At 66.8% G+C, this 57,671-nt stretch carries 45 protein-coding genes and 2 tRNA genes (2 of these 47 cut by a window edge); 28 read left to right on the top strand and 19 right to left on the bottom strand.

The annotated features are described in order from the left end of the window. The 3 genes from PUN51_RS00470 to PUN51_RS00460 all read right to left on the bottom strand — a co-directional run. A protein-coding gene (locus PUN51_RS00470; RefSeq protein WP_275179552.1) for an amino acid ABC transporter permease crosses the window boundary here: on the bottom strand, nt 1–475 show its 5' portion. It extends 290 nt beyond the left edge of the window; 475 of the gene's 765 nt are visible here — the first part of the coding sequence; it begins with the start codon at nt 473–475; the stop codon falls past the left edge of the window. A 12-nt stretch (nt 476–487) separates the two neighbouring features. Beyond that, complete coding sequence (locus PUN51_RS00465; protein WP_159631520.1) at nt 488–1,441, bottom strand: ABC transporter substrate-binding protein; 954 nt, start codon at nt 1,439–1,441, stop codon at nt 488–490. A gap of 328 nt (nt 1,442–1,769) precedes the next feature. Next, nucleotides 1,770–2,480: a 3'-5' exonuclease gene (locus PUN51_RS00460; RefSeq protein WP_159631521.1), complete on the bottom strand. Its 711-nt coding sequence runs from the start codon at nt 2,478–2,480 to the stop codon at nt 1,770–1,772. A 63-nt stretch (nt 2,481–2,543) separates the two neighbouring features. Between PUN51_RS00460 and PUN51_RS00455 the strand changes: the two genes are divergently transcribed. From PUN51_RS00455 to PUN51_RS00445, 3 genes are all read left to right on the top strand, one after another. Further along, a complete protein-coding gene (locus PUN51_RS00455) occupies nt 2,544–2,960 on the top strand; it encodes an MGMT family protein (RefSeq protein ID WP_275179551.1) in 417 nt (138 codons plus the stop codon). Between the two features lie 77 nt (nt 2,961–3,037). After that, nucleotides 3,038–6,268, top strand: coding sequence for an ATP-dependent helicase (locus PUN51_RS00450; RefSeq protein WP_275179953.1), 3,231 nt, complete (start codon nt 3,038–3,040; stop codon nt 6,266–6,268). Further along, entirely contained in the window at nt 6,265–9,768 is a 3,504-nt protein-coding gene (locus PUN51_RS00445; RefSeq protein WP_275179550.1) for a UvrD-helicase domain-containing protein, read from the top strand. The genes PUN51_RS00450 and PUN51_RS00445 overlap by 4 nt, the downstream gene beginning before the upstream one ends. A 59-nt stretch (nt 9,769–9,827) precedes the next feature. Here the strand turns inward: PUN51_RS00445 and PUN51_RS00440 are convergent, their stop codons facing one another. After that, nucleotides 9,828–11,099 carry a macrolide 2'-phosphotransferase gene (locus PUN51_RS00440; protein ID WP_275179549.1) on the bottom strand — a complete coding sequence of 424 codons (1,272 nt, stop codon included), beginning with the start codon at nt 11,097–11,099 and terminating at the stop codon, nt 9,828–9,830. A 142-nt stretch (nt 11,100–11,241) separates the two neighbouring features. Here PUN51_RS00440 and nudC point away from each other — a divergent pair, with 142 nt between their 5' ends. Genes nudC through PUN51_RS00425 form a run of 3 tightly spaced genes read left to right on the top strand, consistent with a single transcriptional unit; the run spans nt 11,242 to nt 15,111 of the window. Continuing rightward, on the top strand, nt 11,242–12,264 hold the full coding sequence (nudC, locus tag PUN51_RS00435; RefSeq protein WP_275179548.1) for an NAD(+) diphosphatase: 1,023 nt from the start codon (nt 11,242–11,244) through the stop codon (nt 12,262–12,264). A gap of 55 nt (nt 12,265–12,319) precedes the next feature. Continuing rightward, complete coding sequence (locus tag PUN51_RS00430; RefSeq protein ID WP_275179547.1) at nt 12,320–14,455, top strand: ATP-dependent DNA helicase UvrD2; 2,136 nt, start codon at nt 12,320–12,322, stop codon at nt 14,453–14,455. Next, on the top strand, nt 14,452–15,111 hold the full coding sequence (locus tag PUN51_RS00425; protein WP_370871743.1) for a M48 family metallopeptidase: 660 nt from the start codon (nt 14,452–14,454) through the stop codon (nt 15,109–15,111). Before PUN51_RS00430 ends, PUN51_RS00425 begins: the two co-directional genes overlap by 4 nt. A gap of 59 nt (nt 15,112–15,170) precedes the next feature. On the opposite strand, the gene PUN51_RS00420 is transcribed toward PUN51_RS00425, so the two are convergent. Further along, complete coding sequence (locus tag PUN51_RS00420) at nt 15,171–16,604, bottom strand: zinc-dependent metalloprotease (RefSeq protein WP_224026546.1); 1,434 nt, start codon at nt 16,602–16,604, stop codon at nt 15,171–15,173. Nucleotides 16,605–16,740: 136 nt separating this feature from the next. Between PUN51_RS00420 and PUN51_RS00415 the strand changes: the two genes are divergently transcribed. The 5 genes from PUN51_RS00415 to PUN51_RS00395 all read left to right on the top strand — a co-directional run bounded on the left by PUN51_RS00415 (nt 16,741) and on the right by PUN51_RS00395 (nt 22,625). Beyond that, a complete protein-coding gene (locus PUN51_RS00415) occupies nt 16,741–17,952 on the top strand; it encodes a YlbL family protein (protein ID WP_374114901.1) in 1,212 nt (403 codons plus the stop codon). 162 nt (nt 17,953–18,114) lie between these two features. Then, nucleotides 18,115–21,120, top strand: coding sequence for a UPF0182 family membrane protein (locus PUN51_RS00410; protein WP_275179546.1), 3,006 nt, complete (start codon nt 18,115–18,117; stop codon nt 21,118–21,120). A 118-nt stretch (nt 21,121–21,238) separates the two neighbouring features. Beyond that, nucleotides 21,239–21,312 (top strand) — tRNA-Met (locus PUN51_RS00405). Between the two features lie 167 nt (nt 21,313–21,479). Beyond that, a tRNA-Met gene (locus PUN51_RS00400) sits at nt 21,480–21,553 on the top strand. A 139-nt stretch (nt 21,554–21,692) separates the two neighbouring features. Then, nucleotides 21,693–22,625 carry a cytochrome b/b6 domain-containing protein gene (locus PUN51_RS00395; protein WP_275179545.1) on the top strand — a complete coding sequence of 311 codons (933 nt, stop codon included), beginning with the start codon at nt 21,693–21,695 and terminating at the stop codon, nt 22,623–22,625. A 24-nt stretch (nt 22,626–22,649) separates the two neighbouring features. Here PUN51_RS00395 and PUN51_RS00390 read toward each other — a convergent pair whose 3' ends face one another. The 3 genes from PUN51_RS00390 to PUN51_RS00380 form a co-directional block, all read right to left on the bottom strand. Then, nucleotides 22,650–24,077: a cryptochrome/photolyase family protein gene (locus tag PUN51_RS00390; protein ID WP_275179544.1), complete on the bottom strand. Its 1,428-nt coding sequence runs from the start codon at nt 24,075–24,077 to the stop codon at nt 22,650–22,652. An 88-nt stretch (nt 24,078–24,165) separates the two neighbouring features. Then, the gene (locus PUN51_RS00385; protein ID WP_159631531.1) at nt 24,166–24,954 is read right to left on the bottom strand and encodes a PspA/IM30 family protein; all 789 of its coding nucleotides are present in this window, start codon (nt 24,952–24,954) and stop codon (nt 24,166–24,168) included. A gap of 107 nt (nt 24,955–25,061) precedes the next feature. Then, nucleotides 25,062–27,104, bottom strand: coding sequence for a TPM domain-containing protein (locus PUN51_RS00380; protein WP_275179543.1), 2,043 nt, complete (start codon nt 27,102–27,104; stop codon nt 25,062–25,064). Between the two features lie 282 nt (nt 27,105–27,386). Here PUN51_RS00380 and PUN51_RS00375 point away from each other — a divergent pair, with 282 nt between their 5' ends. From PUN51_RS00375 to PUN51_RS00360, 4 genes are all read left to right on the top strand, one after another. After that, a complete protein-coding gene (locus PUN51_RS00375; protein WP_275179542.1) occupies nt 27,387–28,970 on the top strand; it encodes a S1C family serine protease in 1,584 nt (527 codons plus the stop codon). A 235-nt stretch (nt 28,971–29,205) separates the two neighbouring features. Continuing rightward, nucleotides 29,206–29,997 (top strand): electron transfer flavoprotein subunit beta/FixA family protein, encoded by a 792-nt coding sequence (locus PUN51_RS00370; RefSeq protein ID WP_275179541.1) that lies wholly within the window; start codon nt 29,206–29,208, stop codon nt 29,995–29,997. A gap of 13 nt (nt 29,998–30,010) precedes the next feature. Next, a complete protein-coding gene (locus tag PUN51_RS00365; RefSeq protein ID WP_224026541.1) occupies nt 30,011–30,958 on the top strand; it encodes an electron transfer flavoprotein subunit alpha/FixB family protein in 948 nt (315 codons plus the stop codon). 4 nt (nt 30,959–30,962) lie between these two features. After that, on the top strand, nt 30,963–31,742 hold the full coding sequence (locus PUN51_RS00360; RefSeq protein ID WP_159631536.1) for a PIG-L deacetylase family protein: 780 nt from the start codon (nt 30,963–30,965) through the stop codon (nt 31,740–31,742). Nucleotides 31,743–31,820: 78 nt separating this feature from the next. Here PUN51_RS00360 and PUN51_RS00355 read toward each other — a convergent pair whose 3' ends face one another. The 4 genes from PUN51_RS00355 to PUN51_RS00340 all read right to left on the bottom strand — a co-directional run bounded on the left by PUN51_RS00355 (nt 31,821) and on the right by PUN51_RS00340 (nt 34,940). Next, complete coding sequence (locus PUN51_RS00355; RefSeq protein ID WP_224026540.1) at nt 31,821–32,681, bottom strand: anti-sigma factor domain-containing protein; 861 nt, start codon at nt 32,679–32,681, stop codon at nt 31,821–31,823. Between the two features lie 10 nt (nt 32,682–32,691). Next, on the bottom strand, nt 32,692–33,300 hold the full coding sequence (locus PUN51_RS00350) for a sigma-70 family RNA polymerase sigma factor (protein ID WP_224026539.1): 609 nt from the start codon (nt 33,298–33,300) through the stop codon (nt 32,692–32,694). A 207-nt stretch (nt 33,301–33,507) separates the two neighbouring features. Then, nucleotides 33,508–33,975: a tRNA (cytidine(34)-2'-O)-methyltransferase gene (locus PUN51_RS00345; RefSeq protein ID WP_159631539.1), complete on the bottom strand. Its 468-nt coding sequence runs from the start codon at nt 33,973–33,975 to the stop codon at nt 33,508–33,510. Nucleotides 33,976–33,998: 23 nt separating this feature from the next. Beyond that, a complete protein-coding gene (locus tag PUN51_RS00340) occupies nt 33,999–34,940 on the bottom strand; it encodes a J domain-containing protein (RefSeq protein WP_275179540.1) in 942 nt (313 codons plus the stop codon). Between the two features lie 196 nt (nt 34,941–35,136). On the opposite strand from PUN51_RS00340, the gene PUN51_RS00335 reads away from it, so the two are divergent. Further along, nucleotides 35,137–35,832, top strand: a complete 696-nt coding sequence (locus PUN51_RS00335; RefSeq protein WP_275179539.1) for a hypothetical protein — start codon at nt 35,137–35,139, stop codon at nt 35,830–35,832. 102 nt (nt 35,833–35,934) lie between these two features. Here the strand turns inward: PUN51_RS00335 and PUN51_RS00330 are convergent, their stop codons facing one another. Then, nucleotides 35,935–36,357 (bottom strand): hypothetical protein, encoded by a 423-nt coding sequence (locus PUN51_RS00330; protein ID WP_275179538.1) that lies wholly within the window; start codon nt 36,355–36,357, stop codon nt 35,935–35,937. An 88-nt stretch (nt 36,358–36,445) separates the two neighbouring features. Here PUN51_RS00330 and PUN51_RS00325 point away from each other — a divergent pair, with 88 nt between their 5' ends. The 9 genes from PUN51_RS00325 to PUN51_RS00285 all read left to right on the top strand — a co-directional run bounded on the left by PUN51_RS00325 (nt 36,446) and on the right by PUN51_RS00285 (nt 47,189). After that, nucleotides 36,446–37,105: a helix-turn-helix transcriptional regulator gene (locus tag PUN51_RS00325; protein ID WP_275179537.1), complete on the top strand. Its 660-nt coding sequence runs from the start codon at nt 36,446–36,448 to the stop codon at nt 37,103–37,105. 47 nt (nt 37,106–37,152) lie between these two features. Continuing rightward, the gene (locus PUN51_RS00320) at nt 37,153–38,382 is read left to right on the top strand and encodes a cysteine desulfurase family protein (RefSeq protein ID WP_275179536.1); all 1,230 of its coding nucleotides are present in this window, start codon (nt 37,153–37,155) and stop codon (nt 38,380–38,382) included. Nucleotides 38,383–38,533: 151 nt separating this feature from the next. Next, nucleotides 38,534–39,667, top strand: a complete 1,134-nt coding sequence (gene mnmA / locus PUN51_RS00315) for a tRNA 2-thiouridine(34) synthase MnmA (RefSeq protein WP_275179535.1) — start codon at nt 38,534–38,536, stop codon at nt 39,665–39,667. Between the two features lie 251 nt (nt 39,668–39,918). Continuing rightward, on the top strand, nt 39,919–41,556 hold the full coding sequence (locus tag PUN51_RS00310; protein WP_224026534.1) for an ABC transporter substrate-binding protein: 1,638 nt from the start codon (nt 39,919–39,921) through the stop codon (nt 41,554–41,556). A 127-nt stretch (nt 41,557–41,683) separates the two neighbouring features. Further along, nucleotides 41,684–42,775: an ABC transporter permease gene (locus PUN51_RS00305; RefSeq protein ID WP_159631546.1), complete on the top strand. Its 1,092-nt coding sequence runs from the start codon at nt 41,684–41,686 to the stop codon at nt 42,773–42,775. Between the two features lies 1 nt (nt 42,776). Next, a complete protein-coding gene (locus tag PUN51_RS00300; RefSeq protein WP_159631547.1) occupies nt 42,777–43,814 on the top strand; it encodes an ABC transporter permease in 1,038 nt (345 codons plus the stop codon). Nucleotides 43,815–43,846: 32 nt separating this feature from the next. After that, nucleotides 43,847–45,541 (top strand): ABC transporter ATP-binding protein, encoded by a 1,695-nt coding sequence (locus PUN51_RS00295; protein WP_275179952.1) that lies wholly within the window; start codon nt 43,847–43,849, stop codon nt 45,539–45,541. A 113-nt stretch (nt 45,542–45,654) separates the two neighbouring features. Further along, nucleotides 45,655–46,062, top strand: coding sequence for a chorismate mutase (locus tag PUN51_RS00290; RefSeq protein WP_159631548.1), 408 nt, complete (start codon nt 45,655–45,657; stop codon nt 46,060–46,062). Nucleotides 46,063–46,196: 134 nt separating this feature from the next. Next, on the top strand, nt 46,197–47,189 hold the full coding sequence (locus tag PUN51_RS00285) for a hypothetical protein (protein WP_275179951.1): 993 nt from the start codon (nt 46,197–46,199) through the stop codon (nt 47,187–47,189). Here the strand turns inward: PUN51_RS00285 and PUN51_RS00280 are convergent, their stop codons facing one another. Genes PUN51_RS00280 through PUN51_RS00255 form a run of 6 tightly spaced genes read right to left on the bottom strand, consistent with a single transcriptional unit; the run spans nt 47,190 to nt 53,104 of the window. Next, nucleotides 47,190–47,903, bottom strand: a complete 714-nt coding sequence (locus PUN51_RS00280; protein ID WP_275179534.1) for a DUF4166 domain-containing protein — start codon at nt 47,901–47,903, stop codon at nt 47,190–47,192. 46 nt (nt 47,904–47,949) lie between these two features. Then, a complete protein-coding gene (locus tag PUN51_RS00275; RefSeq protein WP_275179533.1) occupies nt 47,950–49,242 on the bottom strand; it encodes a DUF58 domain-containing protein in 1,293 nt (430 codons plus the stop codon). Then, complete coding sequence (locus PUN51_RS00270) at nt 49,242–50,255, bottom strand: AAA family ATPase (RefSeq protein WP_159631551.1); 1,014 nt, start codon at nt 50,253–50,255, stop codon at nt 49,242–49,244. Before PUN51_RS00270 ends, PUN51_RS00275 begins: the two co-directional genes overlap by 1 nt. Continuing rightward, the gene (locus tag PUN51_RS00265; protein WP_275179532.1) at nt 50,252–51,472 is read right to left on the bottom strand and encodes a DUF4350 domain-containing protein; all 1,221 of its coding nucleotides are present in this window, start codon (nt 51,470–51,472) and stop codon (nt 50,252–50,254) included. The genes PUN51_RS00270 and PUN51_RS00265 overlap by 4 nt, the downstream gene beginning before the upstream one ends. Continuing rightward, nucleotides 51,469–52,107 (bottom strand): DUF4129 domain-containing protein, encoded by a 639-nt coding sequence (locus tag PUN51_RS00260; protein WP_275179531.1) that lies wholly within the window; start codon nt 52,105–52,107, stop codon nt 51,469–51,471. Before PUN51_RS00260 ends, PUN51_RS00265 begins: the two co-directional genes overlap by 4 nt. Beyond that, nucleotides 52,097–53,104 carry a DUF7847 domain-containing protein gene (locus PUN51_RS00255; protein ID WP_224026528.1) on the bottom strand — a complete coding sequence of 336 codons (1,008 nt, stop codon included), beginning with the start codon at nt 53,102–53,104 and terminating at the stop codon, nt 52,097–52,099. The genes PUN51_RS00260 and PUN51_RS00255 overlap by 11 nt, the downstream gene beginning before the upstream one ends. A gap of 663 nt (nt 53,105–53,767) precedes the next feature. Here PUN51_RS00255 and mtrA point away from each other — a divergent pair. The 3 genes from mtrA to PUN51_RS00240 all read left to right on the top strand — a co-directional run. Then, nucleotides 53,768–54,442, top strand: a complete 675-nt coding sequence (gene mtrA, locus PUN51_RS00250) for an MtrAB system response regulator MtrA (RefSeq protein WP_159631554.1) — start codon at nt 53,768–53,770, stop codon at nt 54,440–54,442. Between the two features lie 130 nt (nt 54,443–54,572). Next, a complete protein-coding gene (mtrB, locus tag PUN51_RS00245; protein ID WP_275179950.1) occupies nt 54,573–56,366 on the top strand; it encodes an MtrAB system histidine kinase MtrB in 1,794 nt (597 codons plus the stop codon). Beyond that, a protein-coding gene (locus PUN51_RS00240) for an LpqB family beta-propeller domain-containing protein (RefSeq protein ID WP_275179530.1) crosses the window boundary here: on the top strand, nt 56,363–57,671 show its 5' portion. 407 nt of this gene lie beyond the right edge of the window; 1,309 of the gene's 1,716 nt are visible here — the first part of the coding sequence; the start codon lies at nt 56,363–56,365; its stop codon lies beyond the right edge, outside the window. Before mtrB ends, PUN51_RS00240 begins: the two co-directional genes overlap by 4 nt.

Below are 57,671 nucleotides of genomic sequence, written 5' to 3'. Positions count from 1 at the left end.
CCCGGCGGATGCCCTGGGGAACCACTACCAGGCGCATGGATGCACCGTAGCCGAACCCCAGGGCGCGGGATGCCTCCAGCTGCCCTTTGTCAACGCTCTGGATGCCGGAGCGGAAGATCTCCCCGATGTAGGCGCCGGACATCAGGGACAGTGCCGCGACCGCCATCGGATACGGGCTCGTCGAACCCGTAAATTCACGGACGATCGGACCGAATCCGAATCCGATGACCAGGATGGTCAGGACAGGCGGAAGGCCGCGGAGGATGTCGGTGTAGACCCGTGCGACCCAGCGCGCTGCTGCGTTCCGGGAGATCCCCATCAGGGCGAGCAGCATCCCGAGGGCTGTCCCGATGATGCCGGAGATGATGGCGAGCACGAGGGTGTTCGGCAAACCGACGGCGAACATCTTGGGGATGACTTCGCCCATCGCCTTCCAGTCAAGGAAGGTGTCAGCGAGTTGCTTGAGGATATCCATGGAACGCCCTGGTTACTTGGCGGCCGGGATCTGGACGGCCTTGCTGCCCGGCTTCCAGCCCTGCGGGGTCTGCTCAGCAACGGTCGGGCGGTCCTTGTACCATTCGGACGTCAGCTTGGTCCAGGTCCCATCGGCGATGACTGCGTCCAGGCCGGAGTTGAGGGCGTCGATCAGGGGCTGGTTGTCCTTGTTCACTGCGTACGCGGTGAAGTTCTGGGTGTTCACAACCTTTTCGGCGATCTTGGTGTTGTCGCCGTCCTTGACCTGGCCGGTCGCCTGCTGGGACGGTGCCACCCAGGCGTCGATCTGGCCGTTCTTCACGTTGCCGTAAACGGTGTTGTAGTCCGGGAAGCGGACAGGCTCCAGCTTGAGGGTGTTGGTGACGTAGTCATCCTGCACAGTGCCCTGGACGACGCCGATGCGGACGCCTTCCTTGAGGTCGGCAAAGCCGTTGACCTTGGAGCCGTTCTTAGTGACGACAGCCATGTAGCCGAAGTCGTAGCCGTTGGTGAAGCCAACGGTCTTCCGGCGGGCGTCGGTGGTGGAGATCGAGGAGGACCCGACGTCGAACTGCTTGTTGGCCACCTGGGAAAGCAGGGCGGAGAAATCGGTGGAGGCGAATTCAACCTTCAGGCCCAGCTTGTCACCGATGGCGCGCAGCAGTTCGTTGTCGTAGCCGGTGAACTTGCCGGAGGGGTCGATAAAGATGTTGGGCGGGGCGTCCGAGAGGGTTCCAACACGCAGGGTGCCCTCGGTGATGAGGCCGAGCTTGGACTTGTCGATCTTATCGATCGGGGTGACGCTGGCGGTGGTGTACTTGTCCAGCGTCTGCTGGTCGCTGCCGGCGAGGGCATCGGTGGGGGTGCCGCTGGGCTGGGAAGACCCGCCACCGCAGGCTGCAAGGGAAACCGCGAGGGCCACTGCAACAGGAGCGGTAGTGAGCCATTTCATCGCTTTGATTTTCATCAGGTTGTCACTTTCATATGAGGCATAAGTCGACCGGGCCGCAAGGCAGCGCTGTGGCGCCTGGCACCTGCCCGGCGCTGGTCCAGCTGTCCGCGGCAGGGGTGACCGCAAAACTTTATTGTCTCACTTGGGCGAATACCGGAGGTTAGGCGAACAAAGGGAAGTCCATCCGCTGTGAGGCCGAATATCATTCCGCCCCACGGCTGATAGTGCCCGCAGTTGCAGCGCTATTACGCTTTTGGGGCGAACGATGCCCTCGCTTCAAGCCCGCACTTTACTAAGCGGCGTGACTGTGACATGCCTCCCACTGAAGAAGCACGGGCGCAACCTAGAAGCCACCTGCCGTAGCATCCTGCGGCGGCAGCACGGGCCAGTCTCCCTCGATCACGGCGGCCGGTTTCGTCTTCCGGAGGTACTCCTGGAAGTCCGATGCCTGGCTGACCGCCCAGTCCACCTGAAGCTGGTGCAGCTGGCTGGCCGGCATCATCAGCTTGGGGAACTTGCCCGCCATGGCATCAAGCACCCTGAGGGTGGCCAGGGCGTCCGCCGCGGAGGTATGCGCATTGTCCAGGACCACCCCGTACTCCTCACACAGCGCTGTGAGTGTCCGCTTCCCCTTGCGGTAGCGGTCAACCTGCTTGTTCATGATGTAGGGATCCAGGACGGGGAACCGGCTCAGCTGCGGAATCCCGTACCGGGCCGACTCGGCGGCGAGGACCGTGAAATCATAGCTCGCGTTGAAGGCGATCACCGGGGTGCCGGAATCAAACAGTTCCTGCAGGACTGTGGCCACCTCACGCGTGACCTCGTGGGCAGGGCGGCCCTCACGCCTGGCCTGTTCGGTGGTGATGCCGTGGACGTCACTGGCCTCCACGGGGATCTCCACCCCCGGATCGGCCAGCCACTCATGCTCCTTGATGACCTCACCCTGGTGGTCCACTACGGTGATTGATGCCGTGACGATTCTTGCCGCCCGCGAGTTGCGGCCGGTGGTTTCCAGATCGAAGGCTGCGCGGGGGAGGGTGTTCCAGGAACTCATGCTTCAACGCTAAGGGGACCCACCGACAATTCCGGGGAACGCCACTGCGGCTAGATTGGATCAATGCGGAATGAGTACGTCCAGGCGGTCCTGGCCGTCGTGGGCCTGGTACCGCCTGGGGCGGCCGTATCCTATGGGGACGTTGCCGAGCTCCTGGGTGCGGGCGGCCCGCGCCAGGTCGGTTCCGTCATGAGCCATCACGGTGGCGCCGTCCCTTGGTGGCGCGTCCTGAAGGCCAGCGGCCACGCACCCCCGGGGCACGAGGCCGAGGCCCTGCTGCTTTACCTTGAAGAAGGCACTCCGCTGGTTGGCGACTACAGTTCCTACCTCTGCACGGGGGAGGGGCGGTGGCGGGTGGATTTGGGCACGGCACGCTGGGCGCCAACAGACAGTGATTTTGACAGTATCGACGCAGTTGCCGAGGAACTGGAGCGTCGGCTCCACAGGTTGTCGGTGCCTGATGATGGAATGATTTTGTGACCGTAACGATTCCTTTGACCGGACCCTGGGACCCGCACCGGCAGGAGCCGGAAGCAGGCAGGGAGCCGGCTTTCCCCATGCCCGGAAGCCCGGACGGCGGCAGTGCCCTCCGGTTGCTGCCGCCCCGCCGGGTGCACGCCGAGTCACTCCTGCTGACATCCGACCAGCAGGCAGCGGTTGACGTCACCCAAGGCTCCGGACCGTGCCTGGTTCCGGGTGCACCAGGCACGGGAAAGACCACCGTCCTCGTCGAGGCCGCGGTCCAGCGGGTCTTCCGCGACGGCGTGGATCCGGAACGCATGCTGATCCTTGCGCCCACCCGGCTTGCTGCCGACTTCCTGCGGGACCGTTTCACTGCCCGGCTGGACAGGAGCCTCAGCACCACTCCTGCCAGGACATGGGCCTCGTACGCATTCGACCTGATCCGCCGCGCCAAGGCTGAAGGCGTCATATCGTTGTCCAGGCCGCCGCGCCTGTTGTCGGGCCCCGAACAGGACCTCATCATCAAGGAACTCCTTGAGGGCCACAGGCTGCCGGGCCTGGAACTGCCGTGGCCGTCCGATCTTGATGGCGCCCTGGAAACCAGGGGGTTCCGCCAGGAGGTGCGGCAACTCTTTGACCGCATCATTGAATCGGGCCGCACGGCTGAAGACCTTGCGCAACTGGCGGACACCTGCGGCCGCCCGGACTGGAAGGCGGCAGCGCGCCTCTACGCCGAGTACCGGGACGTCCTCGACCTGCGGATGCCCGAAGCCTTTGACCCCGCCGGCATCATCACGGCCGCCCGGCAGATCTTCCAGGACGCGCCGGAATTCCTTGCAGCGGAACGTGCCAGGCTGCAGGTTGTCCTGGTGGACGATATCCAGGAAGCGAACCCGGCCATCTTCGAATTGCTGGCGGATATCGCCGCCGGTAAAGACTGCTACGTGACGTCGTCCCCGGACACTGTGGTCCAGGGGTTCCGGGGCGCCCGGCCGGACTTGGTGGCTGAACTGCCCCGGCTGTTGTCAGCACAATCGGCTGTCCTCGAGCGTCCGCTGTGGCATGCCCACGGCCTGGCGCCTGCAGTGGCAGAGGCGTGGTTGAACGTCGCAGGCCGCATCTCGCAGCGGGCAGGCGGCCAACTGGCCCGCCGCCTCAGCCGGCCCGGAGATGCCGGCGAACCCGGCAGCGTCGAGGCCCACCTTGTCCCTACTCCGGTGCATGAGCTGCGGTACGTTGCCCAGCGGATCTTGGACCAGCACATCAACCACAACCGTGATCTTGCGGACATGGCAGTGATCGTGCGCAACGGCGGCCAGGTCAGCGAGTTGCAGCGCTATTTATCCGGGCAGGGCATTCCCGTACGGGTGCCCGTGGCTGAATCCGCGGTGCGCGATGAGGTAGCCGTACGTCCGCTCCTCGATGCGTTCGCCATTGCGCTGGATCCGGAGCTTTTGACGCCCGAAGCCGCGGTGTCCCTCCTCACCTCCCGCATCGGTGGCGCTACCTCCATTGAGCTGCGCAGGCTCCGGCAATCGTTGCGGCGCGAGGAACTCCTGGGCGGCGGGGGCCGCGCCAGTGATGCGCTGCTGGTCCAGGCCCTGCTTGAGCCGGGGGCGCTGGGCGCATTGGGGATCGAAGGGCGCGCAGCACGGCGCACCGCGCGGATGATCCGTGCGGGGCGGGAAGCAGCCGGACTCCCGGGGGCCAACGCCGAGTCGGTACTGTGGGCGCTCTGGGACTCAACGGGCCTGTCGTCGGCCTGGACAGCGACAGCTTTGTCGGGCGGACCGCATGGGGCGCGGGCTGACCGCGACCTTGATGCGATGATGGCGCTTTTCCACACCGCGGAACGCTACGTGGACCAGATGCCCGGCGCCGGGCCGGAACAGTTCCTGGAGTATCTCCTGAACCAGGAGCTCCCCATGGACACCCTCGCCGCCCGGGCCCAGCTCGATGACGCTGTGGAGTTGATGACGCCGGCCAGCGCGGCAGGGCGGGAGTGGCCCGTGGTGATCATTGCCGGGCTGCAGGAGGGGGTGTGGCCCAATACGAGGCTCCGCGGTGAACTGCTCGGCAGCACCCTGTACGCGGACGCCGTGGAACACGGCCCGCAATATGCCCTGCAGCGCGATCCCCTCAGCCGCCTGCGGGATATCCGCTATGACGAACTCCGCAGCTTCTCCACGGCGGTGTCCAGGGCACGCGAACTGCTGGTCTGCACGGCGGTTTCGTCGGAGGACCACCAACCGTCGTCGTTCCTGGATTTTGTTTCACCCCTGGGGCCGGAAGCCGGGGGCCGGGCTTTCACCCAGGTGGAACGGCCCATGACACTCCGCGCCCTGGTGGCGGAGCTCAGGCAGCATGCCCAGCTCGATGCCGCGGCGCCACAGGCGGCGGAAGCCGCCAGGGTCCTGGCGCAGCTCGCAGCGGCCGAACCAGCTGTGGCAGGAGCCCACCCTGGCAGCTGGTGGGGACTCGCCCCCCTGACCACATCCGAGGCTGTGGTCCCGCCCGGGGGAACTGTGTCCGTGTCCCCGTCGAAGGTGGAGACGGTGCAGAAGTCGCCGCTGGATTGGTTCGTCCAGGCAGCGGGAGGGGAGCCTGCCACGGACTTCGCCCGAAGCCTGGGCACCCTGGTGCATGCCATCGCGCAGGACATGCCGGACGCATCCGGATCCGAGTACGTTGCCGAACTCCTGCGCCGGTGGCCTGCGCTGGGCATGAAGGACAATTGGGAGGGCCGGCTGGACTTCCAGCGTGCCGAGTCCATGGTGCGGAAGCTGGCGCAGTATGTGCTGTCCATGAGGGACGAGGGCCGCAGCCTGCTGGGTGTTGAACAGGACTTCGAAGTGGCCCTGGGAGGGGTGGCGGTGGATGAAGCTCCGCCGCGGGACGCCGTGCTCCGCGGCCAGGTGGACCGGCTGGAGATCGACGGGGAAGGCCGGCTGGTGGTGGTGGACCTCAAGACCGGCAAGAGGCAGCCGGGCAAGGACGAACTGTCCCGCCATCCGCAGCTGGGCGCGTACCAGGCAGCAGTGCTCGCGGGCGGGTTTGACGCTTCCGGCGGCGGCCAGGGCCTGTCCGGCGGGGCCGTGCTGGCGCAGCTCGGGACCGGGGCAAAAAGTCCAGCGATCCAACAGCAGGAACCACTCGACCCACAGGAGAACTGGGCATTGGACATGGTCAAGGAGGCCGCAGCCGTCATGGGTGGAAGCGAATTCATTGCCCGGCACGATCCTGCCAAGGGCAGCCACGGCGGTCATGGTTGCCGTCTTCCCGAGGTGTGCCCGCTGTGCGTGCGTGGACGGCAGGTGACCGAATGAGTGGGGCCTTGCCTGCTGTGGAAGCCACCCCCGCGGTACGTTTCAGCCCCGAAGAACTGTCCTTGCTGCTCGGCGAGAAGAACACTCCCACGCCCGAGCAATCCGCCATCATCTCGTCCCCCTTGGCGCCCCGGCTGGTCATCGCGGGCGCCGGATCGGGCAAGACCGCCACCATGGCGGACCGGGTGGTATGGCTGGTGGCCAACGGAGGGGTCACCCCTGAGGAAGTCCTGGGCGTGACCTTCACCCGCAAAGCTGCGGGTGAACTCGCCAGCCGGATCCGGTCGAAACTCCTTGCGCTGCAGCGTCTTGCCGCGAAGGACGACCACCGGGAGCTTTTCCCGGCCGGGCTGCTCAGCAGTGATGCCCTGGAGCCCAAGGTATCCACCTACCACTCATTCGCCAGCGGCATCGTTTCCGACTACGGCCTGCGGCTCGGGGTGGAGCGGGACGTGGTTCTGCTGGGGGGTGCGCAGGCCTGGCAGCTGGCCAGCGAGGTGGTTGAAGCCTACGACGGCGAATACCAGCACTTCCGTGCCGCCAAGTCCACCCTGGTCAAGGCCGTCATCCAGCTGGCTGGTGAATGCGCCGAACACCTTCAGGAACCCGAAGACGTGGAAGCGTGGCTGATGGCGCGTCTTTCGGAGTTTGAATCCCTGCCATACCTGGCCGACAAGAAGAGGAACACACCAAAGGCGGCGTTGGACCTCGGCGGTATGCTGCGGACCCGGGCAAGCGTCGCCGACATGGTGGGCCGCTACGCCGCCGCCAAACGGGCCCGCGGGGCGCTCGACTTCGGCGACCTTGTGGCCCTCGCTGCCAAGGTGGCGCAGGATGTTCCTTTGGCGGCCCAGATGGAACGCCAAAGATACAAAGTGGTTCTGCTCGACGAATTCCAGGACACGTCGTATGCCCAGCTGGTGCTCTTTTCCCGCCTTTTTGGCGGCGGCCATGCCGTGACGGCGGTCGGCGACCCCAACCAGTCGATCTATGGTTTTCGCGGCGCTTCGGCGGGGCAGCTGTTCCACTTCGTTCGCGAGTTTCCCGTGCGCACCGGGGAAGCGGAGGACGGAACCGGCTGGGCGCCCGCGCCCACCTCCTTCCTGACCACTGCATGGCGGAACGGCCGGTCGATCCTCGCAGCTGCCAACGTCATGTCCCAATCCCTTGGCCGGACAGCTGCACAGCATGGACCTGCCGGAAGCAGGCCGGCCGCTGCTGAAGTACCGCCGCTGCAACCGAGCCCGCACGCCGTGGACGGAACCGTGGTGCTGGGGCGTTTCGCCAGCGACGTGGAAGAAGCTGCTGCCCTGGCTGACGATGTCCTGCGGTACCGGGTGACGGACTTCGAGCTGAAGCCGGACGGTACACCCGAGCCCCCTGCGCTCGCCGTGCTGTGCCGCCGACGCGCGCAGATGGAGCCCGTCCGGCGGCAGTTCGAGGCCCGAGGCATCCCCTATGAAATCGTGGGCCTCGGCGGCCTCCTGGACACCCCGGAAATCGTGGACCTGGTGGCCACCCTGCGCGTCCTTGCAGACCCAGGCCGGTCTGATGCCCTCATGCGGCTTATCGCAGGTGCCCGGTGGCGGATAGGACCTGCCGATCTCATGGCCCTGCGCGACTGGTCCGGCCAGCTGGCACGCAGCCGGGGGAAGGCTGCGCAGGGGTTCGATGACGACGTCCAGGACAACGACGAAGCAGATGCCCCCATCCTCGAGGGTGACCTGACCGACGGAGCCAGCCTGGTGGAGGCCCTGGACTTCCTGCCCCGGGACGAATGGACCTCGTCCAATGGCCGCACCCTCAGCACGGAGGCGCGCAGCAGGCTGGCCAGGTTGTCAGCCGAGCTGCGGCAACTTCGTGGCTACCTCGGGGACGACCTCACCACGCTCCTGGGGGAGGTCGAAAGGGCCATGCTGCTGGACATCGAGGTGGCCGCCCGCCCCGGAATCAGCATCCATCAGGCCCGCCGCAACCTCGACGCCTTCCAGGATGCGGCGGCAGGGTTCCTCCGCACCTCCCAACGGGTGGACATCCTCGCTTTCCTGTCCTGGCTTGAGGCTGCGTCGGCGGAGGAAAACGGATTGGAGGCGCCGGCCAGCGACGTCAACCGGGAAGCCGTGCAGCTGCTGACGGTGCACGCTTCCAAGGGCCTGGAGTGGGATGTCGTGTTTGTCCCGGGGATGAACGCGGGCGCCTTCCCCAGCGACCGGGATTCACGCTGGAGCAGCGGCTCTGCTGCGCTGCCTTGGCCGCTGCGTGGGGACCGGGCAGACCTGCCGCAGTGGGACCTCGACCAGCCGGACCAGAAAGGCTGGCTGGATGCCGAGAAAGAGTACAAAGCCGGCGTGCAGGCCCACGGGGAGTCGGAGGAACGGCGGTTGGCTTACGTCGCCTACACCAGGGCCAAGCATGTCCTGTGGGTGTCCAGTGCCGCTTGGGTGGGATCGCGGGCCGGTCGCGCGGAAATGTCCCCGTTCCTCGCGGAACTGGAAGCCCTCACGCAACCGGCTGATGGCAGATCCCGGGTGCCGGCTGTAGTCCATCCGTTCTCGCTGGAAGAGGCAGCGTTGCCCCAACAGAGCCCGCTGACGCAGGAGACGGAAGAAGCCCGCTGGCCCTACGATCCCCTTGAAGGACCCGTCGACCCACGCACGGGTGAACGCCTGCGCCTGGCCGGCGGGCGCAGGACGGCCATGGAAACGGCGGCGCAGCAGGTGCTCGGACTACTGGCCGCCGGTTCCGCCCGGCCGCCTCGGACTGGGGGGACAGGGCAGGCGGGCAAGCCCGGAGAGGAAGGCCGTCCACTGCCAGGCCTCACGGGGGCCGCTGCAGGCTGGGCACGCGAAGCTGCGTTGCTGCTGGATCGCAGGGCAAGGAGGTCAGGTGGCCAGGACGTGCACCTGCCCACCCATATATCGGCTTCCACCCTTGTTGACCTTGGAGACGACCCCACGGCAGTGCTGGGCCGCCTGCGCCGCCCTGTGCCGCGCGAACCGGGCATGTCGGCGCGGAAGGGTACGGCGTTCCATGCCTGGGTGGAGGAGTATTTCGGAAAGGCCGGCATGCTGGACCTCGGCGAAGCACCGGGTTCGGACGACCACATCGATGCTGCCTACGACCTTGATGAGATGGTGGCCACCTTCAAGGCTTCCCCCTGGGCTGACAGGTCACCGGCCTTCGTCGAGGTTCCCGTGGAAACCAGGGTGGGCGAAGTGGTGGTCCGCGGACGGGTGGACGCAGTATTCCAGGACGCCGACGGCCGCTGGGACCTGGTGGACTGGAAGACCGGCCGGCGGCCCTCCGCACAGCAGCTGAAGACCCGGGCGGTGCAGCTGGCGGTCTACCGGCTGGCATGGGCGCGGCTCAAGGATGTTCCGCTGGAGGAAGTGCGGGCGGCATTCTTCTACGTTGCTGACAACGCGGTAGTGCGGCCGCACGACCTTGGGACGGCAGCCGACCTGGAAGGAATCGTTGCCGCTGCGATTACCCGGCCTTGAGGCCGCGCCCGCACCTGAGGGACGCCACGGTGGTTCCTCAGGGGGCCGGCCTGTCCGGATCAGCTCCGGTTCGCGTTGATGACCGAGATAGCTGCCGTGGACGTGTCGTCCGCCGCCTTGGTGTCACCGGCCCGCACCTCCGCGGCCTCAGCACCCGTGGCGGCAGGCTCCGCCGGGATGGGGGCCACGTGGACGGCGGGCTGTGCTTGAACTGCCGCCGGCGCCCGGACATCCGGCGTGGTGTCTGCTACCGGTTCGGCGGGGACCGGGATGACCGTCACAGCGGGACTGACCGCGGAACTGCCATGCAAGGGGGCCGGGACTGCAGCGGACGTTCCGGCCGCCGCCGGTACGGCTGCTGCCGGTCCGGCGGGAGTGCCTTTGGTCGGCAGCGGCTCCACACTGATCGGCTGGCCGCCGAATTCGGCGATGTCGCTGGCAAGGCTCTCGAGCATTCCCTCGGCCTCGCTGACCATGTCCTGGTCGCCGGCCGCGAGGCCCTTGACCAGGTACTGCGCCAAGGCAAACTCGGCTGACAGGGCGGCCCTGCGCAGCAGGTGCTGGTCCGGCACGTCGCGGCGGCTGGACGTGTACGACTTCAGTACGGCATCAATGAAGTCCTGTTCGTTGGAGGCCACCAGCCAGGCGAAATCGTCTGCGGGGTCGCCGATGCGCAGGTCCGTCCAGCCGGTTACCGCAGTCACCCGGCCTGACTCCACCAGCAGGTTGTCCTCGTGCAGGTCGCCGTGGACAACGCAGGGGTTGAACCGCCAGAGGGATACGTCCTCCATGGCATGTTCCCAGCGGCGCAGCAGTGCGGCGGGGATCTTGCCCGTCGTTGCCGCCTGGTCCAGTTCGTTCAGCCTCCGTTGGCGGAACTCATTGGGCGTGTAGCTGGGAAGGTCGGCATTGCTGACCAGCGACCGGGGGAGGTCATGGACCGCGGCCAGCGCGGAACCGATTTCGCGGGCAAGCCCTGACGGTCCCGAGGTCAGCTCTTCCACGCTGCGCGTGCTCCCGGACAGGTGTGAGTAGACGAAGGTGGTCAAGCTTCCAAGCCGGACACTGCCGGCGACCGTTGGCATCAGGAACGGCAGTTCCGCCCGGACAGCGGGAGCGAAGGCGCGCAGCACCAGGAACTCCGTTTCCAGCCGTGCGCTGGCTTCGGCGTGCCGCGGCGACCGGACCCGCCAACGCTTGCCTTCGGAATCGAGGAGCAGGGCCGAGTCGAAGTCCGCGGGGTCGTCCGGCGCAGAGCTAACAGCTGTCGGAGTCAGTCCGGGGACTGCCGCGGTTGCAATCGCCGCCAGTTCAATCGGTTTTCTTCTCACCGTTCCACGGTAGATTGCGCGCCGTCCCAGACGGCGGTCTGGCCGCGGCGAGTCTCCAGATAGCTGGAATTAGGGGGGACCCCGGGGCCGATGGGGCCCGGCCGAAATGTGAAATGTCTGTAGCAGTCAGTACGGTGGAAGCATGAGCCACACGGAGTCCGCTGTAACCGTCCACCAGGCTGTACCGGCGCCGTTGCCGGCGAACCATCTGGTGGACACCCTGCTGCCGGTCAGGCCGGCACTGGTGGACCGCGGATCAGCCGCCCGCATCAGGGCCGGAATGATTGATGACCTGCTGGCCGGGCCGGACGCGCTGGCCGCAGTACTCTCAGGCCGGCAAGGCCTGGTGCGCGGCAGCAACCTGGTCCTGACCGGGGCCAGGGAACTCCTGGCACACCTCAAAGCGGCGGGATCAGCGCCGGAGCTCGTGGTGTACCTCGGATCCGCCCTGCCTGCTTCGGACGTTCCGGCGGGGACCGAGCTGCTGCTGTTCGTCCTGCCTGCACCTCCGGAACCCGGCACCGCCGGTATTCCCGCGGATGCGTCCTGGGCCGGCTTCCGTGACGTCGCAGCAGGCTTGACCGCCACCTCCACAGCCCTGTTCGTGGAAGCCAGCGCCATCGCCAACTGGCATGCAGCCCACACACACTGCCCCCGCTGCGGCACACCGACGGACGTTGAAGCCGGCGGCTGGGTACGCCGTTGCCCGGCCGACAATTCTGAGCACTATCCACGGACCGATCCCGCCATCATCGTCACGGTCGTCGGCCCGGACGGCCGGCTGCTCCTTGGCGGGGGTGGCCCCGTGGACGCCCGGAATTACTCCACCCTGGCCGGGTTTGTTGAGCCGGGGGAGTCTTTGGAGGATGCTGTGGTCCGGGAGATCCAGGAAGAGGTCGGCGTCCGGGTCACTGCCTGCCAGTATCTCGGCTCGCAGTCATGGCCGTTCCCGGCCTCCCTTATGCTTGGATTTACCGCCGTCACCGAGGACGCCCAGGCAACGCCCGACGGCGTGGAGGTCACCAGGGCCCGCTGGTTCAGCCGCGAGGAACTCCAGGAAGCGGTGCTCAGTGGTGAGATCACCATTTCCAGCAGGCTCTCCATTGCCCGCTCCCTCATTGAGCACTGGTACGGCGGCCGGATCCAGGACCGGACCGGCGACTAAGTTATTCCATCCACCAGACTCCAGCACGCGGTAGTCGAGAAACAAAGCAGCAGAAGTGACTACAGAAAATTTTGACGGAGCAGCCTCCCTCGAGGACCGGATCCTTGGGGGGCTGGACGCAGAACAGCGTGAGGTGGCCAGCACGCTGAACGGCCCGTTGTGCGTGCTGGCCGGCGCGGGGACCGGCAAGACCCGTGCCATCACCCACCGCATTGCCTATGGCGTCCACTCGGGCGTTTACAGCCCTCAGCGACTGCTCGCCGTGACCTTCACTGCCCGGGCGGCGGCGGAAATGCGAAGCCGGCTGCGCGACCTCGGTGCCGGAAATGTGCAGGCCCGGACGTTCCACGCCGCGGCCCTGCGCCAGCTGCAGTTCTTTTGGCCGCAGGCCGTGGGCGGCACGCTGCCCAACCTGCTGGACCACAAGGCCCAGATGCTTGCCGAGGCCGCCCGGCGGCTCCGGCTCAGTACGGACCGGGCCTCCATCCGCGACCTTGCGTCTGAGATCGAGTGGGCCAAAGTGTCCATGCTTACCCCCGCCAATTACCTGGAAAACGCGCAGGGGAGGGGCGCTCCCGGCGGGTTCGACCTTACTGCGGTGGCCCGCGTTTTCCAGTCCTATGAGGACGTCAAGACGGACCGCAACGTGATCGACTTCGAGGACGTCCTGCTGATCACGGTGGGCATCCTGCAGGAGGACGAGAAGGTTGCTGCCACGGTCCGGGAACAGTACCGGCACTTCGTCGTGGACGAGTACCAGGACGTTTCCCCGCTGCAGCAGCGGCTCCTGGAGCTGTGGCTCGGCGGCCGTGACGAACTGTGCGTGGTGGGCGACGCCAGCCAGACCATCTACTCCTTCACCGGCGCATCGCCCAGGCACCTGCTGGACTTCAAAACCCGCTATCCGCAGGCCAATGTGGTCAAGCTCGTCCGGGACTACCGTTCCACCCCGCAGGTGGTGAAACTGGCCAATGACCTGCTGGCCGGCCGACGGAGTGGTGGCCCTGCCGCTGACGCCGCCTGGGCAGCTCCCCTTCAGCTTGTGGCGCAGCGCCCCGCCGGCCCGGCGCCCCAGTTCACCGAATGCTCGGATGACGAGGCCGAAGCCGCCACGGTGGCGCAGAAGATCAAGGCACTGCTCGACGCCGGGACTCCCGCCAGCGAGGTAGCCGTCCTTTTCCGCACCAACGGCCAGTCGGAAGCCTACGAACAGGCGCTCGCGGCGGCAGGAATCGGCTACCAGCTCCGGGGCGGCGAACGCTTCTTCGCCCGCAAGGAGGTCCGGGACGCCATCCTCCAGCTGCGCGCAGCCACCCGGGCCGTTTCCGAAACCGATACACCGGAACCCCTGGGCCAGCTGGTCCGGGACATCGTCTCGTCCCTCGGGTACACGGATTCTGCCCCGCACAGCGGGGGAGCCCTGCGTGAGCGGTGGGAGTCGCTCGCGGCGCTGGTGGCGCTCGCCGATGAACTCGTCCAAAACCGTGGTGCCGGGTTTGGCCTGGCCGATTTCGTCAACGAACTCCAGGAACGCTCCCTGGCCCAGCACGCGCCCACCGTCCAAGGCGTGACCCTCGCTTCCCTCCACGCAGCCAAGGGCCTGGAATGGGACGCGGTCTTCCTGGTGGGGCTCAGCGAGGGCCTGATGCCCATTTCCTTCGCGGATTCTCCCGAATCGGTGGATGAGGAACGCCGGCTGCTGTATGTCGGCATCACCCGGGCCCGTGAGCACCTGTCCCTCTCGTGGAGCACCGCCCGGACTCCCGGCGGCCGCGCCAACCGGAAGCCGTCCCGGTTCCTGGACGGGCTGCGGCCTGACTCGGTGGCAAGTTCAAGTGCCCGCGGAAAGGGAACCCCGCCCCGGCGGAAGGCTGCCGCGCCCGCTGTGTGCCGGGTCTGCGGGACCATGCTCGCCACCGGGGCCGAACGCAAGGTGGGCCGCTGCAACGCCTGTCCCCCCACGTACGAGGAACAGACCTTTGACGCCCTGCGAAACTGGCGCCGCGAGGTGGCCCAGTCGGCGGACGTCCCTGCGTTCGTCGTCTTCACCGATGCCACCCTCACCGCCATTGCCGAAGCCAGGCCGGCGTCCCTGGAGGAGCTCGCCGGCCTCGCGGGCGTCGGCCCGTCAAAGCTCGAAAAGTACGGTGAAGACGTCCTCCGGGTCCTGATCGAAAGTTCCGTCCTGTGAGGCGGGGCAGCCCGGCAAGCAGCGGCACGCCGCAGGCAGCATCACTGACCACATCCCACGGTTCTCCGGTTGAGGTGCGGCGTTCTGCCAGGCGGACGCGGACGGTAGCCGCATTCTGGGAGGACGGAACGGCGGTGGTCGCCATTCCGGCGCGTTTCACTGCTGCCCAGGAACGGGAGTGGGTGCAGCGCATGCTGGCGAAGCTGCACAAGCAGGGGGAGCGGCGGGCTGCAGCCGGGCGGCGGCGCCCCGCCACCGATGATGCCCTTGCAGCCCACGCCGCACAGCTGTCGGCACAGTACCTCGGCGGCAGGCCGGCGCCCACGTCCGTCCGCTGGGTCAGCAACCAGAACTCCCGGTGGGGCTCCGCCACGCCGGCCGACGGAACCATCCGGCTGTCGGACAAACTGCGGCCGATGCCCCAATGGGTCATCGACTACGTCCTGTTGCACGAACTGGCCCACCTCCTGGTGGCCTCACACAACGCCGCGTTCTGGAAGCTGCTGGAGGCGTATCCGGAAACCCAGCGGGCCAAAGCATTCCTGGAGGGCGTTTCGTTCGCCACATCCCGGGGGCTGGAGGGGCTGGAGAAGGACGGCGCGGCCGGCAGCGGCGTCGCCGGCCAGCCCATGTCCGGAACACCGATCGGATGCTAAAAACCCCGGTTGGCCAGGAAATCCTGGCCCACCGGGGTCTTTCTTTGGGTCTCTATATGTCAGCCTTTGGGCTGGCCGGTTCCGTCATCGTCGTCCTTGTCCCCGGCATCTTTGGTGTCCGCGGCTCCGCCGTCTTCAGCGGAGGCATCGTCAAACCCGCCACTCAGCAGTTTCTGCAGGGCGTCATCAACTTCGCTGTCGCTGGCCTCGGCGAGCTTGCGGCGTGAGCTGAAACCCTTCGGATCGTCCAGGTCTTCGGCCGTGGGCAGCAGGTCGGGGTGGTGCCAGATGGCGTCCCGGCCCTCGATCCCGCGTTCGTCCTTCAGCGTGGCCCAGAGGGTTGCGGCATCTCGAAGCCTGCGCGGCCGCAGCTCCAGCCCCACCAAGGAGGCGAAGGCATGCTCAGCGGGACCGCCCGTTGCCCGGCGCCGCCGCACGGTTTCCCGGAGCGCCCCGGCCGACGGCAGCACCTTCTCGGTGGCCGCCGCAGTCAGTTCGTCAACCCAGCCCTCCACCAGGGCGAGCGCCGTCTCGAGCTTCTCCAGGGCCTGTTCCTGGGCGGGGGTCCGCTGCGGCATGAACACCCCCTGGGACAATGCCTCCTGGATGCCCTCCGGGTTGCTCGGGTCCAGGTCGCGGGCCAGTTCCTCGATGCGCGAGGTGTCGATGTGGATGCCGCGGGCATAGGCCTCGATCGCACCCAGGAGGTGTCCGCGCAACCAGGGCACCTGCACGAAGAGCCGGGCGTGGGCGGCTTCCCGCACGGCAAGGAACAGCCGGATATCGTTCTCCGGCAGGGACAGGCCCTCGCCGAAGGCGGCAACGTTTGCCGGCAGCAGTGCCATTTCAAGGTCGGCCAGCGGGACGCCGATATCGGTTGAGCTCACCACGTCCTTGGACAGGGCGCCGATGGCCTGGCCCAGCTGCATGCCGAAGATCGCGCCGCCCATGTTCTGCAGCATGGAGGAGGCGCCGCCCATCATGGACTTCATCTCCTCCGGCATCTGCTCAGTCATGGCGGAGGACAGCGCATTGGCGATGCTGTTGGCCACGGGTTCGGTCAGCCGCTTCCAGGTGCCCAGGGTGGCCTCCACCCATTCGGCGCGCGACCAGGCTTTGCCGATGAGGCCGGTGGCGGGCAGGTCAGTGACCGGGTCCAGCCACAGCTCGGCGAGGCGGAGGGCCTCGTCCACCTCGCGCGACTGCTGGGCCGAAACCGACGGGTCGGAGCTGCCGGCGGCAACGCGCCGGGCGTTGTCATGGGCCAGCGTCCAGTTGACCGGGCCCTCGGACGGTGCACTCATCATGGCCTGCACCTGGGAGAACATCTGGGCCAGCAGGTTGGGGTCGTCCGGGAGGCCGGCAGCCTTGGCGAGTTCGGAGGGGTCGAAGTTTTCCATCCCCTTGCCGCCCATCAGGTTCTGCAGCATTTCGGTCAACGGATCCTTGGGGGTGTCGTCGCCGTTGGACGGATTGAGTGGGTTGGAGGTCATGGTCCCGCCGATCGATGGTGTGACTGTTGATCAACCTTCACGGTACCCCGGTGGGGGTCGGCTGTCTGCCGCCCGCCGCCGTCGTTCGCTCTAGGCAAAGCGCCCCGGCGCGCCTCCACCGCGTACTGTTGGTGGGGTGACTACAACCCGTGGCGGACACCCCTCCGAGGACCACGTTCCCGATGTTTCCCCCTTCTCCAGCCCCGGACCCTTTGGGGCCGGCAGTCCGCCGGAAGGCCCGGGCGGAAGCGGCGCGGCAGGCGCGGGCAGCAGCGCCAGGGCGGCCGACGGCGGACGCCCGGGCACGCGGCTTTCCACCATGATGGTTGCCGGGCTGGCGGCGTTGGGGCTGGGGATTGCCGTGGGCACCCTTCCGGTGCCTTACGTGATCGAGTCGCCCGGGCCCACCTACAACACGCTGGGGGAGAGCCAGGGGCATCCGGTGATCAACGTCAGCGGGCACGAGACCTATCCCGCTGCCGGGAGCCTGGACCTGACCACGGTGTACGTCGACGGCGGCCCCACCGGCTCCGTCAGCATCCTGAACGCCTTCTCCGCGTGGCTGGACAACTCCAAGGCCGTCTACCCGGTGGAACTGATCTATCCCACGGGAACCACCAAGGAGGAGGCCCAGGAACAGAGCGCGGTGGCCATGGCCACGTCCCAAGAGAACGCGGTGGCGTCCGCCCTGAACGAACTCAAGATTCCTTTCGGCCAGCAGCTCCAGGCCGCGGGGCTGTCCAAGGACTCGGCATCTGCGGGCAAGATCCAGCAGGGGGACATCCTCAAGTCCATCAACGGCAAGGAAATCAGCTCACTTTCCGTCATCCAGGATGAACTGGCTGCGGGCAAGGGGGCCCCGGCCGCGGTGACGGTGGAACGGGCCGGCCAGCCTGTTGCCCTCGAGGTGACACCCAAGGACAACGGGCAGGGCCGCTTCATTCTCGGCGTCATGCTGAAGTACCTGTTCACTTTCCCCTTCCAGGTGCAGATCTCCCTGGACAAGGTGGGTGGCCCCAGCGCCGGACTCATGTTTTCGCTGGGCATCATCGACACGGTGACGCCGGGCGACCTCACCGGCGGCAAGCACATCGCGGGAACCGGCACCATTTCGCCGGACGGTGCGGTGGGACCCATCGGCGGCATCGGCCAGAAGATGCGGGGTGCGCGCTCGTCCGGCGCGTCCCTCTTCCTGGCGCCCGCCGCCAACTGCGACGAGGTTGCCGGACACATCCCGGACGGCCTCCAGGTAGTCCGCGTTGAGAACCTCGCGGAAGCACGGCACGCGGTGGAACTGGCCGGGAGCGGGCAGGACACATCCGCACTTCCGGCGTGCACGGGCAAATAGGCCGCCTGCGCCATGCATAGACTGGGCCCAAACAGTTTCGACAGGAACTAAGCTTTACCGCCACTCGTGGCACTGATGACGGACGAAACCAGCCGTTTGACCGGTACCGTACGTCGCTCGCACGCTTCGAATGTCTCGACGACCAGCTATGAGGTACCCAGTTTGTCCCGTCCCGCCAGCACCACGTCCACAGGAAGGCCCCCATCGCGACGGGGAGCCCTGACGCCCACCCTCATCGTCGTTGCCCTGGTGGTAGTGGGCTTCATTTTCTTCGCCAACGTCTGGACCGACGTCCTTTGGTACCGGCAGCTGGGCTTCCTCGAGGTCTTCATCACCGAAAACCTTGCCAAGATCGCCACTTTCGCGGCCGGCTTCGCCATCATGTTCGCGGCGGTTTTCTTCTCCATCCGCATTGCCTACAACGCCCGGCCCGTCTATGCCCCGGACTCTGAGGTCCGGGACAACCTCAACCGGTACCAGGCCCAGCTTGAGCCGGTCCGCCGGATTGTCATGATCGGCCTGCCGGTCCTCTTCGGACTCTTCGCGGGCAGCGCAGCCGCGAGCCAGTGGCAGAAAGTCCTGCTGTTCTTCAACCAGGTGGGCTTCGGCCAACCCGATCCGCAGTTCAACATGGACATCAGCTTCTACCTGATGACCCTGCCGTTCCTCGGGTTCGTCACCGGGTTCCTGATCAGCGTGGTGGTGATCGCAGGCATCGCCGGCATCCTCACCCACTACCTGTACGGCAGCATCCGGCTCATGGAGCGCGGCGTGTTCACCAGCCGGGCAGCGCAAATCCACATCGCCGTCACCGGCGCCGCGTTCCTGGTGCTCCTGGGCGTCAACTTCTGGCTGGACCGTTATTCGTCCGTGCAGAGCAACGGCGGCCGCTGGGCCGGTGCGCTCTACACCGATGTCAACGCCGTCATCCCCACCAAGGCCATCCTCGCCGTTGCTGCCGTCCTGGTGGCCATCCTCTTCATCGTTGCTGCCGTCATCGGCCGCTGGCGGCTGCCCGTGATCGGCACAGCCATGCTGATCATCACCTCCATCCTGGCCGGCGGCGTGTACCCGTGGGTCATCCAGCAGTTCCAGGTCCGCCCCTCGGAGCAGACCCTGGAAAGCAAGTACATCCAGCGCAACATCGAAAACACGCGCAAGGCCTACGGCCTGGACGGCATCCAGGAAACCCGCTACGACGCCACCAACACTGCCAACACCGGGGCGCTTGCACCCGACGCGCAGACCACGGCGAACATCCGGCTCCTGGACCCGAACCTGATCTCCGACGCCTTTGCGCAGCTGGAACAGTACCGCCCGTACTACCAGTTCCCCAAGGCCCTCAACGTGGACCGTTATGAGGTGAACGGCAAGATCCAGGACACCGTGATCGCGGTGCGGGAGCTGAACCCCGCGAACGTGGCCACCAACCAGCAGGGCTGGCTGAACCAGCACGTCGTATACACGCACGGCTACGGTGTGGTGGCGGCCAAGGGCAATAAGTTCACCGTCGACGGGAAGCCTGAGTTCCTGCAGTCCGGCATTCCGTCCACCGGCGTCCTGGGTAACGACACCACCTACGAACCGCGGATCTACTTCGGTGAATCCTCGCCTGAATACTCGATCGTGGGTGCGCCGGACGGTGCCACGCCGCGCGAGCAGGACCGCCCCTCCGGCAAGGAAGGGGAAGGGGAAACCCAGTACACCTTCAAGGGCAACGGCGGGCCGAACGTTGGCTCGTTCTTCAACAAGATCCTCTACGCCATCAAGTTCCAGTCCTCGGACCTGCTGCTCTCCGATGGCGTGAACCCCGAGTCGCAAATCCTCTACGACCGCAACCCCCGCGAGCGTGTCCAGAAGGTGGCCCCGTACCTGACTGTTGACGGCGGCGCGTATCCGGCTGTGGTGGACGGCCGCGTCAAGTGGATCGTTGACGGTTACACCACCAGCCAATACTTCCCCTACTCGCAGCAGAAGCAGCTGTCCGATGCCACCGCTGATTCGCAGACCAGTTCCGGCCGCGCCGTGGCCCTGCCGAACAGCACCGTGAATTACATCCGCAACTCCGTCAAGGCGACGGTGGATGCGTATGACGGCTCGGTCACCCTGTATGCCTGGGACGACACCGACCCCGTCCTCAAGGCCTGGCAGAAGGTCTTCCCTTCAACGCTGAAGCCGTATTCGGAGATGTCCGGTGCACTGATGAGCCACGTGCGCTACCCGGAGGACCTGTTCAAGGTCCAGCGCGAGCTGCTGGGGCAGTACCACGTCACCGATCCCACCAGCTTCTACAAGAACAACGACGCCTGGAGCACGCCGGCTGACCCCACCGTGGACACCGACGTAAAGCAGCCGCCGTTCTACATGTCGCTGCAGATGCCGGACCAGCAGAAGCCGGCGTTCCAGCTGACGTCGTCCTTCATCCCGCAGATCGTAAACGGTAATGCGCGCAACGTCCTGTACGGCTTCCTCGCCGCTGATTCGGATGCAGGCAACCAGGCCGGCGTGAAGGCTGACGGGTATGGAAAGCTGCGGCTGCTGCAGATCCCGCCGGAAACCCAGGTGCCCGGTCCGGGGCAGGCGCAAAACAAGTTCAACTCGGACCCCACCGTGTCGCAGGCACTCAACCTGCTGCGGCAGGGCGCGTCCGACGTGCTGAACGGCAACCTGCTCACCCTCCCCGTTGGCGGTGGCATCCTCTATGTCCAGCCGGTCTACCTCAAGTCGACAGGTGAGACGTCATACCCCACGCTGCAGCGCGTGCTGGTGGCCTTCGGCGACAAGGTGGGCTTCGCGCCCACCCTTGATGCAGCCCTCAAGCAGCTCTTCGGTGGGGATTCCGGCGCAGCCGCGGGGGATTCGGCCAACAATGGCCAGACGCCGGCCGGTCCTTCAGCGCCTGCCACTCCCGCAGAGGCGGACGCCAAGGCCCAGCTCAAGGCCGCCCTGGACGAGGCGAACTCCGCCATCCAGGCAGGCCAGACGGCGCTCGCAGCCGGCGACTTCGCTGCCTATGGCGACGCACAGAAGAAGGTTGCGGCCGCGCTGAAGAAGGCGATGGACGCCGAGGCCAAGATTCCGGTCACGGCTCCGGAGGCCAGCCCCGCCCCCGCTGCCTCCGGGTCGCCGTCGTCCTCGCCGTCACCGTCCCCGTCCGCAGGGCAGTAGGACGACGGCGGCACCCGGCACCCGGTCCCCGCAGGGCCGGGTGCCGGGCCGGCGTAACGGACGTCACGCCGCCACGATTTGGCCTGCGGTTCACCTCCCGGTAAAGTAGTTCTTGCGACGCGGGGTGGAGCAGTTCGGTAGCTCGCTGGGCTCATAACCCAGAGGTCACAGGTTCAAATCCTGTCCCCGCAACTGAGGAAAGACCCGGACATTGGAAACAATGTCCGGGTCTTTTGCTTTGTCCGGGTCTTTTGGCTTTCCCGGGTGCTGTGGTTTCACGGTGGGTTCACCCGGTGACGGCCGGTTCGCGGAGAAGTGGTCAGGGCGGCCGCGAAAGTAGGGTAGTGTTGATCAAGCGACGCGGGGTGGAGCAGTTCGGTAGCTCGCTGGGCTCATAACCCAGAGGTCACAGGTTCAAATCCTGTCCCCGCAACTTATGAAGGCCCCGACCGGCAGTTACGCCGGTCGGGGCCTTTCTTTTCCTTGGATGCGCCCAGTTCCTAGTATTCTCTTTCGAAGGGTCCCGCGATCTGCGGGCAGCCCCCCGTCATTCCTGAGAGGTATGTTGTTCGATGGCCACACCCACGAAGAAGCCCGGCTCCGCGACGGGTAAGCGGTCCCGGCTTTACTGGATGGTTCCCGCCGTCCTCGTGGCACTGGTCCTGGTTGTGCTGGTGGCCAGGCTGCTCATTGGGCTGCCGGCCGTGGCGTCCTTTGTCGCCGACTACCCGGGCCGGTCCGAACTTCCGGACAACGCGCCCGTAGGATTCCCCGCCTGGCTGGCCTGGCAGCACTTCCTCAATGCGTTCTTCCTGCTCCTGATCATCCGCACGGGGTGGCAGGTCCGGACCACCACCCGCCCCAGCGGGTACTGGACCAGGAACAACAAAGGCCTGATCCGCACCAGGAACGCGCCCACCAAGATCAGCCTCGAACTGTGGTTCCACCTGACCCTGGATGCCCTCTGGATCCTCAACGGGCTCATCTTCGCGGTCCTGTTATTGGCCACCGGGCAGTGGATGCGCATCGTCCCCACCAGCTGGGACGTCTTCCCCAACGCGCTGTCAGCCGCGCTGCAGTACGCGTCGCTGGACTGGCCCACCGAGGACGGCTGGATCAACTACAACGCCCTGCAGCTGCTGGCATACTTCGTGACCGTCTTCATCGCAGCGCCGCTGTCGTTCATCACGGGCCTGCGGATGTCCGGAGCCTGGCCGAAGAAGGCAGCCGGCCTCAACAAGGCGTTCCCCATTGAATGGGCCCGTGCCGTCCACTTCCCGGTAATGATCTATTTTGTTGCCTTCATCGTGGTCCACGTCTTCCTGGTGCTCGCCACGGGCGCACTGCGGAACCTGAACCACATGTACGGGGTCCGCGACGACGACGGCTGGTTTGGCTTCTGGGTATTCCTCGCCTCCGTGGCGGTCATGGTGGCGGCCTGGTTCCTGGCCCGGCCGGTCTTCCTGAGGCCCATCGCGTCCCTGATGGGCAAGGTCAGCCGCTGACGGAGCGGCGCCACCAGGGCGGCGTCAGGCGTCCTTGAGCTTCTGGTAGGCGTCCAGGGCCCGTTCCCGCGACTCGGGCAGGTCCACGAGCGGCTGGGGGTATCCATCGGTGTCCGCCGCCCACGGTTCGTGGATCTGCTTGCCTTTGAGCTCCCGGAGTTCGGGGATGAACGCCCTCAGGTAGCGGCCGTCGGCGTCGAACTTCTTACTTTGGGTCACCGGGTTGAAGATCCGGTAGTAGGGCGAGGCATCCGCCCCCGAGCCGGCCACCCACTGCCAGTTGGCGGGGTTGTTCGCGGCATCGGCATCCACTAGGGTGTCCCAGAACCATTCCTCCCCGACCCTCCAGTCGGTCAGGAGGTTCTTGACCAGGAATGACGCGGCGGCCATGCGCACCCGGTTGTGCATCCAGCCTGTCTGCCACAGCTGCCGCATTCCGGCGTCCACCAGCGGGTAGCCGGTGTTTCCCTGCTGCCACGCGGCGAGCTCCTGCCGGCTGGGGGAGGCCCACTGGAAGTTGTCGAAGGCGGGCCGGAAGTTCCGGGTCGCCAGGTCGGGGTTGTGGTACAGCAGGTGCCAGTTGAATTCCCGCCAGCCCAGTTCGGCCCGGTAGGTGCCGACGTCGGAAGGAACGTTGCGGGGATGCCGGCGGCGAATCTCGCGCCACACGCGGAACGGGCTCACCTCACCGAAGCGCAAATGTGGTGAGAGCCGGCTGGTGCCCTCGGTTCCAGGCAGGTTCCGGCCTGTGCCGTATTCCTCGATGGGACCGTCAAGGAAGTCCTCAAGCCGCTCCTGGGCCCCTTTTTCGCCGGGCACCCACGTGGCGGCCAGCCCGGCGCTCCAGTCGGGTTTGGAGGGCAGGAGCTGCCAGCTGCTGAGCGTGTCACTGCCGGGCAGGCCCTTCCCGGCAGGCGCGGGACCGGGCAGCGCATCCGGCGCCTCGTAGGGGTCACGGATGTCCTGGGATGCCAGGCACGCGCGCCAGAAGGGCGAATACACCTTGTAGGGTCCGCCCGCCCCGGTCCTCACTGTCCAGGGCTCGAAGAGGAGGTTCGCCTGGTAGCTGGCGGCCTCGATCCCGTTCCCGGCCGCCCAGTCCTTGAGCCCGGCGTCGATTGTCCGTTCGGGTTGCCCGTAACGGCGGTTCCAGAAAAGGTGGCTTGCCTTCGTCCGGATGGCAAGGTCCCTGATGATGTTGCCGGCGGGACCACGCCGGAGTACCAGGCGGGATCCCTTGCTTTCGAGGTCGGCGGACAGTGCGGCCAGGGAGTGGTGCAGCCACCAGCGCGCTGCCCCACCGAGGGGACGCACGCCGTCGGACTCCTCGTCCAGGATGTAAACCACTGTCAGCGGCGCATCCCGGCCGGCGGCCTCTGCGAGGGCAGGGTTGTCGTCCAACCTCAGGTCATCGCGCAGCCAAACCAGGGACGTTCCATCAGAAGAAGTCATGGCACCACGCTACACACAGCGGACGGAGCAATGGCCGGGACCACGGTCCCGGCCATTGCGTCTTCAGCTGGAGGCGGTGCCCCGAACTTTAGAGCTTGTCGAAGTCGGCCTCGTCGACGGTCGATTCGGACGATGCGGGGCTTGCGGCGCCCAGGGCAGGCTTGGAGTTTCCGGCCTTGAGGGCCGCCAGCCGGGCTTCGATCTCCGTCTGCTCGCCCAGGTCCTCCAGCTGGTTGAACTGGGCGTCCAGGCTGGAGGCTGCAAGCTCCTGCTGCCCGCGGACCTTGGCCTCTTCGCGCCGGATCTTTTCCTCGAAGCGGCCCACCTCGCTGGTGGGGTCCATGATGTCGATGCTCTTGATGGCGTCGTGGACCTGTGACTGTGCCGCTGCCGTCTTGGACCGGGCAACAAGCTCGTTGCGCTTGCTGGTCAGCTGGTTGAGCTTGTTCTTCATCTGGTCCAGGCCGGTCTTCAGCTTGTCCACTACCTCGCGCTGGGAGGCGATGCTCGGCTCTGCGCCCTTGGCTTCGCTTTCGGCCGCCATCTGGCGCTGCAGGGCCACCTTTGCCAGGTTGTCGAACTTCTCGGCGTCGGCTACGTCGCCGGCCGCGCGGAACTCGTCAGCCTTGCGGGAGGCGGCAAGTGCCTTGTTGCCCCAGTCGCGGGCGTTGTTGATGTCCTCGTTGTAGTCGTCTTCCAGCATCCGGAGGTTGCCGATGGTCTGCGCCACGGCGGACTCGGCTTCGGCGATGTTGTTGGTGTAGTCGCGGACCATCTGGTCCAGCATCTTCTGCGGATCTTCGGCGTTGTCCAGCAAGGAGTTGATGTTCGCCTTCGCCAGCTGCGCGATCCGGCCGAAAATGGACTGCTTAACCATGGTGTTTGCCTTTCGTCCTGCTCTGTGTTGACCACTGGAACCGGTGCACAGTGGTGTACTGCGTCTGTCCGCCCGCCGGGATCTTCCGGCGTATCCGGCGGAAGTCTCTAGAAACTGCCGGAGTCGCCGCCACCGAAGTCGCCGCCGCCAAAGTCGCCGCCGCCGCCGAAGCCGCCGGAGTCACCACCCCAGCCGCCACCGCCGCCCCAGCCTCCGTGGCCCCCGTTGAGGATGGAGTTGATCAGGATGCCGCCCAGGATGGCACCGCCGAGGCCGCCGCCGCCTCCGCCGCCGAACATGCCGCCGCGGCCGAAGCCTTGGTTTGCGTAGCCGTCAAAGTGGTCCACGTCGGCCTGGGCCAGCTGCGCGGCCTGGGCGGCCAGAGCGTGGGCCTGCTGCGCATAGGTGAGGGCGGTGACGGGATCGGTGCGGGCGATGGACAGGGCGTAGTCGAGGTTCCGCTGGGACTCGGCCAGCCGGGTGCGTGCTTCGGTGCCCACGCCGCCGCGGCGGGCGGTGATGTAGTCGGAGGTGGCGCTGATCTGGGCCTGGGCCGACATGATGGTTTGCTGCAGGGATGCCTGCGCGCGGCGGGCCTGCTCCTGCTGGTCGCGGATGCCGGTCAGGGCCTGGTCCAGGGACTGGTGTGCGGTTTCCACCCGCTGCAGGGTGGCGATGGGGTCGATCCTGCCGCCCTGGATTTCGGTCTTCACCTGTGCCAGTGCAGCCTCCACCGCGGCCACGGGGCCGGCCAGCTCCGCGTGGGTGCCGGACTGGATCATTGCCTTCGCCTGGGCAAGGTCCTGGGACGTGTCCACGACGGCGGCTTCCAGGCCGTTGCGGGCCTCGTCGAGGTTGGTGGCGACCTTGGAAATGGCATCCAGGAGGACGTTGGTCTGGTGCAGGCTTTCCTCGGCCGCACGGACGGCCACGGCAGCCAGGCTGCCTTCGCCCGAACCGAGCTTCTGCTGGGCGGTTTCGGACGCATTCTGCACAAAGGCGAGCCGTTCCTTGGCCTGCACGATGTTGTCCGAAACCTGTGCCAGCGCGCTGTCCGCGTATTTGGACCGCATTTCCTGCAGGGACTGTTCGGCGCTGGAGATCTTGCCGTCGGCCTCGCGGGCTCCGGCGTTGACGGCTGCCAGGGCCTGCGGGGCGTTCTTCTCCAGCTCGCGCAGGGAGTCGAAGTCCGCCTTCTGCTCCTGGAGGGACTCGAGCGCGGCCTCGGAGCGGCGGATGATCTCACCCAGCCAGGTCCGCTGCTGCTCTTCGGTATCCGGGATGTGGTCATCGAGCTGCTGCTGCAGCTTGAAGGACTCCGTCATGTGGGCCTTCGCTTCCGCCAAGGCTTTGGTGAAGTTTCCGACCGCGGAATCACCGTACTGCGCCTGGGCGAAGCCGAGCTCCTGCTCGCTGGACTTGATGGCATCATCCGCTTCGATCAGCAGGGAACCGCTCTTCCGCCGAAGTTCCTCCACGCTGAGGGATGCCAGCGGATCGAGTTCGGCGCCCTGGGGGCCGTAGCTTCCGCTGGAGGCCACCTGGCCGGCGGCCTTCTTCCGGCGGTTGCGGAAGTACAGGTAGGCGCCGCCTCCGGCGACCACCACGCCTGCACCCACCAGGAGGCCGGCTCCGGCGCCATTACCGGAAGAGACGTTGCCGCTGCCGCCGCCGGCGGCGTCGCCCACGGCGGAGGCGGTGTCAATGGCTGCCTGCGCGTAGTCCTTCTTGCCACCTGCGAGGTTGGCCACCACCGCATTCTGGGTGATGTTGGAGCGCTTGGAGTAGATGGCGCTGGCCGAATTGGGGGAGAAGTAGTACTTGCCCTGGTCGGTGGCGATGGCAAGGATGACGTCCGCCTTGCCCATACCCTTGGTCTTGGCCACAGCCTGGCTCCAGGCCGTGGGGTCGGAGGGGTTGTCGAAGGACTTTACCGTGACCACGTAGAGGTTGTACTTGTGGTCCTTCAGCAGCTTCTGGATCGCATCCTGGACCTCACCCTTCCGGCTGCCCAGCACGTTGGCGTTATCAACAATGTTGGTCCCGGAGGGAATGGTTACCGGGTCGTCGGCCCAGGCGGCGCCGGCGGGTACCGCCAGCAGCCCGGCAAGGCCGATCACGGCGAGGATACGTTTGAACTTTGACCGCATGTGCAACCCTTCAGCACGCCTGACACCGATTCGGGACGAATCAGTCGTCGAATCCAGCAGCGCCCCCACGCTTGGTGTGAAGCCGCAGGTCGCTGTGGCAATTCATCTTGATTCTATGGTGCACCCCACAGCCAGTCCATGCGGCCGAATATGCCGCCAGCGAAACGCTCCGGCGGCGCAACAGCCATCGGCCCGGCATTCAGGAAGCTTTCAGCAAACATCCGAGCTTGTTCCAGCGGGACGGGTCATAGTTAATGGCAGACGAGCATGAAAGGAAGTCCCATGACTGAGAATCAAACCCCAGGGCCGGTCCCGGAGGACAACCAGGGGGACAGCCGGAGCCCGTGGCAGCAGCAGGGCCCGCAGCAGCCCGGAGACCGCCCGGCACCTGCTCAGTATGGGAATGGCGGAGCCACCGGCGGAGAGGAGCGTGGCTACAACGCAGGGGACCGGCAGCACAGCCCCGCAGGGCCGCATGAAACCCAGGAATTGCCGGGCGCACCCCGCCCCGTCTACCCCCAGCGGCAGCCTTTCTACGGCCAGTCCGGACATTATGGCCAGCCGCAGGACCAGCACGGCCACCCCATGCCTGGCGGAGGCCAAGGGGCGCCCAATGGAAGTGTCGGCCTCGCGCCTAACCCCAAGGATGCCCCGCGCCGGAAGGCAAGCTTCGGCGTCGGTACCCTGGTGGCAAGCATCCTCGCAGCAGGGCTCGTGGGCGGCGGAGTGGCAACGGTTGGTGCCGGTGAATTGTTTGGCAACACCGGGTCCAGCACCTCGACCGTCGGCAGCAGCAACCAGCCCGGCACTGTCATCGTCAACAACAAGGACGATGTCAACGCCATCACCGCTGCCGCCGTGAAGGCCTCGCCGAGCGTCGTCACCATCAGCGCCACCAGCGGCAGCTCCGGGGGCACCGGTTCCGGCATCGTCCTGGACGACCAGGGGCACATCCTGACCAACACGCACGTGGTGACCCTCGATGGCCAGACTGCCAATGCCACCCTGGAAATCCGCACCAGCGACGGAAAGGTCCTGCCGGCAAAGCTGGTGGGCACCGACCCGCTGTCCGACCTCGCCGTCATCAAGGTTGACGACACGTCAGGACTCACCCCTGCCACGCTCGGTGATTCCTCCAAGCTCAACGTTGGCGACACCGCCATTGCCATCGGTTCCCCGCTCGGCCTGACCGGAACGGTCACGGACGGCATCGTGTCCACCCTCAACCGCACCATCAGCGTGGCATCGTCCGCAGCGCCCAAGGGCGGTGACAACAGCCAGGGCGGTGACCAGGGATTCCAGTTCGCCCCTCCCGGCGGCGGCCAGAGCCAGCAAAGCTCCAGCGAGGGCTCCATCGCCATCAACGTGATCCAGACCGATGCCGCCATCAACCCCGGTAACTCCGGCGGCGCCCTGGTGAACAGCAAGGGCGAGATCATCGGCGTGAACGTGGCCATCGCATCCGCCGGGTCCGGCACGTCAACGTCCCAAAGCGGCAACATCGGCGTTGGGTTCAGCATCCCCATCAACAACGCCAAGCGGGTGGCGCAGGAAATCATCGACAGCGGCAAGGCATCCCACGGGCAGCTCGGCGTCAGCGTCAAGGCCAAGGCCTCTGCGGGCGGGTCCTCCGAATTCTCGGTGGGAGCCGACGTGGCCACCGTTGACCCCAATTCAGCGGCAGGCAAGGCCGGCATCAAGGTTGGCGACGTCATCACGAAGTTCAACGACCTCACCATCGGCGAACCGAACCAGCTGACCGCGGCCGTGCGTGAACAGCCTGCGGGCTCCAAGGTGAAGATCACCGTCCAGCGCGGCGGCAGCGAGCAGACGTTCGACGTCACGCTGGGTGCTGCAGCCAGCTGACGCAGGGCAGCATCAACGCCAGGCACATGACGACGGCGGCGTCCCCACCTGAGGGGGCGCCGCCGTCGCCATGTCCTGGAAAAAGCCTGACACAGGCGTTAACGGAAGAGGGCGCCGGGACGCGCCGATATGGTTAGCTAGGGTTTACCCGCCTGCCGGGCATTTCGCGGCCATGTCCCACCCGGCTGGCTGTCCACAAGCATGGAAGGCTGCTGTAGAAACAGTGGAAGAGACATTGAAGATCGTAGTCCTGGTCAAACATGTACCGGACGCCCAGTTCGACCGTCACCTCAACGGGGAGGGCAATACCGCGGACCGCGACGAAAGCATCCTGTCCGAGCTTGACGAATACGCGCTCGAGGCAGCACTGCAACTGGTGGAGGCACGCGGCGGAAGCAAGGCGGGCAACCAGGTCATCGCCCTGAGCATGGGGCCCGCAGGAGCCGTCAACGCGGTCAAGAAATCGCTGCAGATGGGCGCCACCGAGGGGGTCCACCTCACGGACGACGCCCTGGCCGGTTCCGACGCCGCGGCAACCTCGCTTGCGCTTGCAGCCGCGGTCCGCCACCTGGGTGCCGTGGACCTGGTCATCACCGGCATGGCATCCACCGACGGCGAGACCTCGCTTGTTCCGGCGCAGCTGGCCGAGCGGCTTGGGCTGCCGCAGGTGACGTTCGCTTCCACGCTGGAGGTCGACGGCGGCCGGCTGACGGCCCGCCGCGATGCCGACACCTCCTCCGAAACGGTGGAGGCGCCGCTGCCCGCCGTTGTGTCCGTGACGGACCAGATCAACGAGCCGCGGTACCCCAATTTCAAGGGCATCATCGCCGCCAAGCGCAAGAGCATCAGCACGCTGTCCCTGGCCGATATCGGGGTGGACCCCGCCCAGGTGGGCTTCGCCGGTTCCTGGACCACCGTGACCAGTGCGGAAGAGCGGCCGCCCAGGACTGCAGGCACCATCATCACCGACGAAGGCGACGCCGGCATCAAGCTGGTTGACTTCCTGGCCGCCCAGAAGCTGCTCTAAGAAGGACACCGACATGGCAAAAGTACTTGTATTCATCGATAACCCCGGCGCCTCGCTCAAGAAGAGCAGCCTCGAGCTGCTGACCCTGGCGCGTTCCCTCGGCGAGAGCACCGTGGCGCTCAACGGAGACCTGTCCGACGCCGCCGCCGCCACCTTTGCCGAGTACGGCGTGGGAACCATCCTGCGTCCGGCAACGGATGACCTGGACGACTTCCTGGTGGCGCCCAAAGCGGCCTACCTGGCCGCCGCGGCTGAAAGCAGCGGCGCCGGCATCGTGCTCCTGGACAACTCGCCGGAAGGCAAGGAAATAGCGGCACGGCTGGGTATCCGCCTGAATGCCGGCGTCATCACCGACGTCGTCGCCGTGGATCCGGACGGCACCGCGCACAAGTCCGTCCTTGCCGGCTCCTACAACACCGCCTGCAAGGCCACCACTCCTGTGTCCGTGCTGACCCTCAAAGCCAACAACGTCACTCCGGAACCGGCTCCCGCCGCCACCAGCCCGGAGACCGCCACCGTGGAGGTACCGGCAGTAGCGGCCGCGGCCAGGATCACCGCGCGGGAGCAGAAGGTGGCCAGCGGCCGTCCCGACCTCACCGATGCCCGCATCGTGGTGGCCGGTGGACGCGGCATGGACGGAAACTTCGGCCCCGTCGAGGAACTGGCCGATGCCCTCGGCGCCGCCGTAGGTGCATCGCGTGCCGCCACGGATGCCGGATGGATCAGCCATGACGCGCAGGTTGGGCAGACCGGTAAGACCGTCTCCCCGCAGCTTTACATTTCGGCAGGCATTTCCGGCGCCATCCAGCAGAAAGCCGGCATGCAGACGTCAAAGGTCATTGTTGCGGTCAACAAGGACGCGGAGTCGCCGGTGTTCGAGATCGCCGACTTCGGGATCATCGGCGACGTGTTCGACGTGCTGCCGCAGGCCACCGCCGAGATCAAGAAACGAAAAGGCTGATTCTTTGACTGCCTCCCACGAGCAGGCACAGAGCCCGTTCAACCCGGATATCCACCGGGTTGGGCGGGTGCTCTGTTTTGCGGCACATCCTGACGACATCGACTTCGGCGCTGCCGGTACCATCGCCGCGTGGACGGCAGCGGGCGTGCAGGTGAGTTACTGCATCATGACCGACGGCGACGCGGGCGGCTTCGACCCCGCCCACCGCGCCGACATCATCGCGATGCGCGACGCCGAGCAGCGCCGGGCGGCGGAACTGGTGGGCGTCACCGACATCCACTACCTCCACCAGCGTGACGGGTACCTCGAGGCCTCGCACGAGGTGATGAAAGGGGTGGTGCGGCTGATCCGCGAGATCCGTCCCGACGTCGTCCTTGCCATGCACCCGGAACGGAACTGGGAAAGGATCCAAAAGAGCCATCCTGACCACCTGGCCGTGGGGGAGGCGGTGACCCGGGCGGTGTACCCGGCCCTCGAAAACCCGTTTGCCTACCCGGAACTGGCGGAAGCAGGCCTGGAAGCGTACAAGCTGCCGTGGCTGTGGCTCTACGCCGGCCCCGGGGAACGGGAAAACCACTTCGTCGACGTCACCGGCCAGGTGGAAGCCAAGCTCGCCGCCATCCACGTCCATGTGAGCCAGCACCCGGACGTGGAGGCCATGGAGGCCACCGTCCGCCAGGGCATGCACCTGAACGCCGGCAGGGCCGGCTTCCCTGAGGGGCGCAGCGCGGAGGCGTTCCATGTGGTGGCAATCAATGGGCCCGGCACCATCGCGGGATTCTGAGTTAAACCAAACGCCCCGTTCCTTCCGGTGGCAGGAACGGGGCGTTTTGGGTTGAGGCGTTTCCGGTTACTGCGGGTGCTACGCGCCCAGCGGGGCCGCCGCCACCGTCGGCAGCGTCGGTGCCTTGGATCCGCCTGCAGGCTCGACAGTGATGCCCAGCGATGCCGCCGAGTGGATGCCCTGGACCACGGCAGGCTTGGACAGCGCCTGCTCGTCCATCAGGCCCTGCGACACCGGAGCGGAGCCGTCCTTGGGTATCAGCCACATCTGGTAGACCTTGCCGGCCGGGGGAGCGGGCACACCGCTCATCTTCACCACGGCTGCGTCCTCGGACGCGGAGATCAGGAGGGTTGCCTTGCCGCCGCCCACGACGTTCACGGAGGCCTCACGCAGGTCGTTGGCCCTGGCCACCTGGTTGACGGGATCGTTCTGGTCAGCCATGTACGCGCCCACGCCTACTCCACCCAGGGCGATGGCTGCTGCCGCTGCCACGCCCACCAGCCACCGGCGCGTGCCGGATCCGCCCCGGCGTTGCTCCCGGCGCTTCCGGGCCTCCGCCAGTTCGTCCTGTGGCCCCTGCCGGGGAGGCAGTGCCGTACTGCCGGCCGGTGCCTGTGCGCCTCCGCCAGTCAGGCCGTCCTGCCCGGGGAACTGGGCGGGAAGCTGGGCGACAATCCGCTGGAACAGGTCCGACGGCGGTTCCTCCTCTGCACGGAACGTGCGGACCAAGGCCTCCCGGGACTGGCGGACACGCTCAAGGAAGGCCCGGCGTTCCGTTTCCGGGGCAGTCGAGATGTAACGGTCGATGGCTTCGCGTTCCTGCTCCGTGACCGCATCCAGGGCGTAGAGCTCAGCAAGGTCGACGGCGCGGCCGGCAGCAATGTCCATGGCCACGGTGTCCCCGAAGGCACGTGACATGCCGTCGCGGCTTTCATCCATTCCACTCATCTCAACTCACCCCCAAACAGGTCTTCAATCGGATCAGTCCATCGCGGATGCGGGACTTGATAGTGGGCACTGCTGCGTTCAGCCGTTCTGCGACTTCCCGGTAGGTGAGGCCGCCGTAGTAAGCCAGGCGCACGGACTCCTGCTGGGTTTCGGTCAGCGTCCCCAGGCAGCGGACCACCGCCTCGGCCTCCAGCCTGCTGCCCACCTCATCGGACACGCTGTCGTGATCGATCTCCTGCGTACTGGCACCGTACTTGGCTTCCCTGTCCGTGGAGGACTGCGACGAGCGGACCTTGTCCACCGCGCGGCGGTGCGAGATGGTCATCAGCCAGGACAACGGGCTGCCTGCCTGCGGATCGAACTTCGCAGCGTTTTGCCAGACCTGCAGGAAGACTTCCTGGGTGGTGTCCTCACTGAGCTCGGGGTCGATCAGGACGCGGCGCGCCATGCCGAAGACCCTGCGGGACGTGAGCTGGTAGAACTCGGCGAAAGCCGCCTGGTCCTCGCGGGCAATCCCCGCCAAAAGGGCCGAGAGGCGTTGGCTGAGGTCTGCAGGTGGGTCGGTCACCGCGGCGGAGCCTTCGGAGTTCGGCGCGTTGGGAGTTTCCATTACGTCCAAGCATAAGTCTCCGGGCGACGGATCCTCAGCAGTGCCGTGCCGACTGCGGTTGTCTGGCCTGGAACGTGCCTCCAGTAAGGTCACCTGCCGCTCCTTGGTCCGCTCGAATGTCTTCAAGAGTCATTCGGTGCCGCGTGGAGGGTGGATGGGGCGGCCGGCAAGTTTTTCCGTGCCGGCGTGAACCGGTGTCCGGCGGGGCTAGATCCTGGCGCCGGCGAAGCCCTGCTGGCGCCAGGCCTCGTACACCGCGATGGAGGCGGCGTTGGCCAGGTTCAGGGAACGGAGGGCCGGCAACATGGGCAGGCGCACCGTGGCGGTCACGTGGGGATCGGATTTCATCTCCGGCGGCAGGCCCACTGATTCACGGCCGAAGAGCAGCACATCTCCCGGACGGTAGGCGATGTCCGTATAGCTGGTGGTGCCGTCCGAAGTGAACGCGTAGACGCGTTCGGGCTGCAGGTGCTCCCAGGCGTCTTCGATGGTCTTGTGCACGGTGACGACGGCGAGGTCATGGTAGTCGAGCCCAGCGCGGCGCAGTTTCGCGTCGGAGAAGTCGAAGCCCAGGGGTTCCACAAGGTGCAGTTCGGCGCCGGTGATCGCGGCAAGGCGGATGGCGTTGCCGGTATTGCCGGGGATTTCAGGTTCATGGAAAAGGATGCGGAACACCTCCCCATCCTAGCTACCCGCGGTCAGTGCATGCCGCGCAGGAGCCTGGCCAGGACCGGGATGTTCACCGTGTTGGGAGCCGGGCCGGACGCCAGGAATTCCTTCAGGCCCCGCACCATGCCCGCTGCATTGACGATCTGGACGGTTTCCAGGTCTCCTGCGGGGCGGCGGTGGTGATCGATCACCGGCTCGTGGAGGTTGCCGTCGGGGCTGTGCACCACGGTCCATCCCGTGACGTTGAGCTCGGGAAAGATGTCCTGCATGGCCCACACCACCCGGGCGAGCTGCGGGGGTGCCACCGCGCGGCCCCCGTGGTTGAGGGTCCGTCCGTCCCAGGCGTAGGCGCCCTTGGGCAGGAGCATCGAGTTGACCAGGGCCAACCGGTAGCCGGAAAGGACAGCGTGGTCGATGTGGTTGTTGTCCGCCGGCGACTGCAGGCCGTTGATCAGCCGGGCGGCGGGGATGGCCGGCAGCACCTGCCGGGTCAGCAGCTGCACGGTGCGCATTTCCCGCTGGATGCGGGCCTCGGCGCCGAAAATTCCCCGTTTCCGAGGCATTCCGTGAACCTGCTGCCGCGCCTGTGCCAGCGGGATGAGCGGAGCGTCGTTTCCCTCGTAAGGGGGAACGTATACGGGCGGGTCCCCCGCTGTATTCCTGACGTTGCCCGGCCGGCGGACTGTGGCGGACGCCCGGCTTCCAGCGGCGGGGGCATCAAAGTGGGCGCCGTCGTCGGACGAAGCGTCCCGGACGGTGCCCGCGCCGTAGGAGCGGTCGTACGCCTTCCTGCGCTGCGGATCGATCAGCGTCTCATAGGCAGCGGTTACGCGGCGGAACGTTGCGGCGTCGCCCCCGTGGTCCGGATGGGCCATCCTGGCCGCGCGGCGGTAGGCCACCTTGATTTCTTTCTCGGTGGCGGTGACGGCCACCCGAAGGACCTGGTAATGGGAGCTGCTGCTCTCGGTCAAGCAATCTTCCTTCTCTTGGTGCGCGGCTTCCTCAGTCCCGGCGGGAAAGCGGAGCGCCCGCCCAGTCTAGCCAGCATGGATGGTGCGCCTGCGGTGACAACGAACATCCCGGGCTGGTGGGTTCCCGGAAAGCCGGAGTCTAGACTCGTGCGTGCGCGGTGCGAACACCGGTTGAAGGGGATGTGACGGAGTGGAGATGGAGATGCCGACGACGGCGGAGCGGGCCGGCAGGGCATGGCACGGGGGAGCGGCCCTGGTGATCGGCTGCCTGGGGGCCGTGCTTTTGAGCGGATGCAGCGTTGACATCCGGGATCCCTCCGTCACCGCCGCCCCCGCCGGCACTCCGGTGCTGGCCACACCCACCATCACCCCCGGCCATGATGCCGCGGCGGTGGCAGCGCGTGATATGCCCTTCGCTGCCGGCGGCGACCTGGCTCCCGGAGTGCCCGTGGGAATCTCCGATGACCTCAAAGGTGCGCCGGGCTGGAAGCTGGCGAAGGAAAACGTGGCCGGTGCCAGCCAATATGCCAAGGCCGATGGCTGCATCGTTTCCGCACGGGCCACCACCGGCCAGGCAGCGCTGGTCCGCGGTGACGACCGGGAGTCCACTGTTGCCCTGTTCCAGTACCTGGACGCAACCATCCAGCCCTCGTACTTGAAGACGGCAACCCTGCAGTGGGGTGGTACCCCGGAGGCTCCCGGCCGGAACGTGGAGGTGCTGGCGCTGGAGCAGGCAGCCCCCGGCGGGCGTGCCATTGCGTTACTGGCAAGGGTTTTCGGTACTGCCGGGTCATCGGCCTACGTGTCGGTGTCCTGTCCGGATGCGGCAACACTTGGCGCGGCCCGCCAGGACGTGGCCCGGTACCTGCCGCTGGTGCCGCCGGCCGCGTAAGTCCCTGCGTTGACAGGCGCAAAACCGCCGGCGGCTGGAGGGCTCAGCCGCCGGCGGGTCTGTGTGGCTGCAATGTCCTGCGCCCGGCAAACGCCTGCGGAGTTACGCAGTGGTCCGGCTGGTCCCCACTGACAGCCGGTTGAGGGCCAAGGCGCCAACCAACAGCCCGAAGTCACGCAGCGCGACGTCGTAGAAGCTGCCCAGCAGGAGCAGGTTGATGATGATTCCGGCCAGCCACGCGGCCACGATCAACGAGCCGTATTTAGGACGCACCGCCACGGCCACGCCGGCGATGATTTCCACGACCCCCACGATGTACATGAAGGTTTGGGCCGGCAGCGGCACGATGGCCGTGGCCTGGGGTGCCAGGTACATGGTCCAGTGCGTGAGGATGTTGGTGAATTTGTCCAGGCCGAAGAGGATCGGTGCGACGGTGAACACGGTACGCAGCAGCAGGAACGCCTGCCGCCCCGGCGGCACGGTGGCTGGCGCATGCTGGGCCCGCATTGCCGATGCTGATTTCATGGCGCTCTCCTTCTAAAAGTAGGTATGCCAATTTTAGAAAGTTGACGGTCTATAATCAAGACATCTTGACTTTGGAATTGGAGGCGCCATGTACCGACTTCCCTGGGCAGACAGGATTGCTGCCGTTGCGTCGCTGACCGACGCCAAGAGGCTGCAGCTTTTTGAACTGGTCGCAGCCTCACCCCGCCCGCTGGGACGCGACGAGGTGGCCGAAACTGCCGGCATGGCGCGCAGCACCGTCTCCTTCCATCTGGACAGGCTGGTCCAGGACGGCCTGCTGGCCGTGGAATTCCACAAACCCGCCGGCAGGACCGGTCCGGGGTCAGGTCGTCCCGCCAAGATGTACCGGCCGGTTGGAAGTGAAGTGGGAGCGTCCGTACCGGACCGGAACTACGACCTCGCCGGGGAGCTGATGGCCGAGGCCATCGAGGCCACCCAGGCCGAAGGATTGGCGGTGGGGGAGTCATTGCGCGCCGTCGCCTTCCGGAAAGGCCGGGAACTGGCAGAAGGTTCCGCGGGCCTGGAAGAGTTCCTGGCAGAAACGGGCTATCAGCCGGAGCCCGACGGGGACGGGGGATACCTGCTGCCCAACTGCCCGTTCCACCGGCTGTCGCGGTCCCATGCGGCAGTGGTGTGCGACATGAACGGCGCCTTCCTGCGGGGGGCTGCGGTTGGCTGCGGCGGCGCCGAGGACCGGGTTGTCCCCGTTGCAGGCCACTGCTGCGCACGGATTACCGGCGGGAGCTGACCGCTCCACGCGGCGGCCACCGGAACCGGCCGCGATAGAATTGGAGGATGCCCGCCTACCTCGACCACGCCGCCACCACGCCGCTTTCCGGTGCCGCGCTCGCTGCCTTGACGCGTGAACTGGCACGGACCGGCAACCCCTCATCGCTGCACGGCTCCGGCCGCAGGGCGCGCCGTGCCGTCGAGGACGCCAGGGAGGCCATCGCGGCCGCGGCCGGCGCCCATCCCTCGGAGGTCATCTTCACCTCCGGAGGCACCGAGGCGGACAACCTCGCCGTGAAGGGCATGTACTGGTCCCGGGTGGCAGAAGACCCAAGGCGGCGGCGCATCCTCTGCTCCGCCGTCGAACATCACGCAGTCCTGGACACCGTGGAATGGCTCGAACGCCACGAAGGCGCCGACGTGGCGTGGCTGCCGGTTGACGGTGACGGCGTTGTTGACCTCCAGGCCCTCGAAGAGGAGCTCTCGCGTGACCCCGGCGCCGTGGCGCTGGTGACTGTCATGTGGGCAAACAACGAGGTGGGCACCATCCAGCCCATCCGGCAGATCGTGGAACTTGCGCACGCCGCCGGCGTTCCGGTGCACTCCGACGCCGTCCAGGCATTCGGCTCGGTGCCGGTGCACTTCAAGGATTCCGGCCTGGATGCCATGTCCATCTCCGGGCACAAGATCGGTGGACCGGTGGGTGTAGGCGCACTCCTGCTGGGGCGGGCCGTCAAACTCACCCCGGTACAGCATGGCGGCGGCCAGGAGCGCGACGTCCGTTCCGGGACGCTGGACACCGCCTCCATCGCTGCCTTCGCCGCCGCCGCGGAGTCTGTCGCAGCCGGGCTGGCCGCCGAGGCGGCCCGGATCGCAGCCCTGCGCGACCGGCTGGTCGACGGCGTCCGCGAACGTGTTCCGGAGGCGGTCCTCCGCGGAGCGCCCGGCGGCCGCCGGCTCCCGGGCAATGCGCACTTCACGTTCCCGGGCTGTGAAGGGGACTCATTGCTGTTCCTCCTCGACCTTGCCGGCATCGAATCATCCACGGGTTCTGCCTGCACGGCAGGGGTGCCCCGCCCCTCCCACGTGCTGCTGGCCATGGGCCTGGACGAGGAAACGGCGCGCGGAGCCCAGCGGTTCAGCCTGGGGCACGCCTCCACGGAGGCCGACGTCGACGCCCTCCTTGCAGCGCTGCCCGAAGCTTATTCGCGGGCGCGCCAGGCCGGCATGGCCGGACACGAGTCCTCCATCCAGACCGCGGGCACCGCGGCGCGGCAGGGTTTCCCGGGCGCTTGAGCGCCGGCGGGCGCGTCCCGGCGCCCGCTCCGCCGGGTGTGGAGCGGGTTGATTTGCCTGCCGCCGTAGAATGGATAGGCGAAGATCGTTTCCGCCCCCGGTACGTCCAGCACGGCCCCGGGCAGCGGGCATCCCCCAACAGAAAGCCAGCATGCGAGTACTAGCAGCCATGAGCGGTGGAGTTGATTCTGCCGTTGCCGCCGCCCGCGCGGTGGAAGCCGGGCACGACGTCGTCGGCGTCCACCTGGCCCTTTCGCGCATGCCGGGCACCCTGCGCACGGGCAGCCGCGGCTGCTGCACCATCGAGGACTCCCGGGATGCGTGGCGGGCCTGCGACGTGCTGGGCATTCCCTATTACGTGTGGGATTTCTCCGAGCGCTTCAAGGAAGACGTCGTCCAGGACTTCATTGACGAATACGCCGCCGGCCGGACGCCGAACCCCTGCATGCGCTGCAACGAGCGCATCAAATTTGCAGCCCTGCTGGAAAAGGCCATCGCGCTGGGCTTCGACGCCGTCTGCACGGGCCACTACGCCAAGGTCATCGAGGACGCTGACGGCAACCGGGAACTGCACCGCGCGGCGGACTGGGCCAAGGACCAGAGCTACGTCCTGGGCGTCCTCACCCACGAGCAGCTCAAGCATTCCATGTTCCCGCTGGCGGACACCCCGTCCAAGGCCGAGGTACGCGCCGAAGCGGAACGGCGGGGCCTCTCCGTGGCCAACAAGCCCGACAGCCACGACATCTGCTTCATTCCCGACGGCGACACCGCCGGCTGGCTGGCAGAGAAGATCGACATGGCCCAGGGTGACATCGTGGATGAAACCGGCGCGAAGGTAGGGGAGCACCCCGGCGCCAACGCCTTCACCGTCGGCCAGCGGCGCGGCCTCAAGCTCGGAACCCCCGCCGCCGACGGCAAGCCCCGCTTCGTGCTGGAAATCCGGCCCAAGGAAAACAAAGTGGTGGTCGGTCCCGAGGCGCTGCTGGCCATCGATGAGATCCGCGGCATCAAGGTCTCCTGGGCGGGCCTGCCCATCGCCGAGGTGGAGACAGGCGCCGAGTTCGAATGCTACGCACAGGTCCGGGCGCACGGGGACCCGGTTCCGGCCACCGCGCGGATGGAGCCCTCCACTGACGGCGCCCCGGCAACCCGGTTGGTGGTCCGTCTGGTGGCGCCGCTGCGCGGTGTCGCGCCGGGCCAGACGGTAGTGCTCTACCAGGGCAGCCGCGTGCTGGGGCAGGCCACCATCGACGCTGCCCGCTCGCTCCAGCGCGCCGCGCTGTAACCAATCCGCCTTCAGCACCGCCACGGTTCTGCCGTGGCGGTGCTTTGCTGTGTCCGGGCGGCGTCCCTTGACGGTGCTGCCGGGCTCCGCCGGGTAACTTTTAGGAAAATTTTGTGTTTGAACTCACAAAAACGGCCGTCCTGAGGGCTGACTCTCTGATTCAATCTAGGGATCAGCACTGCACGCCGGCGTCTGGGGCTATCAACCTATGACCGCGGGCGTGCGCGTACTCATCGGAAAGAAGTTCACAGATGATCAAGAGCACAACGGCCCTGCACCGCGCCATCGCGCTGGCAGGCATCTCCGCCCTGGCCCTGACAGCCTGCACAGGGCCCTCGGGCGGCGGCGGGGGAACGTCTACCGGCAATGCCGGTGGCGGTGCCATCACTTTCGGAACGACGGACAAAGTCGTTACCCTCGACCCCGCCGGCTCCTACGACGCAGGATCCTTCCTGGTGATGAACCAGGTCTACCCCTTCCTGATGAACTCCAAGCCCGGCTCGGCTGAAGTCAGCCCGGACATCGCTGAGTCCGCGTCTTTTACCTCGCCCACAGAGTTCACGGTGAAGCTCAAGCCCAACCTGAAGTTCGCCAACGGTCACGCGCTTACCGCTTCGGACGTGAAGTTCTCCTACGACCGCGTGGTGAAGATCGACGACCCCAACGGGCCGGCGTCCCTGCTCTCGAACCTCAAGTCCGTTGACGTCAAGGACGACACCACCGTGGTGTTCAACCTCAAAGCAGGGAATGACCAGGTGTTCCCCAGCGTCCTGGGCACCAACACCGGACCCATCATCGACGAGGAAGTCTTCCCGGCGGACAAGGTGATGAGCGATGAGGACATCGTCGCCGGAAAGCCCTTTGCCGGCCCCTACACCATCGATTCCTACAAAAAGAACGAACTTGTCAGCCTCAAGGCCAACGCTGACTACAACGGACTGCTGGGCAAGCCGGCCAACGACAGTGCCGTCATCAAGTACTATGCCGACTCCAACAACCTCAAGCTGGATGTCCAGGGCGGCAACATTGACGTTGCCGGCCGCAGCCTGACCGCAACCGACGCCGCGGACCTGGATAAGGATTCCAAGGTCAAGGTCTACAAGGGCCCGGGCGGCGAATTGCGCTACATCGTTTTCAACTTCGACACCATGCCTTTCGGAGCCAAGACTCCCGAAGCCAACCCGGCGAAGGCACTCGCCGTCCGCCAGGCCATGGCTGACATTGTGGACCGCCAGGCCATCTCCGACCAGGTCTACAAGGGCACCTATGTCCCGGCGTACTCCGTTGTCCCCGATGGTCTGCCTGGTGCAACCCAGCCGATGAAGGACCTGTATGGCGACGGCAGCGGCAAGCCCAGCCTGGACAAGGCCAAGAAGACCCTGGCGGACGCCGGAGTCACCGGCCCGGTCAACGTGAAGCTGCAGTACAACCCCGACCACTACGGCAAGTCCTCCGGTGACGAGTACGCCATGGTCAAGGAGCAGCTGGAGAAGTCGGGCCTGTTCACCGTGGACCTGCAGTCCACCGAATGGGTGACCTACTCCAAGGCACGTACCGCCGACGCCTACCCCGTCTACCAGCTGGGCTGGTTCCCGGACTACTCGGACGCGGACAACTACCTCACGCCGTTCTTCATCCCCGGCAACTTCCTGAAGAACCACTACGAGAACCCCACCGTCACGGACCTCGTGCAGAAGCAGCTCACCACGCCGGACAAGACCGAGCGCCAGAAGCTGATCGGGGACGTCCAGACGGCCGTTGCCAAGGACCTGTCCACGCTGCCGCTCCTGCAGGGCTCGCAGCTGCTGGTGGCCGGGAAGGACGTCAAGGGTGTCGAGAAGACCCTGGATCCCTCCTTCAAGACCCGCCTTGGCGTCCTGTCCAAGTAAGCACTCCACCCCCATCGGGCTCTGACGGGCCAGAGGCGGGACGCCGCAACGGTGTCCCGCCTTTTGCCGGTCATCAGCCAGCAACGAGGGGACTGCTGGCTCCCGGTCACCACGAATCCAGGTACCGATGACAACTTTGATTGACGCGCCACCCAGTGACGCCGACGCACTCCTTCCGCCCAAGAAAAAGCAAACAGGAGGCGGGCTGGGCCAGTACATCCTGGTCCGCTTCCTGCTGATCTTCCCCACCATCCTCATCCTCGTCACCATGGTGTTCTTCCTGATGCGGATCACCGGTGACCCCATCACCGCCGCCATGGGCGGCCGGCTGCCCCCGGAACAGCTGCAGGAAAGGATCCATGCCGCCGGCTACGACCGGCCACTGCTCGTGCAGTACTTCGAATACCTGGGCCAACTGGTCACAGGGAACTTCGGCACGACGCTTTCGGACAACCGCAAGGTCACCGAGATGCTCACCACCTACGGGTCCGCCACGCTGGAGCTTTCCATCAACGCCATCATCGTGGCGCTGCTGGTCGGCATCCCGCTGGGCATGGTCGCCGCCCACCGGCGTGACCACCTGCCGGATGCAGTGCTCCGGATCCTGGCCATCCTGTTCTACGCCACCCCGGTGTTCTTCGCCGGCATGCTGCTCAAGCTGGTGTTCTCCGTATGGCTGGGCTGGCTTCCGGTCGCCGGCCGCGCAGGGACCAGGACCGAACTGTCCCTCACCGCGCTGGAGGCGCCCACGGGCATCTACTGGCTGGACGCCCTGCGCAGCGGAAACATGGCCGCCTTCAGCGACGTCATGTCCCACGCGGTCCTCCCGGCGCTGGCACTGGGTCTGCTCACGGCCGGCGTTTTCCTGCGCCTGGTCCGGACCAACGTCATCGGTACCCTCGGCAAGGACTACGTGGAGGCCGGGCGCTCACGCGGTGTCAGCGAGTTCCGCCTGGTGACCAAGCACGCCTACAAACCGGCGTTGATTCCGATCATCACGGTCATGGGCCTGCAGATCGCCGTCCTTCTCGGGGGCGCCGTGCTGACTGAGACGACGTTTGAATGGAAAGGCCTTGGTTTCCAGCTGGCCAACTACCTCACGGCGCGCGACTTCGTCGCCGTGCAGGGCATCGTGGTGCTGCTGGCCGTCATCGTCGCCGTCACCAACTTCATCGTGGACATCATCGCCGCGCTGATCGATCCCCGCGTGAGGTACTGAAATGTCTGCCAATACAACTCTCGAACCCGTCGCCAACCCGCGGGCTTCCCTGTTCCGGCGGCTGCCGGTTGTTTCGCACTTCAACAAAAGCGTCGGCCTGCAACGGTTCATGCTGGTGGTGGGGCTCGTCCTCACCGGCATCTTCCTGCTCACCGCGCTGGCCGCACCGCTGCTGGCGCCCTACGGCTTCGCGCAGCTTTCGGATGCCGACGGCAGCTTCCCCACCCAGCAGGCCCCCGGCGGGAAACACCTCCTGGGCACCACGGTGGGCGGTTACGACGTCCTGTCCCGCGTGATCTGGGGTACCCAGACGGCACTTTTGGTCATCATCGTGGCCGTGGTCCTCTCCATCTTCGCCGGGGTCATCCTCGGCCTGGTGAGCGGCTACATCGGCGGGTGGCTGGACCGCGTCCTGGTCGTCGTGGCTGACGCCATCTATGCCTTCCCGTCACTGCTGGTTGCCATCGTCATGGCAATCGTCATCAGTGGTGGACAGTCCAGCCTGTTCGGCGGAATCCTGGCCGCGGCCATTTCCATCACGGTGGTGTTCATCCCGCAGTACTTCAGGGTGATCCGTGCCGAGACCATCCGGCTCAAGGCGGAGCCCTTCGTCGAGTCCGCCAAGGTGGTGGGCGCGTCAAACATCCGCATCATGACCCGGCACATCTACCGCAACGCCACCCGCACCCTGCCGCTGATTTTCACGCTCAACGCGTCTGAATCCATCCTTACCCTGGCAGGGCTGGGCTTCCTGGGCTTTGGCATTGAGCCGAGCTCGGCGGCCGAGTGGGGATTTGACCTCAACAAGGCGCTGGCCGACACGACCTCGGGCATCTGGTGGACCGGGCTGTTCCCGGGCCTCGCCATCGTGTGGACAGTCCTCGGGCTGACGCTCGTGGGCGAAAGCATCAACGACCTCAACGATCCGCGGCTCCGCGGCCGCAAGCGCAGCAGCCGCAAGGCGGCAGCCGCTGCCGTACCGGCCACTCCTGCTGTTCCCCATGGATCCGGCACCGAAACAGAATTGAGCAACCCGTGAGTGAGAAGCCCGGTTACGAAAATCCCGGTTCAGTGTCCGGCCGTCAGGACCAGGACCGGAAGACAGTACTGGATATCGACCACCTGAAGGTCACCTTCGCCACGGACGGTGGCGACGTATACGCCGTCAAGGATGTCAGCCTGGACGTCAAGGCGGGTGAGGTCCTGGCCATTGTGGGGGAATCCGGCTCCGGCAAGACGGTCACCGCCAAGACCATCCTTGGCCTGCTCCCGGAAACGGCTGTGAGCTCCGGCGCGGTGCTGATCAATGGTGCCAACGTCATCAGCCTCAGCCCCGGCCGGTTGCGCCAGATCCGCGGCCGGGACGTGGCCATGGTCTTCCAGGAGCCCTCAACCGCCCTGAACCCCGTGTTCACCGTGGGATGGCAGATCGCCGAAGGCATCCGCGCCCACGCCGGTGCCAACGGCGGGAGACGGGTCTCTGCCAAGGAGGCCAAAGCCAGGGCCATCGAGGCGCTGGGCAAGGTGGGCATCCCCGACCCCGAGCACCGGGTCAACTACTATCCGCACCAGTTTTCCGGCGGCCAGAAGCAGCGCGTGGTGATCGCGGCCGCCCTGGCGCTGAACCCCGGCCTGATTGTTGCCGACGAGCCCACAACCGCCCTGGATGTCACCGTCCAGGCGGAAATCCTGGAACTCCTCCGGGACCTTCGGGACAAATATGGCACCTCGATCGTGCTGATCACCCACAACATGGGGGTCGTGGCCGACCTGGCGGACCGGGTGGTGGTGATGTACCAGGGCGACGTCGTGGAGGAAGCTTCAGCGAAGAAGCTCTTCGCTGAACCAAAGCAGGACTACACCCGCAACCTCCTTGCCGCGGTGCCGCACCTGGGCCGCAATTCGGCGTCGGAAGGCCTCACCGAGCGGCGCCACCAGGATGAGGAAGTGCTGGTGGCCGCCGACAACCTGGTGATCGAGTACCCGGGGCGCTTGGGGACACCGGCCTTCAAAGCCGTTGACGGTGTCAGCTTCACCCTGTCCAGGGGTGAGGTCTTCGGCCTGGTGGGGGAGTCGGGGTCCGGCAAGACAACAATCGGCCGCGCCATCGCCGGGCTCAACCGGACCACCGGCGGTAGCCTCAAAGTGCTGGGCTACGAGATGCTGAACCTCCGGGAACGCACGTTCAAGCCCCTGCGCAAGGACATCGGCTTCGTGTTCCAGGACCCTGCCGCCTCCTTCAACCCGCAGCTGACCATTGGCGAATGCATCGCCGAGCCCATGCTCATCCACACCCGGCCGAGCGACGCCCAGGCGCGCAAGCGCGTCGGTGAGTTGCTGGAATCTGTCCAGTTGCCGGCGTCGTACGCGGGACGGTACCCGCACGAACTGTCCGGCGGCCAGCGGCAGCGGGCATCACTGGCGCGTGCCCTGAGCCTGAACCCGCGCCTGCTGATCGCTGATGAGCCGACGTCGGCCCTGGACGTTTCGGTGCAGGCAAAAGTCCTGGAGCTGTTCCGGGACATCCAGGAGGAGTTCGGGTTCGGCTGCCTGTTCATCAGCCACGACCTTGCCGTGGTGGACATCCTGTCCTCCTGGGTGGGAGTGCTGTACAAGGGCAAACTGGTGGAGCAGGGGATCGGCAGCCAGGTCATGGGCAACCCCCAGCACGACTACACCCGCCGGCTGATCGCCTCCCTGCCGGTGCCGGACCCGGCCGAACAGGCCAAACGCCGGGAGGAGCACCGCGCGCTCCTGGGAATCTGACCCGCAGGAAGTCCTACGGGCAGTCCTGCCGCGGACAGCGCCGGTGCCGCCAGATGGGCGGCACCGGCGCTTCACACCCGCGGTGGTTCCTCCGGCTCCCCTAGACTGGAGCCATGACGCAGCACAACCCCAGCTCTCCTGGCGCCGATGAATTTGATCCATCCGCCAGCTCGCTTGCAGGCCATGTGGACGATTCGGTGATGGCTGAACTGCTGTCCATCCGCTCCAGCATTGACAACATCGACGCCACCTTGGTGTACCTCCTGGCCGAGCGCTTCAAGGCGACGCAAAAAGTAGGCTTCCTGAAGGCAAACCACCGACTCCCCGCCGGTGACCCGGGGCGTGAAGCCGCGCAGATCGCCCGGCTGCGCCGCCTTGCCGAGGATGCCCACCTCGACCCGGCCTTCGCGGAGAAGTTCCTCAACTTCATCATCGGTGAAGTGATCCGCCACCACGAGGCCATTGCCGAGGACCACCAGGCCTCCTCGGGCCAGCAACCGCAGACCTCCGCGCTGGCGTGAACCGGGAACAGCGCCATGCGGGCTCCGGCCCGCGTCCGGCGGGTGCCCCTTTCACCGGTGATCCATCAAACGCTGCCTCATCAAACGCGGCCTCTGCCACCCAGCCCCGGGCCAAGGAAGTCACGGCCACCGGCCTGGGCCCGTGGCCGGGCGAAGATCCGCTGGAAGCTGCCCGGATCATCCGCGGTGAGCTTGGCAGCCCGCACCTTCCCTTCCTGGCTGAACTGCCGGACCGTGGGGTAGGGTCCGACGCCCTGGGCCGTACCGCCTCCCTCCTGGAGGAACTCGCGGTGGATGTGCAGCCGCACGGTTGGCGGCTCGTGGACCGCCCGGGCAAGGACATGCGGCGGGCAGCGTCGGCGCTGTCCACCGACCTGAACGTCCTGGCCGATGTTGTCGGCGCGGAAGACGTATCGGCGGGTGAACTCAAAGTGCAGTTGGTGGGACCGCTGAGCCTTGGCGCCGGCTTGTACCTGCACAACGGTGAACGCGCCCTGCTGGACTACGGCGCCCGAAGGGACCTGGCCGCCTCCCTCGCGGCGGGCGTGGCCGGTTACCTCAGCAGGGTGGCCGCGGCCGTGCCCGGCGCCCGGCTCGTGGTGCAGGTGGACGAGCCCGCCATTGCCGCCGTCCTGGCCGGAACCATACCCACCGCCAGCGGGTACCGCACCCTCCGCGCGATTGCGGGATCGGAAGCACGCGAGTCATGGCGCCTGGTCCTTGACTCCCTGCGTGCAGCCGGTGCAGCCGAGGTTGTCGTGTCCTTCCCCGAAATCGAAGCCCCCATCGACCTGGCCCTCTCGGCAGGGGCTGACGGCGTCGCGTTGCCGCTGAAGGCATTGACCAACCGCCAGTGGGAGCAGGTGGCCGGAGCGGTGGAGGCTGGGAAACAGTTCTGGGCTGGTGCCCTGGACGTGCGTGCCGGTGGTCCGCTGCCCAAAGTGGCCCAGTGCGTGGAATCCGTCTGGCGCCCCTGGCGCCAGCTGGGCCTGCCGCCGTCGCTGCTGGGCGCCATCCGGGTGACGCCCTCGGAAGGCCTGGCCGGCCACACACCTGCCCAGGCCACGGCCGTCCTGCACCGGCTCACCCAGGTAGCCGACGGCCTGAACCAGCAGGCGCTGGGTTAGCTACACCCTGTTTTCCCAGCGGTCCGGCTGGGCGTAGCGGGGCAGGTAGTTTTGGGCGGAACTGCCGCCGGTGTACGGGCGCAAGCGGTAGTCGAAGGCCCCGGCGTATACCAGGACCAGGCCGATCTGCGGCTGGATGACCTTCACCTGGATGCGGTGCCGTCCGTTGCTGCCTTCGGCCGGGTCCCACCACTGCTCGGCGTAGGCCTTGGCGTCGAGGGCGGCCGGAAGCGGCACCCGCAGAGGACCCATGAAGAGCCTCGACGCCTCCGAAACGCCACGCAGCCTGCCTTCAGCCGTGACACTCAGGTTCAGGTCCGTCACCAGCCGCCGATAGCGTCCCACGTAGTCCACCAGTTGGGTGTTGCCACCCGTATGGGTGGCACTGGTGGTGTCCTGGAAGAGCCGGGTGCGGTCCGGGAAGCGGATTTCACGGCGGGCGGTAAGGCTGGAGCGGCCGAACGGATCCTGGTGTGCGTGGTTCTCGATCCGGAACGGGATGTTCTCACCGTATTCCGGGAAAAAGGCCTCTTCGCCGCCCGCCAGCCGCAGCAAAGGGCGCAGCCACCGCTGGCGGCACCCCACGACGTCGAACGTTCCTTCCCCTACCCCGTACTGTCCGGAACCCGGTGCCAGCGAGAAGTACTCCTGGAGCTCGGGCTGCAGCCGGGAGAACCCGGTGCCCAAGGCCTGCCGGTAGATGGGGACGTTCATGACGTGGACCTCCTGTTGCCTGCGGCGGCGCTGTCTGCCTCCGGCTTCACAATCTACCGGCAGCCTTGAGCCGGATGTACATGTCCGCAAGCCGGGGTGGCAGGTCGTGGGGCTCCGCGTCCACTACCTCTGCGCCGTAGCGGCGCAGTTCAGCGGTGACCGCCGCGCGCTGCAGGAGGGCGCGCTCGGCGGCAGCCGCACGAAACACTCCGGTGGCGTCGCTGCGTTCCCGGAGCATGGTGCCCAGCTGGGGGTCGCGGACCGCCGCCACCACCACCACGTGCTGGCTGGCCAGCCGCTCCGCCACGGGCAGCAGGCCTTCCTCGGGCGCTCCGCTGTCCAGCGATGTCAGCAGCACCACGAGGGACCGGTGCGCGGAGACGGCGCGGACCTGCGCCGGGACAGCCGGCCAGTCCATCTCGATCAGCTCTGCCTCCAGGGGAGCCATCGCCTGGACCAGCCGGCCCAGGATGTTGCCCTGGCCCGCGGAACCGGCGCGCGCCCGGGTCCTGCGGTCGAAGGCCACGAAGTCCACCCGGTCACCGCCCCGTTCGGCCAGCACGCCCAGGAGGAGCGCAGCCTCGATCCCGGTGTCCAGCCGGGTTTCGTCGGCAATCCTCGCCGCCGAGGTGCGGGAGGTATCCAGGACCATGACCACCCGCCGGTCCCGTTCCGGTCGCCAGGTCCTGACCACCACCGAGGAGCGCCTGGCCGTAGCCCGCCAGTCAATGGACCGCACATCATCGCCACGGACGTAGTCACGCAGGGAATCGAACTCCGTGCCGGCACCGCGGATCTGGACGGCGGCCTTGCCATCGAGTTCGCGCAGCTTCCGCAGCTTCGAGGGCAGGTGCCTGCGGGAATGGAACGGCAGCAGTACGCGCACCGAGCCGGGACAATCAATGGTCCGCTGCCGGCTTGCCAGGCGGAGCGGACCATAGGAACGGATGGTCACGTGCGGCGCAGCTAGGTCCCCCCGCCGGACCGGCCGGAGCCTGACCGCGAAGCGCCTGCTTTCGCCCGCCGGGACGTCGATGGCCTGAATGGGATTTTGGGCGCCCGCGGAAGGTTGCCACCCGTCCCTGAACGATCCCCGGAGCCTGCGGGTACCTCCGTTGCGGAGCGTGAGGACCGCCTCCACTGCGTTGTTGAGCGTGACGTTCTCCGGCTCCGCGCGTACCGCACCCACCCGCCTGGGGGATCCTGCCAACAACAGGTCGACGCCCAGCAGGGCAACGAGCACGGCGGCCGTGGTGAACACGGTCAACCATCCCGGGAACAGCAGCACCGGCACCAGGCCCAGCAGCACCACCGCCACGAAGCGCCCCGAGACGGCCATCAGCGGGGAACGGGGACGGAGGCCAGGATGCTGCCCAGGACGTCGTCCACCCGGACCCCGTCCATTTGGGCTTCGGGCTGCAACGCCACCCGGTGCCGCAGGCAGGGCAGGGCCAGGGCCTTGACGTCGTCCGGGGTGACGAAAGGACGCCCCGAGAGCCAGGCCCAGGACCTGGATGTATTGAGCAGGGCAGTGGCACCGCGCGGTGAGACACCAAGCTGGAAGGAGGGCGCGGCCCTGGTGGCGCGCACCAGGTCAACGATGTAGCCGATGATTTCCGGTTCCACCGCTACCCGGTTCACAGCTTCCCGCGCACGTTCCAGGTCCTCGGCGCCCGCCACGGCACGGACTCCGGCTGCTGCCAGGTCCCGGGGATCGAATCCGGCGGCATGCCGGCGGATGACCTCAATCTCCTCACCGCGTCCGGGCAAGGGCATGGTGAGCTTGAGCAGGAACCGGTCCAGTTGCGCCTCGGGCAGCGGATAGGTCCCCTCGTATTCCACCGGGTTCTGGGTTGCCGCCACCAGGAACGGGGCCGGGAGCCGCCTGGCGGCTCCGTCCACGGACACCTGCCGCTCTTCCATGGCTTCGAGGAGGGAAGCCTGGGTTTTTGGCGGGGTCCGGTTGATCTCATCGGCCAACAGGAGGTTGGTGAAGACCGGTCCTTCCCGGAAGCTGAACTCGGACGTATGGGAGTCGTAAACCAGCGATCCCGTGACATCGCCCGGCATGAGGTCGGGGGTGAACTGCACCCGCTTGGTGTCCAGGCTCAGGGCGGAGGACAACGCCCGGACCAGCAGGGTCTTGGCGACCCCCGGTACGCCTTCCAGCAGCACATGCCCCTGCGAAAGCAGGGCAATCAGCATGCCCGTGACCGTGGCGTCCTGTCCCACCACTGCCTTGGCCACCTCCCGGCGGACGGCAAGCAGCGCCTGCCGTGGGCCGTCGTCGTTCATTGGGCTGTTGGGGTCTGTGGGGTTCAGGACCCCCGGGCCACTGCTCTGTTCACTCATCGGGTCATGACCTCTTTCTCCAGTTTGTCCAGGGCCTGGGACCAGGCCACCAGCCGGGCTTCGGTTGTGGGGCGTTCATTGACCAGGGCGCGGACGCCGGCGGGGTCCCTGCCAAGGAGCCGGGCTGACGCGGCAATCGTGTCCTCCGCGGTGGCGCCGGGGCCCAGCCGCAGTTTTCCGGAGAGCCGCACCAGCAGGCCGGCGCGCAGGTTGTCCCGGGCCTGGTCGACGGCACGTGAGTCCTGGTAGAGCCGGGCGCGGCCTTCCGCCGTTTCAACGGCCTTGACCACCACGGGCAACGGTTCGAACACCAGCGGCCCGTGCCGGCGGCCACGCCATATGATGGCGACCACCGCCACCAGCAGCAGCCAGGGGCCCAGGAAGCGGGCCCAGCCCGGTGCAAGGTCGTCGAGGGTTTTCCCGGACCCGTTGGCCGCTGCATCTTCGATCGAGGGCAGGTACCAGACAAGGTCCGGTGCCGCGCCGAGCAGCCGGACCGCGAGGGCGGCGTTTCCCAGCTCGTCCAGTTTGTCGTTGCCCAGGACCGCCGTGCTGCCCAGGACGGCCAGCCGGCCGTCATTGCTGACGGCAAGCATCCCGGCGCTTCCTGCCGCACGGTAGCAGGTGTCTCCGCCGTCGTACACGAATCCCTTGTGGCCCGTGACGTGTCCTGCCGCTTCCGCGTCAGGTTGGGTGCAGCCGGGGTCAAGGACCGGAGAGGCGTCGGGGACGACGCCGGCCTGGTGGATGCCGCTGTCAAGGGCGGCGAGTGTGTCCAGCCTGGGGGTGACCACCACCACGCGGCCAGCAGCAGCCATCAGGCCGGCCACCTGCTGCCTGTCCAGCACACCGTTCCTGTCATAGAGCAGGAGGGTGGGGGAGGAGCTTGCGTGCAGGTCGTCCAGCGCAGCGTCGAACCGGCCGGGCGTATGGACCGAAACTCCGTGCCGCCCCAGGATTTCGCCCAGCGCCCTGGCCCCTTCCGGTCCGGCATTGTGGACTGAAAGGGGCACCCTGTCACCCTTGGGCGCCAGCTGCGTACCGATGAGCAGGGCCAGTGCAGCTGCCACCACCGCTGCTGCTGCGGTGGCGGCACGGTGCTGCCGCAGCCACTTCTTCAACGTGCGGACGGGGACGTTCCGGCCTGTCGGCCCAGGTTCTTGGGACTGCCGGGTTCCTTGGGCCGGGTCCGTGCCGACAATGGCGGGTCCGCTCATATCGGCGTCACCGTGCTGCCGGCGGCGGCGGGTTTCATGGCACCCAATGCCGCGTCCAGGGCCACAATTTCCTGGTAATCGCCGCTGCCCGCTGCCCTGTTTCCGTAGCGGATGCCGTCAAATGTGGCCGCCGCCCGGGCCAGGCGCCGGGATTCACCGGCGAACGGCACGGACAGCGCCTGCGCGGCCTCGTCCGCCGTCCTGCCTGGCTGCGGATCAAGGATGGTCCGGTCCTCGGCGCTGCGGACCACCGCACGGAAACGGTCGACGACGGCGTCCCCCCATTGTGCGGCCGCGGCTGCGGCTTCCGCGCGGTTCCGGTAGTCCCCGGCGGTCAGCGCGGTTTCCCTTTCGAACACGTCGCTGGCCTTCCGTGCCCGCGCGTTCAGCCGGGGGCGGGCAAGGAGGATGGCGGCGGCGATGATGACGGCAATGACGAGGGCGATGACGGGGCTGGGCACTGGTGCGGCGTCCCCGGGGGAGCCGTCCAGGGACTGGAGCCAGTCGAGGAAGTTCCGCCACAGAGCGTCCAGCCAGGAGGGGGCGGCGTCCCGGTATTCAGGTTTGGCCAACTCTTCTGCCGCCCATTGCCGGGCCTCGTCGGCTCCAGGGAGCACCGGCGGCTCAGCGGCCATACGGCCATGCCCCCGGCGCTGTGCCGTACCCGGGGTACGGGGTGCTCCCGGTCCCGGCGTTCCGGCCCGGGATCCCGTCGGGATCCGCTCCGGTCTCCAGATCGCGCAGCAGCACGATGTCCAGGCCGTCTTTGCGCATCCGCAGGTCCATATAGAGCAAGGCCATGACAGACGTTTGGAAGGCGTAGCCCACCGCACCCACCAAGGCGCCGACCACCGCGGTGATGATGCTGATGGTCACGGTAAGCGCCGCGTCCTGCCCGCTGCCGCCGTGCGGCGAGACGACTCCCGACAGGACCGTCGGCAGCATGCTTGCGGGGATCAGGACCACTTGGGTGATCACGGTGACCAGGATTCCCACCACCAGGGTGATGCCAAGGATGCGCCACCAGTTTGCCCGCGTGAGGGTCCACGAGCGGCGCAGTCCGGCCAGGGCGCCCAATTCTTCGATGACGACGGCGGCAGGCGCCACCATGAGCTTGATCGCCACCCAGAGGAACAGGACGGCGAAGCCCATCATCAGCGGGATGACCAGCAGCGCTCCCGCGCCGCGGACATTGGAGAACAGGAGCACGATGACAGCGAAGAAAAGCGCCATCGTGGCCACCCCGGCAGCCACCAGCACCGCGGCCAGCCTGATCAGCGCCCCGATCCGTGGACGCACCAGTGACAGCATGCGCCGGAAGCCGGTGGGCCGGTTCAGGACGGACCTTGCCACGATGACCACCACGGCGCCCTGGAGAACCACGGACATGAAGACGGACAGGATGGACAGAAAGGCAAAGGTAACCATCAGCCCAATCCCGAGGGACGCGACGTCGGCTCTGCTGGCCGTCCGCGCCCAGGATTCAATCGACCCGGACGACGTTGCAACGACCCCAGTAAGGACTGCGGCGAGGATGGCCGACAGGGACTGCACCAGGATGCCGGCTCCCAGCATCGCTTTGGCGTTGCGCCGGATGCCCTGGAACGAGCCATCCAGGATTTCCCCGAACATCAGTGGACGCAGGGGGATGATGCCGGGCTTTGGAGGGGCGACATAGCGGGGTTGTCCGTAGGGGGAGGCTCCGTAAGGCGCGCCGGGGTATGGCGCACCGGGGTATGGCGGACCGGGGTACTGCGGGCCGGAGTGCGGCGCTTCAGGGTAGGGGTACTGTCCACGCTGTTGCCACTGGGGCGGTTGCGGCGGCTGCTGTTGCCAGGGCCGCCGCTCCTCCCACCCGGGTGCCTGCTGCGCCGGATGCCTTGGCGCCCCCTGCTGTCCGACAGCGGATTGTTGTCCTGGGCCGGGTTGCCGGCCTGCGTCGGGTTGCTGCCCTGCCGGTGGCGCCCACGGCTGCTCCCACGGCTGCTCCCAGGCAGGTGCTGCCGGGCTGTGTCCTCCGGTGCCGGCGGACCCGCCGTCGTCATGTCCGCCACCGTCATGCCCGCCGCCGGGCCACCCCGGCGTTGGCTCCCCGCGCTCCGGCTCCTGTGCTGACACTGATTTCCTCCCCCATATCAGTCCGCCCGCCCCGCGGGCCGCCCGCCGGAAGGCGCGCACCGGCAATGCAGGGCATGACCCCAAGACTATAGTTCCGCCGTCGGCCGGCCTAGTGTCCCGCCATGCCGGGAAGCCGCTCAACAGGACAAACCCATCCCGATAAGGGAATATATAGCTATGAAGGCACGCATTCTGGTGGTAGATGATGACGAAGCGCTGGCCGAGATGATTGGAATTGTCCTCCGTAATGACGGCTTCGAGCCGGTCTTCTGCGCCGACGGCGCCCAGGCCCTCGACGTTTTCCGGTCATCGCGGCCGGACCTTGTCCTGCTCGACCTGATGCTTCCCGGCATGGATGGCATCGAGGTCTGCCGCCAGGTCCGCGGCGAATCCGATGTTCCCATCGTCATGCTGACCGCCAAGTCCGATACCTCCGACGTGGTCCGCGGACTGGAATCCGGTGCTGACGACTACGTGCCCAAGCCGTTCAAACCGGCCGAACTGGTGGCACGCGTGCGCGCCCGCCTGCGCCCCGGCGACCAGAAGGCGCCCGAAACGCTTAAGATCGCGGACATCACTATCGACGTCGCCGGGCACACCGTCAGCAGGGGCAGCGAGCGGATCTCCCTGACGCCGCTGGAATTCGATCTGCTGGTGGCACTGGCCCGCAAGCCCTGGCAGGTCTTCACCCGCGAACTGCTCCTGGAGCAGGTCTGGGGCTACCGCCACGCCGCTGATACCCGCCTGGTCAACGTCCATGTCCAGCGCCTGCGGTCCAAGATCGAGCAGGACCCGGAAGCTCCGGAAGTTGTATTGACGGTGCGTGGTGTCGGCTACAAAGCAGGGGTCTGACCCCGCTGCGCAGGACGGGCAACCCGGCCGGCGCGCAACGCCGCACGCCGGTGATGAAGGTTTGAGCAGCGGCGCCGGGCAGGACAGCCCATCCCAGGGCGGCGACGAGGCCAACGTGCCCGGACCTTCCGTGACTCCCGGTCTTCGGCATGTTGCCTTCCGCGCACGGATCTGGCAGCGCCGCGCCGTGATCGTGGCGCTGCGCGTGGCACGGCTGGTGCGGACCGGAGTCCGCCGTTTCCTCCCGGGGCTGAGGTACCTTGGCCGGGCGCTGCAGCAGCGCTGGCGCCGGTCCCTGCAGTTCCGGACCGTTCTCACCACCCTGATGCTGGCCGTGACGTCGTTCGCCGTGGTGGGTGCCTACCTGTCCAACCAGATCGCCAACAACCTGTTCCAGGAGCGGCTGACGCAGGCCGAATCCGAGACACGCTACAACGTGAAGCAGGTTCAGGAGACGTTCGACGGCGCCCAGGTCACCGACCAGTCGAGCGTCATCACCCTGGTCTCGGATACGCTCAGCGCCGTGGAAGGGCGCGGTTCGGTCATCCAACGGCGCTACGTCTTCGAGGCGATGCCCAACCAGACCAAACCCCGCAACCGCTGGGTTGAATCCCGCGCGTCGGACCAGCTGACGGTCAGCGTCATCCCCCCTGAGCTGCGCAAAGCAGTGCAGGAGTCCGGGAAGGACCAGTACTGGGCATCCACGGTCATTCCCGTGGGGACCGAGGACCGGCCGGGAATCGCCGTGGGCAACAAGGTGACCTTCAACGGTACCGTCTACGAGCTGTACCTGATCTACGACCTCAACACCGCGCAGCAAACGCTGAACGAGATCCAAAGCGTCCTCTGGGCCGGCGGTGCGGTCCTGGTCCTGCTGATTGGCGCCGTCGCCTGGTATGTCACGCGCAACGTGGTCAGCCCGGTGAGTCACGCCGCCATGGTTTCCGAGAAGCTCGCGGCCGGCCAGCTGCAGGAGCGCATGGTGGTCAAAGGCGAGGACGAAGTGGCCCGCCTTGGTGCCTCCTTCAACCACATGGCAGCCAGCCTGCAGGAGCAGATCACGCAGCTGGCCACGTTGTCGCAGATGCAGCAGCGCTTTGTGTCCGACGTTTCGCACGAGCTCAGGACTCCGCTGACCACCGTCCGGATGGCCGCGGAGGTTCTCTACGACGCCCGGGACGACTTCGACCCCATCAACAAACGGTCCGCCGAACTGCTGTACAACCAGGTGGAGCGGTTCCAGTCGCTGCTCTCCGACCTGCTCGAAATCAGCCGCTTCGATGCAGGCGTAGCGGTCCTCGATGCCGAACCTGAGGACCTGCTCCAGGTGATCGCCCACGTCATTGAGGGCGCGGCCCCGGTCGCAGCCGAGTATGGCTCGGAAATCCTCTACACGGCCCCGGACGATGCCGTGATTGTGGAAATGGACGCCCGGCGGATCGACAGGATCCTGCGGAACCTGATCCTGAACGCCGTGGAGCACGGTGAGGGCAAGCCGGTGACCGTCACGGTCGCGGCAAACGAGACGGCAGTGGGCGTTTCAGTCCGGGACCACGGGATCGGAATGGACCCATCGCAGGCGGCCAGGGTCTTCGACAGGTTCTGGCGTGCCGATCCCGCCCGCGCCCGCACCACGGGGGGCAGCGGCCTGGGACTGTCCATCGCCATGGAGGACACCAAACTGCACCATGGCTGGCTCCAGGCGTGGGGCAGGAAGGGCGATGGCGCCAACTTCCGGCTGACCCTTCCGTTGCGCCAGGATGGGGAAATCACCGAGTCACCAGTTCAGCTGGAACCCAGGGACGCCACCATACCCGGAGCGCCGGGAACCATCCCTGCGGAACAGGACTACAAGAACATGCTGCTGCTCCAGACTGGTGCGGCCGGTCCCGCTCCAGTGCAGCCTCCCGAGGAGACACCATGAGGGCCTCGATGCGCCACGCCAGGTACCCCGCGGCACTGCTCGCGCTGCTCATCGTCCTCCTGTCGGGCTGCGCGCGGATCCCCACCTCGGGCCCGGTGGGGAAGAGCAGCGAAAGCAGCGCCGGCAACGTCAACGCGCCCGTCTTCCTTCCCGCAGCACCCCAGCCCGGTGCGTCCCCGGAGACAATCATCGACTACTTCTACCGGGCCGGCAGCGGCTACGAGGACGACTACGCCGTTGCCCGCCAGTACCTCACGCAGGCGTCGGCGGTGTCCTGGAAGCCGGACAAACGCGCCCTGGTTTACCGGGAGGCGCGCGTCGTCCCCACAGCAACGGAAAACGTCTTCAACTACGAGCTGGATGTCTCTTACACAGTGGACGCCGACGGCATCGCCACCCAGTCGCCGCCGGGAACAGTGGAACGCATTCCGGTGACGGTGACCCAGGTGGACGGCGAGTGGCGGATCTCCGCGATTCCGGACGGGACCGCCATTGCCGAGGAAACATTCAAGGTGATCTACGGCGCTTACCCCATCTACTTTTACGACCCCACGTTCACCTACGCCATCCCGGATGTCCGCTGGTTCCTGAAGAACAAGACCGTCAAGGCGATGACCAGCGCGCTGCTGGCCGGCCCCGCCCCCTACCTCCGCGGCGCCGTCGCCAGCGCATTCCCCTCGGGAATCAAACTGGCCCGTGAGTCAGTCCCGGTAGTCTCCGGGGCCGCCCAGGTGGACCTGACGGCAAAGGAGCTGACGGAAACCTCGGCGGAGGACCGGCTGCGCATGCAGATGCAGCTGACTTTGACGTTCCGCAGCCAGCCGGATGTGGTCAACGTTGAGCTGCGCGCCAACCAGGACCTGGTCCGGGTGGAGGACAACGGGTCCGTCCTTCCCCCGGTGCTGGATAAAACAGTGCCTTCGCGCCAGATCGCCATCAGTGGCAACGATCTGGTGCGCTACGAAAACAACCGCGTTTCCCCATTGCCCGACATGCAGCCCGTCTCTGCGCTCAACCCGCGCTACCCTGCGGAATCGCCGGTGTCGCAGACCGCCGCCTTCCTCAATGACGGACGCACCACCCTGTACAGCATCAGTCCGGGCCAGCCGGCGCGTTCCCTGACCACCCGGAGCACCCTCAGCCGGCCGTCCTTCAGTATCAACGACTGGGTATGGACCGCCGGACCGGGTGCAACGGGTACCACCGAAGTCGTGGCGTTCCATCCAGCGGGAGTTGCGGAAGGGGCACCTGTCCCGTCCGTGACGCTGGCGCCATCATGGCTTGCCGGCCGGACGGTGAAGGAGT

Source organism: Arthrobacter sp. NQ4, assembly GCF_029077345.1.
Taxonomy (GTDB): Bacteria; Actinomycetota; Actinomycetes; order Actinomycetales; family Micrococcaceae; genus Arthrobacter.
The sequence above is the reverse complement of the archived record's forward strand: the minus strand, read 5'-3'. Positions and strand labels throughout refer to the sequence as shown.

Bases quoted from the DNA above. Each gene is read 5' to 3' on its own strand.
- PUN51_RS00465 (WP_159631520.1), bottom strand. From the start codon at position 1,441: ATGAAAATCAAAGCGATGAAATGGCTCACTACCGCTCCTGTTGCAGTG.
- PUN51_RS00460 (WP_159631521.1), bottom strand. From the start codon at position 2,480: ATGAGTTCCTGGAACACCCTCCCCCGCGCAGCCTTCGATCTGGAAACC.
- PUN51_RS00455 (WP_275179551.1), top strand. From the start codon at position 2,544: ATGCGGAATGAGTACGTCCAGGCGGTCCTGGCCGTCGTGGGCCTGGTA.
- PUN51_RS00450 (WP_275179953.1), top strand. From the start codon at position 3,038: ATGCCCGGAAGCCCGGACGGCGGCAGTGCCCTCCGGTTGCTGCCGCCC.
- PUN51_RS00445 (WP_275179550.1), top strand. From the start codon at position 6,265: ATGAGTGGGGCCTTGCCTGCTGTGGAAGCCACCCCCGCGGTACGTTTC.
- nudC (WP_275179548.1), top strand. From the start codon at position 11,242: ATGAGCCACACGGAGTCCGCTGTAACCGTCCACCAGGCTGTACCGGCG.
- PUN51_RS00420 (WP_224026546.1), bottom strand. From the start codon at position 16,604: ATGACCTCCAACCCACTCAATCCGTCCAACGGCGACGACACCCCCAAG.
- PUN51_RS00395 (WP_275179545.1), top strand. From the start codon at position 21,693: ATGGCCACACCCACGAAGAAGCCCGGCTCCGCGACGGGTAAGCGGTCC.
- PUN51_RS00390 (WP_275179544.1), bottom strand. From the start codon at position 24,077: ATGACTTCTTCTGATGGAACGTCCCTGGTTTGGCTGCGCGATGACCTG.
- PUN51_RS00385 (WP_159631531.1), bottom strand. From the start codon at position 24,954: ATGGTTAAGCAGTCCATTTTCGGCCGGATCGCGCAGCTGGCGAAGGCG.
- PUN51_RS00380 (WP_275179543.1), bottom strand. From the start codon at position 27,104: ATGCGGTCAAAGTTCAAACGTATCCTCGCCGTGATCGGCCTTGCCGGG.
- PUN51_RS00375 (WP_275179542.1), top strand. From the start codon at position 27,387: ATGACTGAGAATCAAACCCCAGGGCCGGTCCCGGAGGACAACCAGGGG.
- PUN51_RS00365 (WP_224026541.1), top strand. From the start codon at position 30,011: ATGGCAAAAGTACTTGTATTCATCGATAACCCCGGCGCCTCGCTCAAG.
- PUN51_RS00355 (WP_224026540.1), bottom strand. From the start codon at position 32,681: ATGGATGAAAGCCGCGACGGCATGTCACGTGCCTTCGGGGACACCGTG.
- PUN51_RS00350 (WP_224026539.1), bottom strand. From the start codon at position 33,300: ATGGAAACTCCCAACGCGCCGAACTCCGAAGGCTCCGCCGCGGTGACC.
- PUN51_RS00335 (WP_275179539.1), top strand. From the start codon at position 35,137: ATGGAGATGCCGACGACGGCGGAGCGGGCCGGCAGGGCATGGCACGGG.
- PUN51_RS00330 (WP_275179538.1), bottom strand. From the start codon at position 36,357: ATGAAATCAGCATCGGCAATGCGGGCCCAGCATGCGCCAGCCACCGTG.
- PUN51_RS00325 (WP_275179537.1), top strand. From the start codon at position 36,446: ATGTACCGACTTCCCTGGGCAGACAGGATTGCTGCCGTTGCGTCGCTG.
- PUN51_RS00320 (WP_275179536.1), top strand. From the start codon at position 37,153: ATGCCCGCCTACCTCGACCACGCCGCCACCACGCCGCTTTCCGGTGCC.
- mnmA (WP_275179535.1), top strand. From the start codon at position 38,534: ATGCGAGTACTAGCAGCCATGAGCGGTGGAGTTGATTCTGCCGTTGCC.
- PUN51_RS00310 (WP_224026534.1), top strand. From the start codon at position 39,919: ATGATCAAGAGCACAACGGCCCTGCACCGCGCCATCGCGCTGGCAGGC.
- PUN51_RS00305 (WP_159631546.1), top strand. From the start codon at position 41,684: ATGACAACTTTGATTGACGCGCCACCCAGTGACGCCGACGCACTCCTT.
- PUN51_RS00300 (WP_159631547.1), top strand. From the start codon at position 42,777: ATGTCTGCCAATACAACTCTCGAACCCGTCGCCAACCCGCGGGCTTCC.
- PUN51_RS00290 (WP_159631548.1), top strand. From the start codon at position 45,655: ATGACGCAGCACAACCCCAGCTCTCCTGGCGCCGATGAATTTGATCCA.
- PUN51_RS00280 (WP_275179534.1), bottom strand. From the start codon at position 47,903: ATGAACGTCCCCATCTACCGGCAGGCCTTGGGCACCGGGTTCTCCCGG.
- PUN51_RS00275 (WP_275179533.1), bottom strand. From the start codon at position 49,242: ATGGCCGTCTCGGGGCGCTTCGTGGCGGTGGTGCTGCTGGGCCTGGTG.
- PUN51_RS00270 (WP_159631551.1), bottom strand. From the start codon at position 50,255: ATGAGTGAACAGAGCAGTGGCCCGGGGGTCCTGAACCCCACAGACCCC.
- PUN51_RS00265 (WP_275179532.1), bottom strand. From the start codon at position 51,472: ATGAGCGGACCCGCCATTGTCGGCACGGACCCGGCCCAAGGAACCCGG.
- PUN51_RS00260 (WP_275179531.1), bottom strand. From the start codon at position 52,107: ATGGCCGCTGAGCCGCCGGTGCTCCCTGGAGCCGACGAGGCCCGGCAA.
- PUN51_RS00255 (WP_224026528.1), bottom strand. From the start codon at position 53,104: ATGTTCGGGGAAATCCTGGATGGCTCGTTCCAGGGCATCCGGCGCAAC.
- mtrA (WP_159631554.1), top strand. From the start codon at position 53,768: ATGAAGGCACGCATTCTGGTGGTAGATGATGACGAAGCGCTGGCCGAG.